The following is a 57671-nucleotide window of genomic DNA, read 5'->3' as shown; positions in this document are numbered from 1 at the left end:
CCTTCCTGCATTCTTCATTACAACAGCTATAACAATGGGAGTAGTCTTTTTCTATGGAGCATTTTCTGTTTTCACACCAGTCCTTATCCGGGCATTGCCCGGAATCACACCCCTGACAGCTTACATTTTCGGAACACAGACAACATGCAAGGCCACATCTTGCGATTCCCAGTTCCCTTTTCATAAAATTTCCCCTTTAATATGGCTATTTTTTCTTTTTTGCTTTTGGAGACGGAAGTTCATCATACATGGTCCGAAATAAACCTGCCAGAAATTCCTTATTATCCACTTCGTCAACTAACAGCATCTCTTTCGCCCCATCATAAGGTCTTTCATAAGAAGCTGCAGGCATATAGGAAATTGCTGATTTCACCGGCTTTATCAATAATCTGTCATCATAAATACCTCCGATTATCTTCCCCCGATAGTAAATGATAAATTCTCCCATCATCGCCCGATATGTAATGTCTTCCAGTTCAGATAACTGTTCCAAAATAAACTGCAGATATTCCTTACTTGATGCCATATTTTCCCTCCATGTAAAGTTAAATTGCCATCTGATGAAAATTTCATATCCGATTTTTGTTCCTCTGTATCAGGATTGTATTGTGAAGTATGATAAAAACCACATTTTACAGCCAATGGACAACTCTTCATAGAATTCCAAAAACCATATTAAAATCCGTCAGTCTGCTTTATTTGCTGTAATTTTATCATATCTTTTTGCAATATAAAACAGTAGCTTCTAATTTTTCACTAGCTTTATGAAATGGAGGTTTTCTTAATCTTTGTTATATCCTTTTCGTTAGACTAATTTACTGTATATATTGTCTGCAACCGGTTCACACCATTCATTTAACGTTTCTTCTCCCGGTACCTCAATTGCAAGATGAGAAAACCATTCATCTGGCGCTGCTCCATGCCAGTGCTTTACACCTGCCAAAATGTTGATGCAGTCGCCTGGTTTCATCTCAATCGCTTCTTTTCCTTCTTCCTGATAATACCCACGCCCGGCTGTACAGATCAGTATCTGCCCTCCGCCGCTCTTTGCATGATGGATATGCCAGTTGTTTCGGCATCCCGGTTCGAAGGTCACATTAAATACACCTACCTGAGAAGCAGAAACAGGAGCGAGAAAACTCTTTCCCGAAAAATACTGTGCGTATCCATCGTTCGGTGCCCCTATCGGAAATATCATTTCTCTGGCATGTGCCCTCATTCCTTCATCTTCATAAGGGAAATCATCTTCATTCACATCCCATACTTCTTTTGCTAAATGAAATACAGCCCAGCCTTTTGGCCAACCTGCATAAAATGCAGCATGCGTAATAATCGCTGCTATTTCTTTTTGAGTTACTCCATGTTCCTTTGCGTTTTCTAAATGAAATTTCAAAGAGGAATCTGTAATACCTGAGGACATAAGCGCCACTACTGTAATAATACTTCTTGTTTTTACATCAATATCCTGATTATTCCAGTTTTCTCCAAAAAGAACATCATCATTAAAATGAGCAAACTGGGGAGCAAATTCTTCTAAAGCATTTCTTCCTGCTGTCTGTACAATTTTTTTCATAGTGTCTCTCTCCAATCCTGCAAAGTTTCTGCCCATTGAGCGATTTCCTGTTTCGTCGCATTATTAAATATCTTTCCTTCTTCCATTATGCTCTTTGGTGCAGAGGGTTTTAATTCTCTTATGGTATTTCCAAATCCGCTTCCACCTGAAGTAGCAAACAAAATGATCTTTTTATCTGAAAAATCATGCTTTTCCAGAAAAGTATTTACGATTGTGGGCGCTACATACCACCAGATTGGAAATCCTAAAATAATCTCATCATAGGCATTGAAATCTGTATCTGTATCCAATACTTCTGGTCTGAATTTCTTATCATTCATCTCCATACTGCTTCTGGATTTTTGATCCATCCAGTCAAGGTCCGCTTTTGTGTAAGGAATCTTTGGTTCGATCTCAAATAAATCTGCTTTTGCACTATTAGCAATCATTTCTGCTACTTTTTTCGTTGTTCCTCCTGCACTAAAATATGCCACTAATCTTTTTCCCATAATTGTCAATCTCCTTTGCAAAAATAAATGTGCAGAATATTTTCCTATCCCGCACATCTATTTTACAGTTTATGATCTCATTATGTCCAATACTTATATTGTATTCTGTTTTATGCCTGAAAGGCATTGATTTCTTCTATCATCTTATTTACTGCCTGTGAATAAGGAATATTTCTTCTCCAGGCAATTACACAATTTGCAGTAATTTCCGGATACAGCTTTCTTTGTACAAGAATATCTTCACGCCAATATTTAACAGCACCTTCGATAGATATTGGATATCCAAGTCCATTAGCCGCCATCACACCTGCATTTGTCCCAAGATTACTGATAAACGAAATATCAAGTTTAGAAAAATCCTTTCCAAACCAGTTTGCAAGTTCACTCTGAACCCCCATCCTTTCCGGCAGAATCAAAGGCTTATCCAGAAGATCTTTCTTCTCTATATATTTTTTCTCGGCAAGAGGATCATCCGGGCGTATTCCTACTACCCAATGATCACTGTCTTTTATTCTGATATAATCAAGCCCTTCTGTATCTACTGGTTCCATAAACAATGCAACATCCACAAGACCTTTATTCATCATCTCATATACTATATCGGCAGTTGCAGTATGAAGCGCAATCCGGACAAGGGGATATTTTTGTTTATACCTCTTACAAATCTTTGCCAGCATTTCCACAGCCGTAAACTCTCCGCACCCAAAAGTAACTGTTCCCTCTATCGCTTTCTCCGTTCCCTTTAGTTCTTCCAGCGTTCGTTCTTCCAGATTAAGGATTTCCAATGCCCTTCTCTTTAACAATATCCCTTCATCTGTAAGCGTAATGCTTTTCCCTTTGCGGACAAACAGAGAGATGCCCAGTTCCTCCTCAAATGCAGCAAGCTGTCTGGACAGGGTTGGCTGTGTAATGTGTAACTGTTCTGCCGCTTTTGTAAAATTTTGTTCTTTTGCTGCTGTCAAAAAATATCGTAATACTCTTATCTCCATATATAGGTTCCGTCATTACCTCCTGCGCTACAGGATTCATTTTTAAAAAAGTCCCAGAATTTCCTCATATTCAGATCTCTCCTTATCAATCATATAAATAACTATGAATGAGCAAATTTGAAAAAGTACACAAAATCATCACGAATTTGTCTTTATAAGATGCACATATAAAGCTTAATATTCCCTTTATGTCTGTGTGTTACGGATTCTATTGTGCAAAATTCGATATTTGCTCATTTATAGTAAATAATTCATCTGTGGATATACATTCTCGTCATATCAGGCTCATTATCCCCCTGAACCATACACAAAAACTCCCATCCATATCTTTCGTAAAAACTTGTATGATCTGTAAACAAATAGATAGGAGTAATTCCTTTTAGCTTCATATCCTTTACAACCTTATCAAGTAGTTGTCCTGCAATTCCCTGACAACGATACTCTTGTTCCGTGTATAATGCACATACATTTGGAGCAAGGTCTTTCCTGTTATGAAAATCATTTTCGATCACTCCAAGTCCTCCCGCAATGCGCCCGTCGTCTAAGCAAAGATACCATCCATATTCTGTTTCATGATTAAGATAAGCTTCCATACATGCAAGATAAGCCTCCTGCGGCACTTTCCATTTATCATGAAACCACGCAGCTGCAGCTTCCTTTAGTTCGGGTTTTTGTCTTAAAGTAACATAAGTATATTTTTTCATATTCACCTCTCAGATTCTATTTTTTTCAGTTCTGCGAACTGTGGTTTTCTGTTACAGATTTACAGTCATAATATATTCTTCACTATTTTCATCAACAACAGTAAATCCCACTTTCTCGTACATCTTCACTGCATAATTACTTTTCTGAACAGATAAAGATATTTTTGAATATCCAGCCAATTTTTCTGCCTGTAATAGTTTCTTCAATAATAAAGTTCCAATACCCAATCCTCTATATTTCTGACAGACAGACATGGCAAGTGATGGAGTATCATCATCAATGTGTCCATAATCATTCATAATCCTTACCCAAATAACTCCTGCTACTTTTCCCTGAATTTCAGCAACTAAGGCTTTGTCGTGTTTTCGATTTCCAAACTCGATGATATATTCTTGTAACTCCGGACATTCTATTACTGATTTAGGCGGCGGTTCAATTCCGTCTGGAATATAAATCGCTTCATACAAAAAATCACTTAATAAGCAGTATTCTTCGCTTCTCATTTCTCGTATTATACAGTCCATAATTTCACTCCAAGTTCCAATTTCACTTAACACCCTAACTTCTGCAAAATCAAGGGGCTAATGCCCCTTATGCTTTTCTCTTTTCTTTTGTTGTTTCAGTTTGAACATTCGCAGTTCTTCCGCTTCTTTTTTTTCTCTTCTTCTGACCTTATGCTCTTGTTTGTTCTGTTCCTGCTGTAATTTCAATGCCTGCTGTGATTTTGTGCCAATGCCTGTTTCCTGCATTTGCCTTTTCGCTTCACGCTGCATCCTTTTGGGATTTCTTTTTATATCCTTTACACCAGTATCAACAGCCGGACTGAATTTCAAACCGGAATAGCATTTTTGAATATATTCCTGTACTTCATAATCTTTTGGTTCTGTACCAAAAGTCACTTTGGCTACAGATAGTTTTCCATCCCTGACACGTTCAAACACACCTACCCAGAATGGAGCTTCAAAATATACCGTCAGTTTTCCACTTACTTTGTCCATGAAAATCCCTCCTAAAATAATTGTTGAACAAAGAACGGACAACCCGGAGGGGCAGGTTACTTACCCTACTTACATAGGACGGCTGGGCTACCTACCAGCTCTAGCACATTTTTAAGTGTGCATTGCGTTTTTATCTTTGCATTTATAATCAAACCATATGGCATGATTAACTTAATCCGGCAAATAATAATTTGCAACTTTACATCGGTGTTCCTACCTCAATTAAATTACCATCGAAATCATAAAAACGAACTGCTTTTTGTCCCCAACTATGCGTCATAAGTTTATTGACATATTGAATTGAAGGATAAAAATATTCCAGTTTTTTCACAAAAGACTCTATATCCGGCTCCTCAAAATACAGTTCGCAGGAATTATTTTGTGGAATAACATCTTTCTCCAAAAACTTTTTCCAGATTTTCTCATCCTGAAGCACAAGTCCTTCTGTTAAAATCATATTGCCGCCATTATCAAGTACCAGATCAAGACCAAACAAATCCTTATAAAACTGTCTTGATTTTTCAATATCCTTAACAACAATTAAAACATTCTTCAATTTCATTAGATGGTTCCTCTTTTTCTACAATTTTTTGTAATTTATAGGAAATACGGAGTAATCCATATCTGTTTATTTTTTCATAATATCATACTTTACAATTATTTACACTACTGGTAACAAAATAACTTAATTATATATTTTTTTCTTATCTGCATTTCTTTGGCAAAATAAAGAAAATATTATTTTATAGCTGTACAAAAATCCTCCAACGTCTTTGCTGCAGCAGCTTTCTTTAAGTACAGGTTCAAAACCTCCATACTCTTCTCCTCCTGGATCTGAACACGAATTGCTTCCGGTATTGTTCCCAGTTCCGACAGCAATGAAAAGATTGCACCAGTCAGTCCTTCCTGACGCCCCTCTTCTTTGAGATCATCAAGAGCTTTACACATATTGATTGCTCCCTCCTCTTCCCTGATTTCAAAATCACTTCCAGTTAACAGCTTTATTACCTGACCGGCCTTCTGATCTACAGACAGGAAGTGCGGATCTGCAGTCACCATATCACGAAGCCGGTTTTTATCTTTTGAATGTTTAATAAATAAAAGCACTTCTCGGAGGCTGGTATGAAGCTGGTCTAATTTAGCATCGGGGATACTGTACGGAGATATCAGGTTGATTCTGTAATCCGGAATAAATAATAAAAGCTTTGGATCGGTAATTTCTATCATATCATGCAGCCCTATGGGCGCATCCCATTTTTCCGGGCCAAAATAAATCACCAGTGTGATCACCGGGAGCAATTTATCCTCCCTCCTGAAACCCGAAAGGAACTCTCCTGGACTTATTTTGTAACCGTGTCCTTCTCCTGCCTTTAAATGTCGTCGAAATCTTCTTCCTACAGCATCTACCTGAGATGCATATTGAAGAGAATCATATACCATGGTCTTCACGGGTATGGCATAATGGATTTCCGACTGATTCTCTGTTCCCAGAAGAAGGTAGGCGGTATGCTCGTCCTGCATAGCTGCCAGGTATTTGAGATTATCCCTGAATTTCTGTATCGGATATCCTTTCCCATCTGCCATATAGGGAATAGCAATCTCTGCGGCATCCAGAGAATGCAGTTGTTCCGGAAGGATCACCTGTCTGCCATCATACATAAAAAAATTAAATGCATCAGCAAAGATACAGGGATCATTCATGTAATCCTTAGTAATCGCGTCTTTTTTACCTAATTTGTCACCACCTTTTAAGATTTTTCTTCATTCATAATGTGTGTGGAATTTTATGAATGTTTATCTTAAGTAAGCGGCTCCATACAAGTGCTGATTTTATGATAGCATACTGTTTCGGGTAAAACAATGAAATAAGTATAAAAAAATATTAAGAGACAGACCTCCGATATGCAAGCATACAGAGTCCTGTCTCTTATTTTATTTACATGATTTATTTCTGCACAATATTGATGATCTTCTTGGGAACGTAAATCTCTTTAATGATCGTTCCGGTCAGTTTATCTGCCACTACTTCTTTTGCCTTTGCAAGAGCAGTTTCCTTGTCTGCATCAACAGGGAGGGCAACTACGCCTCTTGTCTTGCCATTGATCTGTACTGCGATCTCAATGGTATTCTCAACAGTTTTTGCCTCGTCATACTCCGGCCATGTCTGCTGGTATACATAGCCTTCATAACCGCAGGTATTCCAGATTTCCTCTGTAATGTGAGGAGCAACCGGATTGAGCAGAAGCAGGAAGGTTCTGTACTCGCCCTTTGTGATGCTGCCTTTTTTGGCAAAATCATTCAGGAGAGCCATAAGAGCTGCAATAGCTGTATTGTATTTCAGATTTTCAAAGTCATTGCTTACTTTTTTGATGGTCTGGTGCATTTTTGTTTCCATATCACTGCTGAAATCATCACCATCTACCAGAATATCCTGAAGCTTCCATACACGTTCCAGGAAACGGCGGCAGCCTTTTACACCGTTCTCAGACCAGGATGCGCTTAAGTCAAAGGCTCCGATAAACATCTCATAAGTACGGAGGGTATCTGCGCCGTAATCGTTTACGATCTCATCCGGATTTACCACGTTTCCGCGGGATTTGGACATCTTCTCACCGTTTTCGCCAAGGATCATGCCATGGGAGGTACGTTTCTGATACGGCTCCGGACACGGAACAACCTTGTTGTCATACAGGAACTTATGCCAGAATCTGGAATACAGAAGATGAAGGGTTGTATGCTCCATTCCGCCGTTGTACCAGTCAACCGGAAGCCAGTAATTCAGGGCCTCAGGGCTTGCAAGAGCTTCTGTATTCTTAGGATCTGTATAGCGGAGGAAATACCAGGAGGAGCCTGCCCACTGAGGCATGGTATCTGTCTCACGTTTTGCAGGACCGCCGCAGCACGGACAGGTAGTGTTTACCCAGTCTGTCATAGCTGCCAGAGGTGATTCTCCATTATCAGTAGGCATATAGCTTTCTACGTCCGGAAGCTCCAGAGGAAGCTCGCTTTCAGGAAGAGCCACATAGCCGCATTTGTCACAGTGAACGATCGGGATCGGCTCGCCCCAGTAACGCTGACGGGAGAATACCCAGTCTCTCAGCTTATAATTTGTCTTTCCGGTTCCAAGCTTTTTCTCTTCCAGCCAGTCAATGATCTTTTTCTTTGCTTCGGCTACTTCCAGTCCGTCCAGGAATCCGGAGTTTACCATTTTGCCTGTGGCAACGTCTGTAAAAGCTTCCTCCTGTACGTTTTCGCCGCCGGCTACTACTTCAATGATCGGAAGATTGAATTTTTTTGCAAATTCCCAGTCACGGGTATCATGAGCCGGTACTGCCATAATAGCGCCTGTTCCATAGCTCATCAGTACATAGTCGGAAACCCAGATGGGAATTTCTTTTCCGTTTACCGGATTGACTGCACAGATGCCGTCGATCTGAACACCTGTCTTGTCTTTTGCAAGCTCAGAACGCTCAAAATCAGATTTTCTGGCTGCCTGCTCCTGATATTCACGGATGGCATCCATGTTTTTGATCTCGTCTTTGTATTTTTCCAGCGCAGGATGCTCCGGAGAAACTACCATATAGGTTGCACCGAAAAGAGTGTCCGGTCTGGTGGTGTATACCGTAAGCTTGTCTTCTTTGCCTGCAATGGCAAAATCAACCTCTGCGCCCTGGCTCTTGCCGATCCAGTTTTTCTGAGAAACCTTTACACGTTCAATGTAATCTACATCGTTAAGGCCTTCCAGAAGCTTTTCTGCATAATCTGTGATCTTCAGCATCCACTGGCTTTTTACCTTGCGGACAACCGGAGAACCGCAGCGTTCGCAGACACCGTTGACAACCTCCTCGTTTGCAAGACCTACCTTACAAGAAGTACACCAGTTAATAGGCATTTCACTTTTATAAGCAAGTCCTGCCTTAAACAGTTTCAGGAAGATCCACTGTGTCCATTTGTAGTATTCCGGATCTGTGGTGTTTACTTCTCTGTCCCAGTCAAAGGAATATCCCAGAGAATGAAGCTGTTCTTTGAATCTCTTTACGTTATTTGCAGTTACGATCTTCGGATGGATCTTATTCTTGATGGCATAGTTCTCTGTAGGAAGACCAAAAGCATCCCAGCCCATTGGATAGAGAACATTGTAGCCCTGCATTCTTCTTTTTCGCGCCACAATATCAAGAGCTGTATAAGGTCTCGGATGACCTACGTGAAGTCCCTGTCCTGACGGATAAGGAAACTCTACCAGAGCATAATATTTCGGTTTGCTGTAATCATCTGTTGCGGCAAAAGCTTTATTGTCATCCCAGACTTTCTGCCATTTTTTTTCGATCACCTTATGATTGTAAGGTACTGACATTGTTTTTTCCTCCTTGTATAAATGGAATCGCATCCTGGCGGAGCATTTTTGTTTATCAGAAAAGTCCGTACAGCCTGTACTACTTTTGTGATAAATAAAAAAGCCTTTCATCTCCATAGTTAGAGACGAAAGGCTGAATTCCGTGGTACCACTCTAATTCACCGGATATCATCCGATGCACTCATTAAATCTGTAACGGGATTTCCCGTCCAAAGCTACTTTCAGTTCACTTCGGCAACTCCAGGGCGAGTTCAGAAATATCCTCTCCTGCCTTGCACCATCCGGCAGGTCTCTGAAAAAGGAAACATTTTCCTACTACTCCTCTTCTTCGTCTTTATCTTTAATAATTCTAACGATTCCCTGCAGGTTTGTCAAGAATTAAATTCTGCCTTTCCTTTTGAAAAGCTCTCAGTATTACATTCCTCGCCTCTTTCGCTTTTTCCCCGTCCATATTTTCCACCTGCTCCAGAGGATAGGATAAGCCCAGCTTATCGTACTTTACTTTGCCCATGGTGTGATAGGGAAGAACCTCCAGGCCTTTCAGATTGCGAAAACCGGCAAGCAGCTTTCCCAGATTCTGTAAGTGCGTTTTATCGTCTGTGATCCCCGGAACCACTACATGGCGGGCGATCATGGGAATCTTTTTTTCTTCCAGAGCGCGGGCAAATTCCAGCACATGCTTCTGTCCAAGACCTGTAAGGTTTTTATGACCTGTTTCATTGCTGTGCTTAAAATCCAAAAGCACCAGGTCAAGAACCTTAAAGAGCTGTACAAACTTTTCCTGCCGCTCTTTGCGGTACATGATCCCTGAGGTGTCCAGACAGGTATGGATGCCCTGTTTTTTTGCCTTCTGAAAAAGTTCTGTCAGAAAATCAAGCTGCATAAGCGGTTCCCCGCCGGTGGCTGTGATTCCTCCGTTTTTATAAAAAACTTCATTCTTCTTATAGGCTTCCAGGATTTCCTCTGCAGTCATTTCCTTTCCTTCGCCCGTTTTCCAGGTATCCGGATTATGGCAGTACAGGCATCGCATGGGACAGCCCTGGAAAAACACTACAAAACGAACTCCGGGACCGTCAACGGTCCCGAAGCTCTCTGTAGAATGAATATATCCCTTATGGTTATATTCCTTTGCCATATGCTTACATTCCTTCATGGAAGGTTCTGGAAATAACCTCGTCCTGCTGCTCTTTTGTCAGCTTATTGAAGTTTACCGCATAGCCGGATACACGGACAGTCAGCTGCGGATATTTTTCCGGATGTGCCTGTGCATCCAGAAGGGTTTCTCTTGTAAAAACATTTACGTTCAGATGATGGCCGCCTTTTTCTGCATAACCGTCAAGTAAGTTTACCAGGTTGTCAATCTGTGCGTCGCTGATGTTCATAATTATTTCCTCCTGTTATATGAATAAATTCTGTAAAATCAGTTGCTGTTCACAGATCACTGTCCCACGGGCCGTTTTGGCAAATATATTCCAAAATCCCGGGATATACAGGACAAAATATCATCACCGAAGTAATTTGGATGTATTTTGACCAGGCTACTGTGAACAAAGTAAACCTAAAATTATTCTGCTTCGTCTACGGAAAGATTTGGCTCGCAGCATGCGCAGTCTGGTTCCAGTGAAAAGCTTAAATCGTCAAGGCTGATGGAATCCAGCATTACCCTATCCTCTTTTCCCAGAGCTCCCGGAATAATGGAGAAGGTATTGGAAATTCCGTCCTGCGCCTCTTTAAACGGAAGCTTTGCAACAGAGCTTAAGGACGCTACTGCGCCGCGGCTGTCTCTTCCGTGCATGGGGTTTGCCCCCGGGGCAAAAGGCTCTCCGGCCTTACGTCCGTCCGGTGTTGCTCCTGTATTCTTACCATATACTACGTTGGAAGTAATAGTAAGGATAGAGGTTGTCGGAATACCTCCGCGATAAGTCTGGGTTGTTCCCACATAATGCATAAAATCTTTTACGATCTTGTATGCGATCTCATCCACGCGGTCATCATCGTTTCCGTATTTCGGATAATCTCCCTCTACCTCAAAGTCCACAACAATGCCGTTTTCGTCACGGATGGTTTTTACCTTTGCGTACTTAATGGCAGAAAGTGAGTCTGCGATTACGGAAAGACCTGCAATACCGGTTGCAAACCAGCGTGTTACATTTTTGTCATGAAGAGCCATCTGAAGGCGCTCGTAGCAGTATTTGTCATGCATGTAGTGAATGATATTCAGAGTATTCACATATACGTGAGACAGCCAGCGGCTCATATCGTCATAACGCTCCATTACCTCGTCATAATCAAGATATTCAGAGGTGATGGGACGGTATTTCGGTCCCACCTGCTTCTTTGTGATCTCATCCACACCGCCGTTAATAGCATAGAGAAGGCATTTTGCAAGATTTGCGCGGGCTCCGAAGAACTGCATTTCTTTTCCCACACGCATGGAAGATACGCAGCAGGCAATAGCATAGTCGTCTCCGTGAGTCACTCTCATCAGGTCATCATTCTCATACTGAATGGATGAGGATGCAATGGAAGTCTTTGCGCAGAAACGCTTGAAGTTCTGAGGAAGTCTTGTAGACCACAGAACAGTAAGGTTCGGTTCCGGCGCCGGTCCCAGGTTGGAAAGTGTGTGGAGGTAACGGTAGGACATTTTTGTTACCATGCTTCTTCCGTCAATTCCCATACCTGCAATGGATTCTGTGACCCAGGTAGGATCTCCGGAAAACAGCGCGTTGTACTCCGGAGTTCTTGCAAATTTTACAAGACGGAGCTTCATAATAAAGTGATCGATAAATTCCTGGATCTGCTCCTCTGTAAAGGTGCCGTTTGCAAGGTCACGCTCTGCATAAATGTCAAGGAAAGTGGAAGTACGTCCAAGAGACATTGCCGCGCCGTTCTGCTCCTTAATGGCTGCCAGGTATCCGAAGTACAGCCACTGAATGGCTTCCTGCACGTTCTGAGCCGGTCTTGAAATATCAAAGCCGTAGATCTCTCCCAGCTTTTTCAGCTCCTTTAATGCCTTGATCTGTTCAGAAAGCTCCTCTCGGCCCCGGATCACGTCCTCGTACATATTACTTCGTGTTCCTGCCTTCTGATCCTCTTTGTCCTCGATCAGACGATCCACTCCGTAGAGAGCCACTCGTCTGTAATCACCGATGATACGGCCGCGTCCATAGGCATCCGGAAGCCCTGTAATAATATGGCTGGAACGGCAGGCTCGCATTTCCGGTGAATATACGTCGAATACGCCGTCGTTGTGTGTTTTTCTGTATTTTGTATAAAAATCTACAATTTCCGGATCCACATGATAGCCGTTGTCCTCGCAGGCTTTGATCGCCATACGGATACCGCCGTTTGGCTGAAGCGCCCGCTTAAAAGGCTTATCTGTCTGAAATCCTACAATTGTTTCTTTTTCTTTATTGAGATATCCCGGTCCATGGGATGTAATGGTGGAGATAATATGAGTATCCATATCCAGGACACCGCCTTTTTTATGCTCTTCCTCTGTCAGCTCCATAACCTGTGCCCATAAATCGTTTGTGGCCTTTGTAGGTCCTGCCAGAAAGGATTCATCTCCCTCATAAGGTGTATAGTTTTTCTGAATGAAATCACGCACGTTGATTTCTTTTTGCCAAACGCCTCCGTTAAATGAAGCCCATTCCTGTCTCATGAATCATCCTCCTGTTTTTAAATCCACACAGTTATTTCTGTGCAACTCATATTTCATGTTTAGAATATATAGTATAACCAGCTTTCCGTCAAGGCATATCTTGTATATTTTGGAGGACAATCTTCAGTTTCCATATTTTACACAAAAATATCATACTTTTTTTGTCCATTTTTATGTAAATACTGACAGACAACTGTAACAGACAACAAAATTCACAGAAGCATATAAGCCGCTTCAACAGACAGACTATGGCAGAGCTACGCAATATTTTTGCAGGCCTCTGCCACATACCCGGAATGATCCACCCATATCCCGGGATTGGATTCTGATACTTCTTTTTATGCCTGTACCGCATTCTGTCTGTTTCATTCCATGTTTGTCATTTATTCCTTTTTTCAAATTTTCTGTTTCATTATTTCAGCAGCATTTCATAGCTGAACCGTCCCATTGATCTTTTCAGAAGAAGTCCTGCCGCCAAAGCGCATAGTGCTCCCAATCCCAACAAAATCCATGTGTTTACAAGAAGCACTCCCATAAACTGTCCCACAGCCAGCAGAAGCAGCGGGATCACCAGAAAAACAGCGCCCTGCTGGGACTCTTCCACACTCTGAGCCTTTGCAGAACCCCGCACGATCAAAGTAATTGCGATCAGGGAAACAGAAGGCGAGATCAAAAACAAAATCACAAACCAGCTGATTCCGGGAAGCAGAAAACTTCCCATCAGAAACAGTGTCTCTGCTTCAAGTACCAGAAGCATTGCCAGAAAAGAAATAAAAGATATCAGCATACTCAGAAAAAAGGATGCCATTACCTTTGCACAGAAGATCTGTTTCACAGATAAAGGACAGTAAAGCAGAGTCTCCAGAGTATGTTTTTCCTTTTCTCCTACAAATGCGCTGGCTGACATAATGGACGCCGCCATTACAGGTATGATCAGAAAAAACACAGGAAGAATATAATTCAGAATCATTCCCATCAGGTCCAGCTCCATATTTCCGGAGCGAAGGGACATCGGCAGAAGCTCCAGCATCTTCTGAATGTCCGGGTCATCCGGCATAAAATGGATGGCGCATACGAGAATGGACGGAAAAATAATGGTAAAAACCAGGGGAACGATCAAAAGGGAAAGAAACAGATTTTTATTGGTCGTGATATTTCTTAAGTCTTTTCTGATAATAGCAGCCATTTTTTGTTTCATAGCAGTGCCTCCTCTCTGGCAGTAAGGGAAAAATAAATATCCTCTAGGGACGGTTTTTTTACATTGACCGAGTAAATATCTCCGCCGCCTGTTACGATTTTACGGACAAGGTCAGGAATCTCTTTGTCGGACCGGATTCTGCTCTCATACTGCCACTCTCCTGTTCTTAAAAATCCCAGTTCCTCCGGCATGTGATCCCCACAGATCTCAAGACTTATACCGGAAGCCACCTTATTTCGCAATTCATCCAGAGTGCCGGTGGCAAGCAGCCTTCCCTGAGCCATCAGTCCATATCTTGTACAGATCTCCTGAGCATATCGAAGCTGGTGTGTGCAGAGAAAAATCGTTATATAATCATCCTCTGCCAGCTTCCTGATCAGCTGATTCACATTCTGAGCGCTTTCCGGATCAAGTCCGGAAGTAGGTTCGTCAAGAAAAAGGATCTGTGGTCTGTGGATCAAAGCTCTGGCAAGGGAAAGTCTCTGACGCATACCTGTCGAATAGGTAGACAGCTTCTGATCTCCCGCTTCATCCAGTTCCAGTTGTTTCAGCAGGAAAGCCGCTCTTTTATCTGCCTCTGCTTTTGCCATTCCGAACACAGAACCATAAAAAATAAGATTCTGCTTTCCGGTCATATTGTTGTACATCTGCGCATGCTCCGTTACTACCCCGGAAACAGCGTGTACCTTTTTCGGGGCTTCTGCCGGATTCAGTCCCAGTATCCTGATTTCTCCCTCAGAAGGAGCCAGCATCCCTGTAAGAAGCTTTACAGTCGTTGTTTTTCCTGCCCCGTTTGGCCCGAGAAATCCAAATACCTCTCCCTGCTTCAGAGAAAAACTGATCCTGTTTACTGCTCTTTTTCCATTCCTTCCGCACTGCCCATCCCTGCGCAATCATAAGATAACCGGGAAGCATGATTCCCGGATGAAGTTTCTCCAGCTGAAAGGCTTGTGCAACTGCAAGAAACCGGCTGCAGATCTCCTCAAACTCCTCAGCTCCTCCTGTGCAGAGATTCATATATGAGGATAATACATTACACAGGGCAACAACCTCTTTGTATATGCCGATCTGCAAAATCCGTTCCGCTTCCGAAGCATTTCCCAGAAGCTGATAGGCAGAAGCCAGCACCGGTTCTGCCGGATTTGTTATTATCGCATCCTCGCCTAACAGCTCCAGTATCTCTTCCGGCCGTTTCAGGATCAGCAGGCAGTACGCTTCCATCTGAAGCGCCTCTTTTCCAAGATTCGGATCCTCTGCTTCTGTTTTTACACGGCTGAAAAGCTCTCTTGCCTCTTCCAGTATCTGCTCCGATTTTTCCGGACTTCCTGCCAGCATAAAATGATTTACCAGCAAAATACCCATATGAAACAAAAGCGGATAGCAGGAATAATATTTTTTTATCTTTTCATGGCAATGTTCCAGTGCCTCCTCAAAGGAAAGAGAGGAAAATTCTTCTGCAAGCAGATAATAGCATTTCCGGATTTCCATTTTATCCATCTGAGGTTCATATCCCATAAGTTCATCAATACTGATATTAAAATATGCCGCAAGCTGCGGCAGCAGCGTAATGTCCGGGTATGTCATACCCGTTTCCCTTAATTAAAGATATTGTTGGGTAAAAAAGAAAGGTCAGTCGATTTTGCCGATGAAGCGGTAGTAGATTTCTACTTCCTGCTCACGGCTTCCGTCCTCGCCCTTGACAGCTTCGTGGACGGTTATTTTTTCAATTAGAGTGTTCAGAAGTTCGGCGGTCAGCTCCACAGGGTTGACATACTGTTTCATCAGGGCAATCCACTTTTCAGCATCCGCTGCGGTCTGTACGGCGGCTTCCATCGTTTCGTGAAGCTGTCTTATTTTTGTTTCAAGCTCCTTTTGCTCGTTCTGGTACTTCTCGGACAGCATATTGAAGTTATACTCGGTTATGCGTCCGGCAGACCAGTCCTCATACATTTTAGCAAACAGCCCGTCAACCTCGGCTTTACGCTTCTCTGCCTTTTTCAGCTCCGCAGCCTGCTTTTTCTTCGCAGAGTTTCTTTCTCTGTCGCTGGCATTGAGCAGCCGTTTCAGCAGTTTGTCCTCGTCTTTCTGTGCCAGCATAGACCAGTATTGCAGTCTTGCAAGTACATAGGCATACAGTACATCATAGCGGATATAGTGCATGGAACACTGGCGTAATCCCTGTCCGTTCTTGCTGCAATGGTAGTACCCGTATGGGTTCTTGTTCTGCTTGTTTTCCCCATAGGCTAAAGACCATCCGCAGTCTGCACATTTTATCAATCCTGCGAAAATCTGTGTCGTACCGTTTCTGCGTTTCCTGCGTCTGCTTGCAATCAGCTCCTGAACTTTTTGGAACACTTCTTCGGAAATGATGGCTTCGTGGGTATTTTCCACACGATACCATTCTTCCTGCGGCTTCCGCACCTTTTTCTTGTTCTTGAATGAAATGTTGCTCTGCTTGTTGTGAACGCTGTGACCGATGTAGGTTTCCTCTTTCAAAATGCTCTTGACCTGTGCTATCGTCCACGCATAGGCTTTTTCTGCGGGCGCACCGGCGTAGATATTGGCGAAAGTCCCGTATCTTTCATAGTTCAGCCAGCCGGGGGTAGGTACTTTTTCCTCCACCAGAATCCGTGTAATGCTGGCGGCACCCCTCCCGTGTACTGCAAGGTCAAAAATCTTCTCTACAATCCAGCGTGTTTCCGGGTCGATCAGAAGATGACCTTTTTTGTCCGGGTCTTTTACATAGCCCAGCGGTGCATAGGCTCCATAGTGTGCGCCATTGGCAAATCTTGTGCGCATGGCAGCCTTGACCTTTTTGCTGGTCTGTCGGGCGTGCATTTCATTCAGGATGTTTAAGAATGGGGCAAGCTCGCTTTCTCCGTTGATGGTGTCCACATTGTCATTGATGGCAATGTAGCGTACTCCCTTGCTGGGGAAATAGATTTCCGTGTACTGACCGGTTAGGATATAGTTTCTTCCCAGACGGGATAAGTCCTTTGTGACAACGCAGTTGATTTTCCCGTCCTCGATGTCATCAATCATCCTTTGGAAACTTGGACGCTCGAAATTTGTCCCGCTCCATCCGTCGTCAATGTACTCGTCTACAACAGTCAGCCCATGTTCTGCGGCATACTGTCTAAGCATCATGCGCTGGGTCTGGATACTGCCGCTTTCCCCCTGTAATTCATCGTCACGGCTCAATCTCAAATATAGTGCAGTGTTATAAATCGTTGTATTGTATGGTTGTTTCACGGTTAAAAATCCTCCTTCTAAAAGAAACAACCCACGCTTATACAATACTCGCTGGTACAAGTATATCATAAGCGTGGGCTGATTGACAGTCGTTATTCCGTATTTTTTCAGGAAGCGGCGGCAGCGTGCTGGATCACATCTTCCAGTAGGCTGTCAAGCGGCTTCCCATCCTGTGCGAAATGCTCCGATACCTTGATACGGACTTTCCCCATGACAAAATACTGGGTGCCGTCTTTTTCGGTAAGCAGGGTGCCGCTGTTTTTGTTATTGCTCTCGTTTTTGCTTTTTGCCATAGGCAGTTACCTCCATAAATGAAATATGCCCGACAAGGGAATGTCAGGCAGGTGTACAGCCGCAGACTGTCTCCGTGTCAACCAAACCGTGTCAACTGGCAGAAAAGACTTTGAAAACAATCCATAGGCGCTCTATGATTACTTTTTACTTTTTCTTTGATTTCTTGGTTGACATGGTTGACAAAGGAGAGAAATGCCCCAAATATCAGGCTTTTCCCCGTCAACCGGCTGTCAACCAAACTGTCAACCGGTGGCTTTTCAGAATGGCAGTTCCATTTGCCGGGCTTCTTCTTCCGTGATTTCTCGAAAACCGTCCCCCTCCGGCGGAGCTTGGTTGACACGCTCCCAGCCTTTTTGAGAACCGTATTTCTTATACCGCTTCGGGCTTTTGTAGGCTGCCCAGCCCTGTATGATGCCGCCCGCAATGCCGGTATTCATAATCTCGCAGATTGCCCGTGTCTCCCAGTCTGCCGGGGAATTTAAGTTCCCCAGCGCTTCCTCATAAAGCTGCTTGGAACATACCCTGTCGCCGGTGTAGTCCTCCAAATAGGCGTAGATCATGCCAGCCTGTGTGTCTTCCTGCATAAAGTCCTGCTGGTGGGCGTTCAGGTATCGGTTCATTTCTATGCTGAATGACAGCTTATACTTCCCACTGCGATAAATCGTCATGGCTTCCGCCCACATCTGTTCGATATACGCCCTCGCCGCCGCTTCATCGTCCAGTATGTGAACCTCCGCCCGTTCCGGGTACACCGTCACGGGGAGAAAGCGCCGGTTGCCGGTGCGATCACGGGGCAAAAAGTCCTGCCGGTTGGTCGTCCCTCCAAATACACATTGCCGCAGCCGGTCTGCCGGATGTGTCTCATACGGCACTTTGTAGGTTTCTTTCTGGCGGCTTAAGAATGACTTGATTTCCTCAATGCTCTTGGCGTTGGCTGTGGCAATCATCTCCGACATCTCGATAATCCAATGCCCTTGCAGCTTGCGGTACACATTTTCATCGTCCAGCTTCTTCAAATCGTCTGAAAACCATTCGTCCCTGCCTGCCAGCAGCCGGAAAAAGGTAGATTTCCCGGCTCCCTGACCACCAACCAGACAGAGCATGACCTCAAACTTGCTCCCCGGTCTGAACACTCGCCGGATGGCTCCCATCAGGAACAGTTTCAAGGCTTCATAGGTGTATTCGTCCGTATCGGCTCCCAGAAAGTGATGCAGGGCGTAACGGATGCGCTCTGTGCCGTCCCATTGCAGGCTGTTCAGGTAATCCCTGACCGGATGGTAGCGGTTTTCATTGGCAACAATCTTGATAGCGCTCTGCACCTTTTTCTCGCTGGTAAGCCCGTAATTTTCTTCCAGATACAAAAGCAGGTAGTTCATGTCCATGTCGGTCAGCGTGGTACTGGTGCGCTCCCAGCCCAACGGCTTCACAATGTCAATCTGCTCCGTCAAAAGGTTCAGGCGCAGCGCCCCACGAAACAGCGGGTCACGCTGGAACACCGTCAGGCAGTTTCGGATGCTGTTCTTCACGCCGCCTTTCTGCGTCCCCTCTAACGTCTCCCGGATTTCTGCCGGTGTCTGCGCCGGTTCCATTGTGTCCATCGTCCTTTTGACCGCTTCCTGCGTTTCCGGCGGCAAGCTCTGAAATTCGCTGTTCAAGCCGCAGCACCTCCTTTCCCTGTGCGGCGATCAATGCCGCTTTTTCTTCTATTTCTCCGTATAACAAAATATCCAAAAGGTATTCTGTGTAGCTTATCCTCTGCAACGCTTCCACAAAAAGAGGATGCCAGATGGCATCCTGCGGCTGTGGGGCGTATGCTGTTTTCCAATGCTCCAGCAGGCGCAGATAATCGCATAGCACCCGGAAACAATACCGTTCCGTTTCCTGAAATCTCTGCTCCGCTGATTTTTGTCGGGGCTGTGACCTGTTGTGACGCTTCCTATCTGGCGGCGCATTGCCGGATTTCTCATAGGAAACGCCGAAGTCCTCCGCAAGCCTGACCGCAGCTTCCCGTTTCCCCAATCCATGCAGCAAAGCGGCAAAGTCGATCACATCCCCGGAAGCCCCGCAGCCGAAGCAGTAAAAGCGGCTGTCCACTTTCATGCTGGGCGTGCGGTCATTGTGGAATGGACAGCAGACCATGCCGTTTCTCCCCACCCGGATTCCATAGAATGAAGCAGCCTGCCGGGTGGTAACAGACTGTTTCACCGCTTCAAATACATTCAAATGCTCCCTCCATAAAAATGCCGGCAGCGGTAAAGCTGCCGGTTATATCATAGCTCCATCTCATGTTTCTTTCTCTGTACTTCCTGTGGCTGCTCCCTCCGGCGCAGTGCGGTATCTACGGCGTTCTGCACCTGCCGCAGCCGTATCACTTCCTCCCGGAGCGGCTTATGCTGCGGAGACAGTTCGGCATACTCTGTTTTTAACTGTGCATATTCCTGTTTCCATGCTTTCAGGGCAATGGGTTTTCCGTCCAGCTTTTCTTTCAGAATACGGCGGGCGGCATAAAACAGCCGTAACTCCGCATCGTGGGATGTTTCAAATTTCTCCCTCTGTTTCTTAAACTTGATATTGTTCAATTCCGTATGGACAGGTTTTAGACGCTGATAATTCTCGCCCTCCCGTATCAATTCCTGCAATTCCTTTATCCGGGCAGATTTCTTTTTCATGGAGCCGCTTAATGCTTCAAATTCTTCACTGACAGAGGAAAGACGCTCCTGCAAATCCTCTAATGTGAGCAGCTTGTTTTCTGTCAGATAATTGACGGCTTCGGCAAACTGCTTTAAGTTTCCGGTTCTGGCTTTATTGCTCCATGCCCCTGCGTTGCGCTGGTTGTAATAAGCGATCAGCAGGTCGGCAAGGCTCGGTGTCTGCGGTTTGGAAAGTTCTTCTTTTACCTCTGCCATCCAGAAAAACAGGGCTTTGATCTTCTTCCTCACATCCTGCATGAGCCGATTGGTGGCTTTAATCCAGCGGTTCAGTTCCCCTTTCTCGGTGCGGATGCCCTTTGCTTCCATCTGCCGGACATTAGCTCCCTCGTGGACAGTAGGTATCAGGTCAAGTCCCTGCCGCACATAGGAACGGTGGTCGATACGCACATCCAGCCCTTTTTCCTCAAATTTTGTATTAACGGCAGCCGCCCACTGCTCCCGCCAGTGTTCCAGCGTTTCCGGCTCATGCCAGTCTGTTGTATGGACAGCGTTAAACATATAATCGCCGTTTTTATCCCGGATTCGGTTTCCATCTTCATCAAGAAAATATTCCCGCCGCTGTTTTTGTCCCCATGTGCCATCCAGGTTCAAAGGGCGCATTGTTGTCATCACATGGAAATGCGGGTTTGGGATACCGCCGTCCTCTTTCTCCGGGCTGTGAAAAGCGAGGTCAGCAATCATGCCTTTTGCCACAAACTGCTCCTGCACGAACTTCCTCGCCAGCTCCATGTTTTCTTCCAGCGTCAATTCATTCTGCATGGCAATATCAAAGGAATAGGCAAGCTGTGCTTTTGGATGTTTCTCGCAGCTCTCCACAGCATTCCAGAGGGTCGCCCGGTCAAGATATATTTCCGGCGCATGGGGCGGCAGCATGATTTCCGAAGCGATCACGCCGCCCTTTTTGGTGTAGTCGCTGACTTCTCCATAGTAGCTGCTGTAAAGGCGCTCCCCGGCTCGGTAGGCTGCGCTGGCAATGGCGCTCTGACCGGCGCTGCGCTTTATCTGTGCGATTGAAAAATGATAAAGTGCTATCCTTAGTCACCGCCTTTCTCCTGCCCGGAAATACGGGCGTGGTTTTCTGCGGCAGACCGGATGAAATGCTCCGCCTGCGGCAGATTCAAAATGCTTTCCATGAGGGAATAAAATTCCGTTTCGGTTAGCTCCTTTGTCTGTGGTGCAATGCTCTCAATAGCTGCCCCACGGGTAATCAGCCGGTGCGTCCTCTGTTTCCGGGAACCGCTTTCCAGATACGCCTGCCGGTTTTTCAAACGCTGCATTTTCCGTTTTTCCCGTTCCAGCAGGACAGTGGTTTTTTCATATTCCTGCTTTAACTGTTCCAAAGATTTTTCCATGTTCTCACATCCTTTGCTTAGTAAGATAAAGAAAGACCATCCGCAGACAGTCTGTGTGTCAGTGCTTCTATAAAACCCGATGAAAAGGGAAAACCGCAGAGCGGATTTCTCTTTGCGGCGGGTACACAGGGGATAGCCGCTTTAGCGGCGCAAGGGGGTGTAGCCACCTTGTCGGAGCGAAGCGAACGCAGACCTCGGATTGCTGATTTTATCAGCGGCAGGGGTAAGCTCCGCAGGACGCACGATACATGGTCTTTAGACTATGTATAGAAGTGCGCCCTTAGTTCCTAAGGGGTTTTGCCGTTTCCGGCAGTCTTTCCCTTTTTCTTGGAACGCTTGGAAAGATACTTCGGGCAGTCAACCACAACCGCCCGGAAGCTCTGTTTACATTCGTGCTGGCATTTCCGGCACAGTTCGTTGTAAGCAATACGGCTGCGGTCATTTAAGAAGAAAGACCATTCCAACCGCCGCTTGTTGCTCATTCTTGCCATAACCGGCTCCTTTCTCCGTTTCTATCTGATGTACGCAGATAGGCTGTTTTGGTGTAGCGTTTCGGTATCCTTTTTAAGGTTTTTTCCCTCTGTATGCCCCTTTGGAAAGTGCGGCAGTATTGCAGTCAGGGGATAATACCTCACGCTTATTTGTCGCTTCCCGGTACGGTTTCGGAGCCTTTTGCCATCCATTCAAAGAAAGCAATTTTGCTGACCTTGATAAGCCTGCCCCTGCGGAACGCCGGAAAGCCGGGTGCGTGTACCAGCTCATAGGCGCTCGCTCTTGAAATTCCCATAATCCGCTGGATGTCCGCCACATCCAGAACCAGCGGTAAATCCTCGTAGCTGTTCAATCTCTTTTTATCGTTCATTCTGTTCCTCCCATAAATCAAATAGGTTAAAATGCTTCCTGTTGCTGTTCTCCCCAAAAGCCGTTTTCCTGCCCCATTCCTGCGGTGTTTCCCTGCATTGGTGCGCCGGATGCGTCACTTCTCCTGCCGGTCATATCCCTTTTGGACGGTCATTCACTTGTCAAGGTACTGTGTGGCACGAAATTACCAACTGCAATCATCATAGCGAACTACCCTTGACAAAACAATACTTCTGCGATACCATGAGTGTAACGAATATAACTGAATTATATAATTACCATAAACAAAGGCAGGGGATAAGGATGGAGAATCAGTTTATACGGCATGAGCCATGTTTTGAGAGGATTTTGTTTGTCCTGACGCTGGACAGGAAGAAAATGAAAGAGCGGATTTTGATTGGGGAAGAACAGCAGATCCGCTTCCGGCTGAACGGGAGCCAGAACACAGAGGTGCTTTGTGATATGACACGCCCGTTGGGAACTTTTTTGATAAACTTTGAGCGTGACACGAACAGAGATTGGAACTTATACGGGCTTTCTCCACTGCGGCAAGCCCTCCATTCCAACCGATGGAAACAGCCGGAACTGGAACAGGCGGCAAGCGAATTTCTCTGGGGAAAATATCTTAGCAATGACCCTTTGAAAATGTATGTGGCGTTCCGCATCTGGAACAGCTATCTGCTTGCCAGAGAACCCCGTGACCGTAATGCTGCCTGTGACCGCTTCATGGATAAAATGAGCCGCCTGACCGGTGTATTCCATAACGAAACCATGAGCTTTGACAGGGAGACAGGAAAACCGAAACATTTTCAAGCGGGCAGCCTTTATTTCAAAGGCGCACCGTCAGAAGATACCCGGCTTGACCTCTGGTTCCCGGACAACCGGCGCACAGAAGAATGTGTGTCTGCCTATGCATCCCTCTACCCGTTGGTTACCTATTATCTGAACAGGCTGAATGACTGGGGGCTTTGCTTCCGGCAGTGCAAGGTCTGCGGGAAATATTTTCTGGCAAAGAGCCAGCGGTATGAGTTGTGCAGCGATAAGTGCCGAAAAGCACAGGCGCTTCAAAACAAGCGGGGATTTGACGAGAGGGCAAGAGAAAATACCTATGACCTGCTTTATAAAAATGAATGCCAGAACTGGCGCAACAAAATAAACCGGGTAAAAAATACCGCAGGCTTTCCTGCTGACCGTCTGGAAAAAATACAGGCTGCCTTTTCCCACTTTAAGAAAGAAGCATTGCAGAGAAAAAAGGCTGTAAAAACAGGAACAGCCAGCCCGAAAGAATTTACGGACTGGCTGTATCAGCAGAGTAATGTAATTGTTGAATTGTGTGAAATATAGCTATAGAATAATCCATTTTCCTTTTTGGCTGGAACCTTCTCTTTTTATAATTCCAGATTTTTTCATAGATTCCATATAATACTTAACTGTACTATACTTTTCGCCAATGACATCTGCAATCTTTTTCTGAGACAACGATGGTTCCTCTTGAATCACTTTCAAGATGCGTGTAACTATGGAGTTATCGTTACCTTGGTTAGCTCGGTCAGTAGCTTGGTTAGTATCTTGGTCAGTGCTACTAACCAAGCTCTTGAACATAACCATAATGTCCTCACGTTTAATCGTATATTCCGGCATAGGATTTCCGGCTTCTTTGCAGCTATCCTTGATTTTTTCAATTCCACGTCCCCACGCTTCGATAAAACCAGCTCTAAAAAATGTATTGGCAATCAGAGGATTATACGGTCTTGACCGATGTTTCCCCATTAAATCATTAATTGTCCAATCTTCCGGGAAAATACAATCATTCGCAATATAAATCCGATCTGCATACACACTGATTTGAATTGGAATTAATGCTCCATAAAATTTGTGTGCAATCGCATTAAAAACAGCTTCCCTAATTGCTTCTTTCGGAAAAGGGTAGGTTTCCACTCTTGTTACTCCTTGATACGAAATATCTGCCTTTAAATATTTCGTAAAAATGAGATCAACCACTTTATCTGCCTGTGAAATTAGTGAACCGTGAATTTCATCCTGATAACGCAGTTCTGAATCCGATTCAAAATAACCAATCTTGATGTATGCTCCCGGTATCCATTTTTCCGGATTATGATGGAATAACAAAATAGCTGCTCTTTTCAAATGACTATTTTCAAGCAAGTTCAAACTGTCCAGTAGCTGTTCATTCGTGGCATCAATATCTTTCTTGTCCATTCGTTTGCTGCGTACTGCCTGTTCCCGGAAAATATCGAAACTGTCATTTCTTAAATCTTGTATAGTTACTCCTTGAACCGGCACACTGTCCCACGTAATTCCTGTTTTCTGTAACAGAAACTGATTTAATGCCTGTCCCTTTAACTGCTGCTTGGTGCTACCGCTCCGATAATGATATTCACCCTTGTAATTGACGGGATAACTATTCGAATTCACGCAAATTTCAATGTAGTCTTTTCCATCTTCAGTCAGCAAATTAACATCTACAATAATACCAAGAACATCCCGAACTTTATTCGGAATATCTTCCAGTAATTTTTTACTGTCCTGAACGCCGATCACCGTGCCGTCATCATTTGTGCCAATATAAATCTTGCCACCCTGTGCATTGGCAAAACCGCATATCCACTTAAGATACTCATCTCGCCAAGACTCTTTCCATTCTATATTTTGACTTTCTGCCACGCAATCACTCCTCTTTGTTTTTTCGGTATTTTAATCGCATTGAAGATTTTGATAAAGCCATTATACACTAAATATCTTTTCCGTAATGCGCCGGTTCCTCTGCCACCATAGATAGTGTTGGTTCTGTATCATAAAGATATGTAACCTTATCCGATTCTTTTGAAACCTCTGGGCTAACCAGTCCAAAGTATTTCTCAAAGAACCCTTTTAGTTTTTCAATAACTGTCTGTTTCTTCTTATCACGAGAACCTCCACCTCCGAAACGGGAAACGGGCGGCATCAGTCGATCAACATCTGTGCCGGTGGTTTTGAGTACGCCATCACGGAAAGCGTTCTCCACAAACTTTCTCGTTTCTTCCGGTTTCAATTTTTCTTCAGTGATCAAAGTCTGAATATCGGTCTCTCTCTGCTCTCTGACAAAACACTGCCAGTCAGTATTGACATCGGTATTTGTGTTGATAGTAGCAATAAAGTTTTCAATCAGTTCCTTTTTAGATCTAAGCTGCAAGCTGGATTTGATTGCTTTATCAATCGCAACAAGGATTTCCTTATCCTCACAGTTTCCATCGTGATACTTCCCAACCAGCATCAGGATATAATCAATGTTGACTTCCACCTGTTTGACAAGCTCCATTTCAAAGACAACATCATCCATAATGCTTTCCTTGCTTCCCGGTTTCGGTTTGATTTCCTCGTACACATCATGGTATGTGCCTGTGTAGTCTTGGAAATCAATCGGAGATAGGATTTCATTTCCGGCAAAGCGGTCAAAGGCAGCAAGGATATTTCTCAAACGGAGAATGTTGCCAAACAGGACAATAAAATCTTTCTTGTTTTGCTCTCCGACAATCGGCTGTCCCAAAGGATATTTCTGCAACAGTTCGGCAATTCGTTCCTCATAACCTTTCTGCTCGCGACCTTTATCATCGACACAACCGTAGTAATAATCCTCATAAGATTTCAAGAGGACAATACCGTTTGCTTCCTTGTCTCCGAACAATGCAATCGCATCGTTGGTAGCTTCTTCAAGATCACGGAAGCAGACAATATTACCAAAGGACTTGACTGAATTGAGGATACGGTTCGTTCTGGAAAATGCCTGTATCAGACCATGCATTTTCAAGTTCTTATCTACCCAAAGGGTGTTAAGTGTTGTTGCATCGAAGCCCGTCAAGAACATGTTGACTACAATCAGCAAATCGACTTCACGCTTCTTAACCTTATCGGAAAGGTCTTTGTAGTAATCTTGGAAACCCTTGCTTGATGTATCAAAATTGGTTTTGAAAATCTTGTTGTAGTCTTTAATTGCCATATCCAGAAAGTCACGGGAACTCTGGTCAAGGTCATCGGTGTCAAAACTTTCATCGTCCAGAATACCATCGGCACTATCCGCTTCATTTGGAGCGAATGAGAAGATAGTGGCAATGGTCAAATCTCTGTGCCGTTCTGCAATCTGTTTTTTAAGCTCCAGGTAATACTTTTTGCAGACAGGAATAGAGCTGACGGCGAACATAGAGTTAAAGCCGTTTACTCGCTGACCTTTCAGACTATAGTAGGAATTTCGCATGGTTTTTTGGTCGAAGTGTTCCAGAATGTACTTCACAACCTCTGTGATACGCTCCGGCGAACTCAATGCTTCCTCGGTATCAATAGCGGCAACCTGCTTGTCCTGCTTTTCATCCTTCTGCTTGACCGTGTTAATATAGTCGATGCGGAACGGCAGCACATTTCCATCATTGATTGCATCCACAATAGTGTAGGTATGGAGCTTCGCACCAAAAGCCTGCTCTGTGGTTCGGAGATTCGGATTTCCACCTGTTCCGGCATTGACTGCGAAAATCGGTGTGCCAGTAAATCCAAAGATATGATAGTTCTTGAAATACTTTTCCACCTTGATTGTCTTTTCGCCCTTTTTGATTTGCCCTCCGACAATTCGGGTGTGCATGTCTCCAAACTGGCTGCGGTGGCACTCGTCAAACACAAGAACAATATGCTTGTTACGGATAGGGTGGTTCGGATTTTTCGTAATGAACACATCCAATTTTTGAATGGTCGTTACGATAATTCGGGAGGTGCTGTCCTCAAGCTGTCTTTGCAAAACAGCGGTACTCTTGTTTCCGTTGGCAGCACCTTTTTCAAAGCGGTCATATTCCTTAATGGTCTGATAGTCCAAGTCCTTACGATCAACCACAAACAGAACCTTTTCGATATACGTCAGTCCTGTCGCAAGCTGGGCTGTCTTAAAGGAAGTCAATGTCTTACCGCTTCCTGTGGTGTGCCAGATATATCCTCCGGCTTCGATTGTTCCTGTTTTCTTGTAGTTGGTGGACACTTCAATCCTGTTCAAAATACGCTCGGTTGCCACAATCTGATAAGGTCGCATAACGAGCAACAATTCCTCAGAAGTGAACACGCAATATTTTGTCAAGATGTTCAAAATGGTGTGCTTCGCAAAGAATGTCTTTGTGAAGTCCACAAGGTCGGGAATGACCTTGTTATTGCCGTCTGCCCAATAGGAAGTGAACTCAAAACTGTTAGAAGTTTTCTTGCTGTGCTTCTTGGAAGAATTTTCATTTTCCTTGATGTGACTTGCTCTGGTAGTGTTAGAATAGTACTTTGTAAATGTGCCGTTGGAGATTACAAAAATCTGCACATACTCATAAAGTCCACAACCAGCCCAAAAGCTATCACGCTGATAGCGGTTGATCTGATTGAATGCTTCCTTGATTGCCACTCCACGGCGTTTTAATTCCACATGAACTAGCGGCAGACCGTTCACCAGAATGGTAACATCATATCGGGTATCATGTTTTCCGGCTGTTTCCTCATACTGGTTGATAACTTGCAGTCGGTTATTGTGGATGTTCTTTTTGTCAATCAGGGAGATGTTCATGGTAGTCCCGTCCTCACGGGTCAGGTTCTGCACATAATCTTCCTGAATTTTTCGGGTCTTTTCCACGATGTCCTCATTGGCATTGGCAATCTTGCTTTTGAAAAAGCTGTCCCATTCCTTATCCGTAAACTGATAGTTGTTCAACAATTCTAACTGTCTGCGGAGATTGGCAATGAGTGCATCGGGGCTGTGGATCGTCACATACTCATATCCCTGTTCTCCGAGCATTTTGATAAATGCCGCTTCCAAAGCTGCTTCACTCTGGTAGGCATCAGAGCGTTTGGTTTGTGGCTCATATTCGGTCACAACAGTGCTTTCATTGGTCGAAAGCACAATGTTATATGTACTCACGATTTCACGCTCCTTTCATTAAGAATCTAGAATTTCTTCTATCATCGGCTCAACCCCGACATTTTTAATATCGTCAATCATATGTTGTGCGGAGAAGCGATTAACATCTCTGGCTACAAAACGCAAAATATTTGCTGCGGTTTCATTCACCACATAGGAAAATCCACCACACAGAATTTGGTACGCAAAAGATGCAAATGGGTCATAGGCAACAAAAGACCTCCCACAAACTTCCCGATACGACTTATCCACACTCTGAATGACGTATTGAGCGTGATCTTCACTCTTTCTCATAAATGCCAGTAACACGTCAACAAATCCCTTTTTCTCATGGAGAATTGATGTGGATATTTTCTCTGCACTCAAATCATATATATAGCTTTCAATTTCGTCATCAAAAACTTTCCTTGTGATTTTTTCGTCTATACGTGTTTGGTTTTCAGCTTGTTGCTTATAGGATACCGCTTTCTCAAAAAAGATGGATAGCTGCCCTGCATCAGCATAACGATATGCTGCATCTGAATTTGTGGCTTTTTCTGCAATGTTTCTGTAAATATGGTGTGAATTTCTTGGGTCGCCCGTCATAATGAAATTTATAACACGACCAAGGGAATACACATCACTACGTTTATCCCCATCTTTAAGCATCATAAACTGTTCCGGTGCACAGTAATAGAATTGTCCTACTGCGTTGGTGTGCATTGTTTGGTGAGAGGTAAAGACATTCAAGTCTTTTCCCAATCCGAAATCTGCGATTTTGATCATTCCAGAAATAATAAAGATATTATTCGCACTTATATCTCTATGAATAATGTCACGTTTGTGTACTTCCGTCATAATATAAAGGATTTGGCGAATACAATTCAACTTTATATCATCGGATAAATCGAATGATTTAACATATTTATCAAGCGTCGTCTCCGCATATTCCATTGTATAGGAACTATTACCTTCATCGAACGTATAAACTTGAATAATTCCAGACGCATCTTGCAGTGATTTTGTGATGTTGTATTCTCTTTTGAAACGACTTCTGATACCTGTATCCGTCAAATAGTCGTCCTTTAACTTCTTCACTACGAATCCTGTGGACTTTTGCCGATATACATTCGCAAAACCGCCATTTCCGATTGGCTCTAAATCGTCGTTTTCCCTGACAAGATGATAGCGTCCATTGCTTCGAGTTATCTTACACAAATCTCTATGGATAATACGATTGAATTCGGCATATATAGTCTCAATTTTTTCGGCAGCCTCGACTTCTGATAACGATTGTTCTTGCATTAAGTAACTTTTGCCAAGAACAATATTGAAGAACTTGTCAATTTGATGGCTGTTGATTAAATCTACAAGTTTATCGTGGACGTACGCCCACCTTGACGGAAAGCCAGAACGATAGACATCTTTCGTTCCAAAGTTAGAGTTAAAGAACTCTACCAGTTTATATCCTTGCTTATATGTGTAAAAGTCCGCCGTATCACCACAGAAAATGTTTGAAATTTCTTTTAATGAATCTGAACTGAGCATGGTACTCCTTTCTATTTAGCTGGCTCAAAAGTCAGTAGCTTATCACGATAGTATTCGTATTGCTTCGTCCTCGCTTCAATCTCTGCTGGTAAGCCGGAAGAAATGTCATTGCAGAGGGTATCAAAGCGGTCAAGTATGCCTACGATACGCTCCTGTTCCTTGATAGCAGGAAGCGGAATCGGTATTGTGTTAAGGTTCTTCTGGTTCAGCTTCGGTTGTGCTCCACCAGAAATAAATTGTGAAAGGTCGATAGCGTTCAAGTAAAACTCGACATATCTTCTCGTTGCATAACAATCAAACTCCAAAACATGAGCATGGTTATTTACCCAATTCTTGCCCGATATAGAGAACGCAATCGGTGTGCTTCGTGCCACCAAATTGTTTCCATCCTCGGAAACAAGCAGATAATCTCCATCAAAGATATAACCACTCACATAATCAACAATGCCGGATGCACCGTAGTACGGGTACTCGCCAGCTTCACGGTTGCCACTTGTGATAGGCTTTCTCTTACTGTCATGGTTTTCAGAAATCATGTTCAGCGTAATAGAAATAAAACCAAAAACATATTGACAAAGCAGAATCAAGCCATTAAGCTCGTCTGTCTGTCTGTCTGTCTGTCTGTCTGTCTGTCTGTCTGTCTGTCTGTCTGTCTGTCTGTCAAGATTGTCTTGCCAGTTGCGGCATAAGTCAAGAGAGCATCACGATAGAACTCGTATTGCTTCTGCCTTGCTTCAATCTCCGCAGGGAGACCGATTTTGAGATCTGAGCAGATAGCATCGAAATTGTCCAGAACATATACAAGGCGTCTCTGAACATCAAGTGCAGGAATGGGAATTTCAAGGGACAATACCAAAGATGAGTTCAAATCGCCTCTTGCTCCTTGCTTTCTGCTAAGGAGTTCATCATACTTGTTGTAAATGCAGTAGTAGATGTATCTATACAAGGCTTTGCTCTCATCAATCTCCAAATTCAGACAATGCTGATTGGTGGTTGCTTTTATCTTGTTAATAGCACATCTTCCAGCAGTAGCACCAGAAATTGCAACAATCACGCAATTCTCCGGTATCCACTTTACTGCGGTCTCTGCAACTGCTTTTTCAGTTATATAGCTATCCACTTCAGTAATTTCATTAAAGCGAACATCCTGCGTCCTTATCCATGGAATAGTACCGTTCTCATAGTAGCCAGAATTTCCTTTAGTAGGAGTAGAGCCAGAACAGCTCTTTTTGACAACAGTACGGAGCTGGACGATGGGAATATCAGCACCATTGAAGGTCAGTAGCTTATTCCTATAATAATTATATTGTTTTTGTCGCGCTGTAAGCTCTGCTGTAAGCTCTGCTGTAAGCTCTGCTGTAAGCTCGGTGAAATTGTCCAGAATCCGGACAATTTCACGCTGGACAGGCAGAGGGGGGACGGGGATATCAAATTGCTCGATTGATGCCCTTGACAATCTCGGAATACTGGCTTTCCGAACTCTTGATTTGATTTGCGGTTGAAGTCTTAAAAGTGCGTGATATAAGTATCTGCTGGAGATATCTTCGCCACATACCATTGGATAGCAATCGTCAGCAGCCCAGAACTTTACGGTGCTGAAGCCAATTTCACCAGCTGCACCTGCTCCAATCATGAAAGCAGTATTTTCTGGATAATTGTAATCAGAATGGTATCCGAGAGGGGTCATGCTATTTTGGAACACAGGATAACCACGGTCTGCTGAAAGCTGTTCTCGAACCAACCTCTTACCACGTTCAATTGAAACCACCGCTCCTATTTTTTTATATTCCACCCCATCAGAGCAATGCTCCTGAATCAATTCGTCAAGTTTAGTCATCTTCTCACCTTCGTTAGACGCAAGCTGTCTTTCATTTTATCAAGTACTTTTTTGCAAGCAATCTCGCTATACAGATGTTCGAGTCTATTCCGTAATTCAAATAGTCCGATACTTTCAGCCATTTTCTTGCACTTCTCTTCATAGTCATCAAGATAAAGTGGTATTCCGTCTCTTTCTTCCTGCTCTTTCAACTTTGAAATATACACTTGTTGCTGATACATTGCTTTAAGCAAATCCGCAAATGACGAGACAAATTCTCCGGCTATCACGGCGGCATCACCGTCATATACCATTGCGATTTCGATTGCGGCGTTTTTTAACCGCTCATATTTTGTAAGCAGGATCTTCTGTTCTTTCTGGTGCAAAGGATTAGAAACCGCAAGCATCATTTCTTCTAAATCAACGCAGTTGGTCAGCCACAAAAATATCAGGTCATTTGTGTGGTAAAAGGTTGTCTCGTCTTTAAGATACAGCTTATTTGTATCATATAAAGAGTAGATCATATTAAACTCAAGATAGCGGGATAGCCGCCGATCAAATAATTGTTGTTTGTTGCTCAATGCAATCTGCCTGTTTGTTTGAAACAGAGCAGCCAATGCAATAATTATTGAGACTACAGAAATGAAAATGCTGATTATTTCTGAATAACTCATCCCTCAATCTCCCCAATAATCCGATCAATCTCTTCTCGCAGCTTCTGCTCCCGGGCGACGATTTGCTCAATTTCGGCGTTGAGTTTCCGAATGTCAATCACTTCCCGGGTGTCCTCGGCTTCCACATAGGTGCTGACAGACAGGTTATAGTCCTGCTCCTTGATTTCTTCAAAAGGCACACAACGGGCAAAGTAATCCGTATTCTCCCGGGATGCAAAGGCATCCACAATTTTGCGGATGTTTTCCTCGGTCAGCTTATTGTTATTGGTGACCTTTACAAACTCCTTGGAGGCATCGATGAACAGGGTCTGGTTGTCCCGCTTGTTCTTTTTCAGCACCATGATGCAGGTGGCGATGGATGTGCCATAGAACAGATTGCTGGGCAGCTGGATCACGCAGTCAATGAAGTTGTTGTCAATCAGATACTGGCGGATCTTCTTCTCAGCTCCGCCACGGTACATGATGCCGGGGAAGCAGACAATCGCCGCAGTTCCGTTGGTGGCAAGCCATGCCAGAGAGTGCATGATAAAGGCAAGGTCAGCTTTTGACTTCGGTGCAAGCACCCCGGCAGGAGAGAAACGAGGGTCATTTATCAAAACAGGATTGTCATCGCCCTCCCACTTAATAGAGTAAGGGGGATTTGAAACAATAACCTCAAACGGTTCATCGTCCCAATGCTGCGGAGACAACAAAGTATCTTCGTGGGCAATGTCAAACTTGTCAAAATCAATGTCATGCAGGAACATATTGATGCGGCAAAGGTTGTATGTAGTCAGGTTGATTTCCTGACCGTAAAATCCCTGACGGACATTCTCTTTGCCAAGAATTTTCGCCGCTTTCAGAAGCAGAGAACCAGAACCACAAGCAGGGTCATAAACCTTGTTGACCTCTGTTTTCCCAGCAACAGCCATACGAGTCAGAAGCTCGGAAACCTCTTGGGGAGTGAAGAACTCACCGCCGCTTTTTCCGGCGTTGGATGCGTACATACTCATAAGGTATTCGTAAGCATCGCCAAAGGCATCAATGGAATTATCCTTGTAGTTTCCCAAGCCCATGTTTGCAACGCCCTCGATCAGCTTCACGAGGTTTGCATTACGCTTTGCAACGGTGGTTCCCAGCTTGTTGCTGTTGACGTCAATATCATCAAACAATCCCGCAAAATTATCTTCGCTTTCGCTGCCCTTTGCTGATTCCTCAATGTGGTTAAAGGCAGCTTCCAAAGTCATATTCAGATTTTCGTCATTTGCGGCTCTCTTTCTGACATTGCAGAAAAGCTCGCTGGGCAGAATGAAGAATCCCTTCGTTTTAACCAAGTCCTCGCGAGCCTGTTCAGCATCTTCATCGGACAACTGTGCATAATCAAAGCCCACTTCTCCGGCTTCAATCTCGCCCTCGTTGATGTAATTTGTTAGGTTTTCAGATATATAGCGATAGAACATCATACCCAGCACATAGGACTTGAAATCCCATCCGTCCACGCTTCCACGCAGTTCATCGGCAATCGCCCATATCGCCCGATGGAGTTCATCACGCTCTTGTTCTTTTCTTATATCAGCCATTTTCTTTCTCCTTTTCATCGGGAATAAAGTCCAGAATATCATCCACCTTGCAATCAAGAGCAAAACATATCTTTTCGATACTATCCAAAGATACATACTGGTCACGCCTTAGTCGGGTTAGAATATTAGCACTAAATCCAGCTTTCTCCGTCAATGCGGCGGTCGGGATGCCCCGGTCTATCAGCAAGTGAAATAGTTTTTTATATGTTACAGCCATATAGTCCTCCTTGCCATGATAATCACTCATGATAGTATATCACGAAAATGTGAAAATTTCAATTCATCGTTATAGATATTTAAATCGGAATAGTGTAAGAAAAAAGCCTGATGCAGTAGTTATTACTTACATCAAGCCTTTATATCTTTTGCAGTTCTGTATAAGCGTGGGTTCGTCATATTTGGTGTGGTATCTTTAACTATGGGAAACTCCGGTTTCCCATTTGGAAACAGCAGCTTTGGATACTCCTAAATATGCAGCCAGTTCATCCTGGGTAATCCCACGTTTATGACGGTTTCCCACCAGAACACGGCCAAGCCTGATTTCCTTCATCAGCTCCACCTCCTGACTGTATTATAAAAAATCACCAACCGGAAAACAATGGAGTATCAATTAATCTTTGTTAAAAAAATCAACCTGCAGGAAACCTGTCATAAAACTGATAACACGCTGTAAACGGACAAATGCCAGATTAAGTATTATAAAACCCGTAATGTGCGGACATAAAAAACATTAAACTCTCTATATACATCTTGCAAAGACAAACCAGAAAGGCTTTTGTACATCTGTTTAAATTTGCTCATTTACAGTTATTTTACTGACAATCCCTTGGCAAACCCCAAAAACAGGATTATACTAACTATAGTACAGATGTTTGAAACGTTAAAAGTCTATTTTATTTTTATCAAATGAGGTAAATGGATGATGGAAAAATTCAGACGTATTTTTGTGATTGTTGCGGATTCTCTGGGAGTTGGAGCCATGCCGGATTCCCCGGCTTTCGGAGATGTGGGTGTAAATACTCTGGGACATATTTCTCAGACTGCAGACTCCTTCCATATTCCCACTTTGCAGAAGCTGGGTCTTGCAAACATTACCCCTTTGAAGCAGGTTCCTCCTGCCTCTGCCCCTCTGGCTTACTACGGAAAGCTCTGTGAAAAAAGCAACGGCAAGGACACCATGACCGGGCACTGGGAAATGATGGGGCTGGAAGTCACCAGACCTTTCAAAACCTTCACAGAAACCGGCTTTCCTCCGGAGCTTATCAGGGAACTTGAAAAACGAACTGGCCGCACAGTCATCGGGAATAAAAGCGCCAGCGGAACTGAGATCCTGGATGAACTTGCAGAAGAAGAAATTGCCACAGGTCATATGATCGTTTACACTTCTGCGGATTCCGTTATGCAGATCTGCGGAAATGAAGAAACCTTTGGTCTTGATGAGCTGTATCGCTGCTGTGAGATCGCCAGAGAACTGACTATGAAGGAAGAATGGCGGGTAGGTCGGGTCATTGCCCGCCCCTATACGGGCAAAAAGAAAGGTGAATTTAAGCGTACCAGCAACCGCCACGACTATGCGCTGAAGCCCTTTGGCAAAACAGCTTTGGATGCGCTGAAGGCCTCCGGACTGGATGTGATCTCGGTAGGAAAAATCAGGGATATTTTTGACGGTCAGGGAATCACTGACTCCCACAAGTCAAAAAGTTCTGTACACGGTATGGAACAGACCCTTGAAATTGCTCAGACAGATTTCCACGGTCTCTGCTTCGTGAACCTGGTGGATTTTGATGCTCTCTGGGGACACAGAAGAGATCCCGAAGGCTATGCCCGGGAAATTGAGAAATTTGACGTAAACCTTGGCAGGCTTCTGGATTTAATGAAAAAGGACGATCTTCTGATCATCACAGCAGATCACGGCAACGATCCCACCTACACAGGAACAGACCATACCCGTGAAAAGGTTCCCTTCCTGGCTTACTCTCCCTCTATGAAAGGCGGGGCTGAAATTCCGGAACAGGAAACCTTTGCGGTGGTAGGCGCAACTATAGCAGTTAATTTCGGAGTAAAAATGCCGGAAGGAACTATTGGAAGCTCTCTTTTAAGCTTATTAAAGTAACCTTTTCAGATAATAATTTTACTGTTCAATTGAATAGGGATCAATTAGATTTATTTACTCAGTGGATTTATTTAACAGACAATCAGAAAAAGTTGATTTATCAACTGATTAAAGAAAAGAAATGAAATAATATATTATCGGCTACCTTCTTTCAGCTATCAGAAGAACTGCTGAACCCGTAATGTATCTAATACTTACAATTTTTAACTCTATAATCAAGGCACAGGACCTAATCCTGTGCCTTAAAATATCTCTCCCCATCATCTGACATGGAATTATTTTTTATTTATCCTCTGCTCCGTCATCTTTGGCTGCTCTTGCCTCGATCTCCTTTTTCTGGATATCTGCCGGAGCCTGCTCATAGCGGGCAAATTCATAGGAGAAGTCTCCGCTTCCGCCTGTCATGGAACGAAGATCTGTGGAATATCCGTAAATCTCAAGCATTGGGATATCTGCCTCAATTACAGTATTTCCATCATGATCCGGATTCATTCCCAGAACACGGCCGCGGCGCTTGTTCAGATCGCCCATAACGTCTCCGGTGTATTTATCCGGAACCGTTACCTTCATGCTGACGATGGGCTCAAGAAGAACCGGAGAAGCATCCATAAATCCTTTCTTAAACGCAAGGATCGTAGCCATCTTAAATGCCATCTCTGAAGAGTCAACCGGATGATAGGAACCGTCATAAAGAGTTGCTTTCACACCAACAACCGGATAGGAAGCAAGAGGTCCTTTCAGAACACATTCCTGAAGTCCTTTTTCCACTGCCGGGAAGTAGTTCTTCGGAACAGCTCCGCCTACAACTACCTGCTCGAACTCATATGGTGTTTCCAGATCACCGGAAGGTGCAAAACGCATTTTAACATGACCATACTGTCCGTGTCCGCCGGACTGTTTTTTGTGCTTTCCTTCCACATCAGAATTCTTGCGGATCGTCTCACGGAACGGAACCTTTGGTTTGGAAAGCTCAATGTCAACCTTATAACGGTCTTTCAGTTTATTTACAATAATATCAAGATGCTGATCGCCCATACCGTAAAGAAGTGTCTGTCTGTTGGCAGAATCATTTTCTGCACGGAGAGTCTTATCCTCACTTGTCATTTTTGCAAGAGCCTGAGAAATTTTATCCTCATCGCCCTTCTTAACTGCTTTATATCTCTTGCAGGTATAAGGAGTAGAGATCACAGCCTTCGGATAAAGAACCGGTGCAGTCTTGGTAGCAAGGCTGTCGCCTGTCTGTACGCTGTTCAGCTTGGCAATGGCACCGATGTCACCTGCATGAAGTTCCGGAACCTCATAAGGCTTGGAGCCTTCCAGAACATACAGCTTATTCAGGCGCTCTTCCTCTCCTTTTTCTACATTGAGAAGTGTATCATCGGATTTGATAACACCGGAAGCAACCTTGATAAAGGAATATTTGCCGATAAACGGGTCAACAATGGTTTTCCATACATATGCGGATTTCGCTTTGGCAAAATCATAATTTGCCTCAAAGATCTCATTTGTCTTCTGGGAAATTCCGTTGCAGGAACGTTTATCCGGGCTTGGGAAATATCCGCAGATATCATCCAGAAGGTTGGATACGCCTCTTAAGCTTACGGGAGCGCCCATGCATACCGGAACAATGCTTCCGTCCTGTACATTTGTTGCAAGAGCTGCAGAAACCTCTGTTACAGAGAACTCATCGCCCTCAAAATAACGATCCATAAATTCTTCGCTTGTCTCTGCCACAGATTCCATAAGAATGTCATGATATTTTTCCAGATATTCATTCAGATATTCCGGAATCTCACATTCCTGCTTGCCGCCTCGGTCGATATATTTTCTTCCGGCCTGTTTTACAACATTTACATAGCCCACAAACTTTCCGTCTTCACGGATCGGGAAATGAAGAGGCGCGATCTTTTTGCCGTAAAGCTCTGTCAGCTCTTCCACGACCTTACGATAGCTGACATCATCCATATCCATATCTGTTACAAAGAGCATACGCGGAAGCTTGTATTTCTCACAGAGATTCCATGCTTTCTGTGTTCCCACCTGAACCCCCGCCTTGCCGGAAACAACAATGATGGCTGCATCTGCTGCGCTGACTGCTTCTTCTACCTCTCCCACAAAATCAAAATATCCAGGAGTGTCAAGAACATTGATTTTCACCTTATCCCACGGAACAGGAATCAATGATGCAGAAATAGAAAAGTGTCTCTTAATCTCCTCTTTATCAAAATCACTGACTGTATTTCCATCCTCAACTCTTCCCAGGCGGCTTGTCATTCCCGCAAGATATGCCATTGCCTCTGCCAGTGTAGTTTTGCCGGAGCCCCCGTGACCTAATAGGACTACATTTCTGATTCGGTCAGTTCTATAAACGTCCATATGTAATACCTCCCTGTTTGTCTGATATGTTCATATTTTACTAAAATTTCTCAGCTTTTTCAAGTATTTTATATAATTTTAACAACTTTTTTTACGGAAATAATGTGAAAATTTCACGAATTTTTACTTTTCTCTACAGTATTTGACTTTTTTCTCCTTATCTTTTAAAATATGAATATATTTTTCATGGGAAAGGATACCTGAACATATGAAAACCATTGGTTTTATCGGCCTTGGACTGATCGGAGGCTCTATTGCAAAAGCAATCCGCAAATTTCATCCGGATTACCATATCCTGGCATACGCCAGACATAAAGAAACTCTTGCCGCCGCTTTAAACAGCGGTGTTATTGACGGTGTACTGGAAAAGGAAGACGAACGTTATAAAATCTGCGACTATGTTTTTCTGTGCGCCCCTGTTGAATATAACATAGAATATCTGAAATACCTGAAAACTGTCATTTCCGACAGCTGCATCATCACAGATGCCGGAAGTGTAAAAGGACCGATCCATGAAGCTGTAGAAAAGCTGGAAATGGATCACTGCTTTATCGGCGGCCATCCCATGGCAGGTTCCGAACGGTCAGGCTTTTCCAACTCTTCCGATCATCTTCTGGAAAACGCCTACTATATCCTGACACCGGGAGGACAGGTTTCTTTAAATAAATTAACTGAATTTTCAGAGCTTGTAGATTCACTGGGGGCAATACCCATGGTCCTCACTGCAGAAGAGCATGATTTTATCACGGCAGGTGTCAGCCACCTTCCCCATATCATTGCCTCCTCTCTGGTAAATCTGATCAGCTCCCTTGACAACGATGCAGAATATATGAAAACCATTGCGGCAGGCGGTTTCCGGGATATTACCCGCATTGCCTCCTCCTCTCCTGTCATGTGGCAGCAGATCTGCCTGGAAAACACAAAAAATATTTCCACTGTTCTGGACGAATATATTCGCATGCTGATCCAGATCCGCTGCTCTGTTGACAACAAAGATGCGGACCAGCTTTATCAGCTTTTTGCCGCTTCCAGAGATTACCGTGATTCTATTGACGTAACCTCCTGCGGACTGATCACCAAAGCATATGTTCTTTATCTTGATATTGTGGATGAAGCAGGCGGAATTGCCACTATTGCTACAATTCTTGCCATGGATAATATCAGCATCAAAAATATCGGCATTATCCACAACCGTGAATTTGAACAGGGCGTGCTGAAAATTGAATTTTATGAGGAGGACGCTATGAAGCGCGGCGCCGCTCTTCTGAAAAAAAGAAATTATATTGTATATGAACGGTAGGTAATGATATGGAAATCAAAAAACAGACAGGTCTTCGGGGAACACTTACTGTTCCCGGAGATAAATCCATTTCCCACAGGGCAGTCATGTTCGGCGCTCTCGCAAAAGGAACCACAAAAATCTCTCACTTTCTGGAAGGCGCCGACTGCCTTTCTACAATTTCCTGCTTCCGCAAAATGGGAATTGAAATTGAACACACCAAAGAGGGAATCCTTGTGCGGGGAAAAGGTCTCCACGGACTGATCTCCCCAACAGAAACTCTTGATGTAGGTAACAGCGGAACCACCACCAGACTGATCTCCGGAATCCTGGCAGGTCAGGATTTTTCTTCCAGACTTGACGGAGACGACTCTATCCGTACCCGTCCCATGAACCGGATCATTACTCCTCTTACCCTCATGGGAGCAGACATCACAAGCCAGAAGGGAAACGGATGCGCTCCGCTTATGATTCATGGAAAAAACCTTCATGCCATTCACTACGATTCTCCGGTAGCTTCCGCTCAGGTAAAATCCTGCGTACTTCTGGCAGGTATGTACGGCGATGGTATTACCAGTGTAACGGAACCTTTCCTTTCCAGAAACCATACCGAGATTATGCTGAATTATTTCGGCGCTGAAATAACTTCGGAAAATACCACAGCCTCCATTAAACCGGAGCCTGTTCTTGAGGCAAGAGAAATCACTGTTCCCGGAGATATTTCATCTGCCGCCTATTTTATTGCCGCAGGTCTTCTGACTCCAGACAGTGAGATTCTTCTTAAAAATGTAGGCATTAATCCTACCAGAGCAGGAATCCTTAAAATCTGCCGCGCCATGGGAGCTGACCTTACTCTTTTAAATGAAAAGCATGACGGGGAGCCTACGGCTGACCTTCTGATCCGTACAAGCAGTCTGAAAGGAACCGTCATTGAAGGAGCAGATATCCCGACCCTGATCGATGAAATTCCCATGCTGGCAGTTATGGCAGCCTTTGCAGAAGGAACAACCGTGATCCGGGACGCTCAGGAGCTGAAGGTAAAGGAATCTGACCGGATTGCGGTTATGGTGGATAACCTGAAACGAATGGGCGCAGACATTGAGGGAACAGATGACGGAATGATCATTCACGGCGGGAAGCCCCTTCACGGAGCTGTCATTGATTCCCATCTGGATCACCGGATCGCCATGTCCTTTGCAGTAGCCGGAACAATCTGTGAGGGAACTATGGATATCCGGGGCGGAGAATGCGTTAATATCTCCTATCCTGATTTTTATAAGGATCTCTATTCTTTTGTGTAAGAGAACGTTTTACAGTAAATGCCGGGGTGTATACTTGAATGAATATGCACTTCGGCATTTTTTATTTTAATAAGCTATAAATGAGCAATTTGAAAAAGTACACAAAATCATCACGAATTTGTCTTTATAAGATGCACATATAAAGCTTAATATTCCCTTTATGTCTGTGTGTTACGGATTCTATTGTGCAAAATTTGATATTTGCTCATTTATAGTTAATAAGAATAATAAAAAACCTCCAGGTGCCTGTCTGCCAACCACCAGGAGGTTCAAAACTCATAATCCCTGAATCAATAGTCGTAGGATCTTTACAAAAATTTTATCCCTCTAAAATCTTCTTTCCATGTTAAAACTCTGCACCTGAAATCCCAGACTTTCATAAAAGGCAACTGCCCCTGCGTTAAAAGCCCATACCTTAAGATCGATTCTCTGAAGGCTTTCTTTTTCTGCCAGAACTTCCAGGTAAGAATACAGGCTTCTTCCCACTCCCTGCTTTCTGAACTTTTCCATTACATAAATTGCGTCAATATACAAAGTATGATTCTTTTTCAGCATGGGATTTTCCGGAGTCACCTTTCTCTTTGCGATCACAAAGCCAGCCAGTTCTTCCTGTTTTTTTGCACCCACAGCCACGTACTCTTTGCTTTTTACAATCTCCTGAAACTCCTCCTTTGTCAGAAGTTCCCGGGTATCTGTATAAATATCCGGTCTTCCCTTTACATGCTCTTCATGAAGCTTATGATAAGCTTTGTTTACGCTTTCATAATCTTTTTCTGTAAGTCCTGTTATCTGTAATTCTTCCATTTTTTCTCTTCCTTTTGCAAATTTTTTATTATTTTGTCTTTTAAAATGTACCTGTAAAATTTATGTTTTCCTTGCATCCGCATATTACGGATTCTACCATGCAAAATTCTACATCTGCTTATTATTAATTTATTATCCATAAATGAGCAAACTTGAAAAAAGTGCACAAAATCATCACGGATTCTATTGTGCAAAATTCAATATTTGCTCTTTTATAGTTCTTTATTTATTTTTAACTCTTATAACAATGTCCTCAAAAATAACAACTGCAAAGCAGTAAAAATTTTTTAAAAATTGAAAAATTAAAACCCATATGGAATTTAATCATGCACTGGAATTTAAAATTTCAAGTCAGTAAAACTTTTTTATTTTTATTATTCACTTTGTTCACAGTAATTTCGCAGTAATTTTATTTGTTTTCTCTTTACTTTCCATAAAAATCCAGGTATAGTTTCATTAACTTGTACACACAGTATTTATATTCAGGAGCTGTTTTTCTGTAAATGTTCCTGTTTCCATGTTCCTCTTTCATCAGCAGTTTCAGAGCATCATATCAGCTATAATTCTGATACTTTCAGTACATACTCTCAGAAAGGAGCTTCTTATGAAAATTTTATTTTATGGCGCAAAGGACTATGATCAGCAGTTTTTTGATAAGCTCGCCCCGAAATATCCGGGAATTACTTTTAAGTTTATTGAAGCCAATCTTTATGAAGAAACAGCCTCTCTGGCAAAAGGCTATGACGGAATCTGCGCTTTTGTCAATGCTGATATCGGCACTCCTGTGATCAATGAGCTTCATGCTCAGGGCATTAAACTGATCCTCATGCGCTGCGCCGGGTATAACAATGTGGATCTGCAGTCTGCAGCAAAATATGGTATCAAGGTTCTCCGGGTACCTGGCTATTCTCCTGAAGCGGTTGCAGAGCATGCCATGGCTCTTGCGCTTACAGCCAATCGCCACACCCACAAGGCTTATATTAAATGCAGGGAAAATAATTTTGCTCTCAACGGACTTATGGGCGTTAATCTTTATCAGAAAACAGCCGGAATCGTAGGAACCGGAAAGATCGGACTTGCCATGGCAAGGATCTGCCGGGGATTTGGTATGCGCGTCATTGCTTATGACCTTTATCCCAGCAACGAACTGGATTTTCTGGAATATGTATCTCTGGACGAGCTTTTAAGTACCAGTGATCTGATCAGCCTTCACTGCCCTCTCACCGAAGAAACCCACCATCTGATCAATGCCTCTTCTATTGCAAAAATGAAGGACGGTGTGATTCTGGTTAATACTTCCAGAGGCGGCCTGATCAAAACAGAAGATCTGATCTCAGGAATCCGGGATCATAAATTTTATGCGGTAGGTCTTGACGTATACGAAGAAGAATCTGAGCTTGTTTACGAAGATATGTCTGAAAGGATTCTGCAAAGCTCCACCATTCAGCGTCTTCTGTCTTTCCCCAATGTGGCAATGACTTCCCATCAGGGATTTTTTACAGAAGAGGCTCTCACAAATATAGCCGAGACTACCCTTCAGAATGCATCAGATTTCCGCGATAATAAAAAACTAAAAAACGAAGTAAAGTTCTAAGTAAAAACTCCCCTGCTGAAATGCTTCTTAACTGGCATCAGACAGGGGAGCTTTGTTTTATAATGCGATACATCACACAGTAAAAGCTGCATATAAATATTTGAACAATGTTTCTTCTGTATTTTTACAGCTGTTTACTTTTCATATTCTTCTCGAAGAAGAGCGATTTCTCTTGTCCAACCCTCATCATCATTGGGAGTTTCCAGAATGAACGGAATCTCTTTTAAAGCCGGATGCCGGATAACCCGCACCAGCGCTTCCAGTCCAATCTGCCCCTCTCCGATCTTTGCATGGCGGTCTTTATGGCTTCCAAGTCCATTCATACTGTCATTCAGGTGAACCGCCTTTAAACGCTCCAGACCGATCACCTGGTCAAACTCTGTCAGAACTCCGTCCAGATCATTGACAATATCATATCCTCCGTCCCACACATGGCAGGTATCCAGGCAGATTCCCATTTTATGGTCTTTTTCCACCAGATCCAGGATACGCCGAAGCTCCTGAAAATCCCTTCCGACTTCAGAGCCTTTACCGGCCATTGTTTCCAGAAGAACCGTTGTGGTCTGCTCTTCAGTAAGAACTTCATTTAAGATCTCCGCAATCTTCTGAATTCCTGTTTCTGCTCCCTGTCCCACATGACTTCCGGGATGAAAATTATAATAATTTCCCGGCGTATATTCCATTCGTTTCAGGTCGTCCGCCATAGTATTTCTGGCAAATTCTCTGAGATTTTCCTTAGCTGCGCAGCAGTTCATAGTATAAGGCGCATGAGCCACGATTTTTCCAAATCCATTGTCCCCGGCAAGTGAAAGAAACTTCTTCACATCTGTCTCGTCAATAGCCTTGGCATTGCCTCCTCTTGGATTTCTTGTAAAAAACGCAAAGGTATTTCCTCCGTTTGCGATCATCTGCTGAGCCATTTTTTCATAACCTTTGGATGAGGTTGTATGATTTCCAATATATAACATATTTTTTCTCCATCTTCTGTATTTATCCGGATGATATCTGAGGCAGAAAACAGTCCATAACTGCTGCCCAAAATAATCCCGACACCATATTTATATATTCCGGCGCATGTTCCGGACATCCCCATTATAGCAGAAAACCTTCTGGACAAAAAGAGAAAATCTGTTGACGAAAATCCAAAAAATACCTATACTTTTATTAATTGCCGATGTCCGGAATTTTTAATCAGAAATCCGGCTGTCTGCTTACTTTTTACCAATGACAAAGGAGCTGCGTATGAATCCATCATCCAAAAACCAGAAGCCGGACTCTTCCAGGCAAAGTTCCCGGACCGGGCAGGAAACCGGAGCCAATTCCCGGGGCGCAAAAAAATCATCCTCTCAGCGCTCCAGAGCGTCTTCCGCTCACAGCGGAAACAGAAGCCGTTCACGCTCTGCAGCCGCACACAAACGACGTATCAGCCGCAAATCCCGTTATTACAGAGAAAGGCAGAAAAAAATCTTTCTTATGACAGCAGGCGCTGTACTTCTGCTTTTTCTTCTTGTTATTTCTTTTGTAATCCGAAGCTGCGGAGACAAAAAAGCAGAATCAGCCTCCTCACAGAACACTCAGACAGAGGGGAAAAATAATTCTGCCAAAAAAGTGAGTGACAAAGACACTGCTTCCGGTGATGAAAACACCGAAGCGACTGACAAAAACCCAGATCTTCCGGAGAATCCGGTTTCACTGGCTGTCAGTGTGGTTGGCGACTGCACCCTTGGCACAGATGAGTCTTTTGACTATGATACCAGTCTTAATGCCTATTACGAAAGCTATGGCGCTGATTACTTTTTCTCTAATGTAAAAAATATTTTTTCTGAAGACGATCTGACGATTGCAAACTTTGAGGGAACTCTTACAGACTCCGAAGAACGGGAAGAAAAACAATTTGCCTTTAAAGCTCCGGCTGAATATGCAGACATACTCACTGCCGGTTCTGTGGAAGCGGTAAATACAGCCAATAATCACAGCCATGATTATGGAGAACAGAGCTTTACCGATACCCTGACCGCCCTTGATCAGAAGGGGATCACTCATTTCGGGTATGACGAAACGGCTGTTATAGATGTCAAGGGCATCAAAGTAGGACTTGTGGGAATCTATGAGCTGAAAGATCATCTGGACCGGGAAGAACAGTTAAAACAGAATATTGCCAAAGTAAAAGAAGAGGGCGCTGTGATCACCATTGTGATCTTCCACTGGGGAAATGAAAAGGAAGAGGTTCCTGACAGCAACCAGATGACACTGGGAAGACTTGCCATTGATGAAGGCGCGGATCTTGTCTGCGGTCATCATCCCCATGTGCTTCAGGGAATTGAAGAATACAAAGGCAAGAACATTGTTTACAGTCTGGGAAATTTCTGCTTTGGCGGAAATTCCTACCCAAGCGATATGGACACCATGATCTTCCAGCAGACCTTTACGGTAGATAAAAACGGAGTAAAAGCTGACAATGTCACCAATGTGATCCCCTGCTCCATTTCCTCTGAATATGATTATAACAACTATCAGCCCACTCCTGCCCAGGGTGACGAGGCGGACCGGATCCTGGCCAAAATTCAGGAAAGAAGCTCCTGGATCACGCCTGCCGAAACCTCTGAACCGATCGGTGAATCCAGTCAGGAATCTGCTGATCTGTCTGACAGTGATTCTGGATCAGAGGATTCCCTGCAGGAATAAGCGGAATATTTTTTCTTCAGAATAATGAAAAACCATCCATGAGAAAAACCATAAGAGAAAATAGAAATTTTTTCCTGCAGTGTTTTCCAATAAGAAAGAGTACAGATTGTCCTGGATAAAATGGAGACTGTCTGTACTCTTTGCTCTTATCTTGCTGAAAGATATTATGAAGTCAGGAAATCAACAGCTGAAAGTGAAATCCAGAAACTTCAAAACTCTTCAAACGTATCTATTGCTTTTGAACTTTTAGTATCAGGTTATATTCCGCATAACTGTACAAGACTGAAGCAATATCAATTTATCTTCCTTTATACCAGCCTGCATTTTCTGATGTTTCATATATAACTTCTTTCAAATTTACCGGTCTGATCCCTTTACTTCCTGTTTAAAAGTATTCCATATTTCGTATGAGGTAAATATTTAACTTTTAGATAATCACCTTTGTTTACGCCATCAGAATAAGAAAACTCTACATATATTTCTTGTTTATCTTTTTCATTTATTATGGTAACATGTCTAATATTTCCTGATCCATTAGCATTATCTCTGGCGTATCCCGAAACAACCTTAAAATCATTTTTGAGATAATATGGTATATCTAAAATAGCAGGAATGAACATTTTAAAAAATATTACCACTAAAAGAATCCCTGTACCAATTTTCAGAAAAAAACCTCTTTATTCCTTAAAGTCTTGGAGAATTTTTTCCTTTTCTTTATAAAATATAAAAAGGTCGATACCATACAAATTGTGATCACAATAGTACTTATCACATGAAAAATCAATATTTTCATTTTCAAATCCCCATTTTTATACAGAACAGACAAATTCAATATAAGCACTCGAAACAAATGCAACGACTATTCCTTCTTACCAGGAATGATTGTCATAAAAAATATTTCTTCCCATTTATAAAAGACCGATTCTTCAGAAAACATTCTTACTTTGTTCTATCAGTTATTCTTTCACCGGAATTTTATCTCCTGTCATTTAATAATCTGTTCACTCGTTCAACAGGGAATCTGTCTTCTATATCAATTATTTCAAACAGATTTAACGGTAATTTCTCTTCTCCGATCAGGGAAAGATACGTATCCACAGCTCTGCGGTCAATCATGATTTTTCCGCGTCCTGCCCAATGGCGGTTGCTCTCTTTCTTTTTTAAACCGGAGATCCAGTACTCATCACCATTTTCAATATCTGTATAATTTGAATAGCCACCATTATATTTTTGAAAAGCATGGTCATTAAAATAAATGGTACTCTTAGTTTTTGAAGTTTTTACATACCCGATCCATCCCGGACCATCATCTGAATATCCTGTTTTCAGCTCTATATACATTAAATCATTTATCATTTTGTCACCTCTTCTGATTCGTCAAAATTGTTAATACCTATTCTCATACAGAGCTCTTGCTTTAGCTGTATATTGCTTTACAAATTCTGTTTTTGCATTTGTATAACCATCCCTGTTATACTCATATTTCTTCCATAATTTCAACTTCAATTTTTCGTATTCCCTTGCAGTGTCTGGATGCTCAATAAGATAGTCTCTAAAATATAATTCATTATTATTGCCCGCATATCTCAAATGCAAATGGAACACTCGCTCAGCAAATCCCTTCTCTGTATATCCTTTATTAAAAGATAGTCCATTTTCACTTTTCGACATACAAATATAACCATTATTTATTATCGGAACCTTATATTCAAGCAAATTTCTTTCTTTTGGAATTTCCACAAGAATATCTACAATGGGCTTTGCCCAAATAGAAGGAATTGCAGTACTTCCAATATGGCTTATTCTTTCATTTGAAGAAAGGGTTCTTTTCAATAGTTTTTCTTCCTCTGAATACCATTCTTGCCAACAGGATTGATGTTCTGTTAAACATATAGGAAATAACTGCCACAATTCCTCCAAAGTCATTTCTGATAATTTCTTTTCCGTCGTCCTCACCTGCCTTAAATCTGTTTGCAGATTTCTTCTTACTAGTCGGCTTATAATCATTTATCTGTAATTTAATTTTTATACCGCCTACATCAAGTTTCAACCCGCACATCATCAAACCTTCCCTAATTTCAAATTTATTTTCATCCTGACAGGACTGCTGCTGTTTTCTCTTCCTTCACTTTTTAATATATCTCTGCTCCAAACGGCATCAGCGCAAGCTTGGCAAGCTTAAACTGCTGAAGTCCGAAGGGGATTCCAATAACTGTCACACAGAGGATCACGCCCATAACCGCGTGTTCAATCGCCAGAGGCAGACCGGAAACGATCAGCCATATAATGTTCACAAGAAGGGATACTGCTCCTCCGCCGTAACGCACTTCTTTCCCAAAGGGAAAACAACTGAGTGAAGCAAACTTAAAGCACTGCATACCTATGGGAATACCTACAACAGTAATGCACCAGAGACATCCTGCCACGCACCAGCTAAGGGCGCTGATCGCTCCTCCGAATATAAACCACAACAAGTTTCCAAGACAACCCATTTACTGACCTCCTGATTCCTTTTTTGTTTTCTTTGAATATGATACCTTACTTAAAAAGTATACCATATCCTTCTGCATATCCGTAATATGCTTTTTGTTAATACCTATAATGCCTAAAATGAAATTTTAAATTCCACCGCATGCCCCTTATGCGGTGGAATTTACCTGCGCACAGTTGATATTTACTCTTTCATACAGAAATGTTATGATTATCTCTCCTTCTGACAGCAGTAGAAGGAGGAACATTATGAGTAAATATATTCCTGATAATCAGAAAATTCCTGTTGCATTCTGTTCCCTAATTCATTAAGATAAGTTCATAATGTAATTTTACAGACAGGAAAGAGATGATTATGAACAAAAAACAACAGACAGACCTTACCAATGGTCCTATTGTACAAACTCTGGCAAAGCTGGCTTTGCCTATTATGGCTTCCTCCTTTCTGGGAACAGCCTACAACATCACCGATATGGCATGGATCGGTGTTCTTGGTTCCAAGGCAGTGGCAGGTGTGGGAATGGGGGGCATGTATGTATGGCTTTCCCAGGGGCTCTGCTCTCTGGCCCGCATGGGCGGTCAGGTCAATGTGGCCCAAAGCTGCGGACGGGGAGATACAAAGGCAGCCAGGGATTACGCCTCTGCGGCCCTTCAGCTTACCTGTATTTTTGCCTTTTTGTTTTCTGCAGTGTGCCTGATCTTTACCAGGCCGCTTCTGGATTTTTTTCATCTGGGAGACCCGCAGACCTATGCGCATGCGGAAATTTATATGAAGATCACCTGTGGACTGGTTATTTTTTCCTACCTTAATTATACCCTTACCGGAATTTATACAGCTCAGGGAAATTCAAAAACACCGTTTATCGCCAATCTGATCGGGCTGGTCATGAATATGATCCTGGATCCGCTTCTGGTTCTGGGTATCGGCCCCTGTCCCCGTCTGGAGGTTGCCGGCGCTGCAATTGCAACTGTTACTGCTCAGTTTATTGTTATGGCTGTGATGATCGCAGGGGTTTTCCAGAAAAAAAATCAGGATAATGTTCTCCGCCATGTGCATCTGTTCTCCATACAGGATCGCACCATCTATCATTCTATCTGCAGAATCGGAGGTCCCACTGCTCTTCAGGGAACTCTTTACTGTATGATCTCCATGGTGCTTACCCGTATGGTTTCTGCATTTGGACCCGGAGCCATTGCCACCCAGAGAGTGGGAGGACAGATTGAGTCTATCTCCTGGAATACTGCAGACGGTTTTGCCACAGCCCTGAACTCTTTTGTAGCACAGAATTATGGCGCAGGAAAAACAGACCGGATACGAAAGGGATATAAGGTGTCCATGAAGATCATGATTACCTGGGGTGTCATTGTAACCGCAGTTTTTGTCCTGTTCCCACGGCAGATCTCTTCTCTGTTTTTCTACGAACCGGAGGTTCTGGAAATTGCGGTCGGATATATGATCATTATCGGTCTGGGCGAAGCCTTCCTCTGCGTGGAAATGCTTACCATCGGAGCACTGTCCGGTCTTGGGAAAACAAAAATCTGCAGTATCATCAGCATCCTGCTTACCGGTTCCCGCATTCCCCTGGCGCTTGTCCTTACCGGTACCTCACTTGGTCTGACCGGTATCTGGTGGGCTCTGACTCTGACCTCTATCGCCAAGGGAATTGTATTTAACCTTACTTTCCGCCGGGTCAGTCACAGACTGGAACAATAAAATGATAAAAAAGGATATCCCCTTCAGATTTGTCATCTGACAGAAAGGATATCCTTTTTCATTTCTGTTATTCTGCTTTCTATTATGCGGCTGATTCCTCAGTCACTGTCTCCGGTACCTCTGCTGCTGCCGCATCAGGAGCTGTAAGCATCATCTGTAACTGATTAATCAGTTCTTCCGGAACGCCTGCTGCGCCTAAATTCGTAAGAACCGTTGTCCAGTCCAGTCCTTCCGCATATGCAGTCATATCTTCTTCACTTTCTACACTGAGAGCTGCATCAAGAACTGCCTGATCCGGCATTTCAACACTTTCTCCTGACGCTTCATAGCCGCCTGTTACTGACAATGTTACAACAGGAGCGCCTGAACTTGTAAGTGAAAGATCTACCTGTGAGGTCTGTGCTGCTGCATCAGAAATAATATTTGCAGTCAGTCCAAAGGCTGCCAGCGGATTGGGTTCCTCCTCTGTTCCTGTATCCAGAAGCGAGAAATTAAAGGAACCGTTCATATATCCCGGAGCTTCTGTATCTGATTTCAGATTATTTACACCGATTCCAACAGTTTTTACTCCGTCAAAAGCAAGAACATATTCTCCTGTCAGTCCCTGATCACCGGACTGTCCGGAACCGGTAAGCGTAATGGAACTGGTGTCAAGCCAGAGCTCAAAATACAGTGCTGAATTTCCGTCTGCTGACGGATTCTTCCAGGAAATCAGCGGATAGCTTTCTGTTCCTGTCTCATCTGTAAAGCCAAATTCACGTCCTACAATCTTTCCTTCTGCATTTGTCCAGATTTTTGAATTAAACATTGCAGCCTCCGGATTGATCTCCTCGGAGCCTTCCTCCGGAAGGTCTGCCAGCGCGCTGTCCGCACCTGCCACAAGCTGAGCATAAAGGTCTTCTCCGCCTCCGGCCTCTGACCACATATCCAGAAGGCCTTTCAGCTCCTGATCTTCTTTTGCAGCAGTCAGGACTTCCCTTAAAATGGAAAGCACTTCCTGTTCTGTAAGAATTTCTTCATAAACGGTGCAGTCCTCGCTGACACCCTCTACAGAAAGAGCTTCTTCCGTAACTGTCTCGTCTCCGAAATTTTCAATCAGGATATTTCCATAACGATCAAGCAGAGTACTGAGCGTTTTGGTGTCCGGAAGAACGGTTGTCATATCAGAAACAATCTTTAAATAAGTTTCCATGGAAGCCTGATATTCTTCCATATAGGCCTGATATGCCGCGATATCCTCTTCGGACATTGCCCCTGTTTCATCTGCAATTGTCTCTTCCATGGAAGGAATCAATGGAATTGCCATATAATTCTGAGAAAGCTCCGGAATCTGGAAATATTCCGTCATATTTGCCAGATCCATACAGATATTCATGGTGCCCACAGGTGCATCGTTTAAAAGAATATCTGCATTTATCGCTTCTTTGCCGTCTTTTATGATTTCCGTCATATCCATAGTCACAGTATTCAGCCAGGAAAAATCCATTCCCACCATAGCGCCGAGAACTGCTTTACCGGTTTCTTCCACTGTCAGTTTCATCTTTGCGTTAAAGCCTGTTTCCTGTCCCTTTTCATACTGTGCCATAACTGCATCCCAATATGCGGAAAAACCTGCAACCAGCTTATCCAGAGCTGCTTTTTCTGTCTCCTTATAGGAAGCAGCAAAAACCTGGCTTGTACCAGATAAAACCAGCGCTGATGCCGCCGCTGCCGCGGTCAGTTTTTTCATTATCTTTCTGCTTCGATTCATAAAAATCCCCCTCTCACCTTTTATAATTCTGTAAGAATCATTGTGGATAGTATATGGTGTTATTTTAACATGAAGCCGTCTATTAAGCAACAAAATTCTACATAATATTCTAAAAATTCTATATTCTTATGCTGTTTTACATAATTTTCCACAATTTAAAAATTCATACCGTATATCATATTCGGAAAAATATTTAAAATTCCTGTTTTATTTTTGCTGCTTTTTATATATGGAACATATTTTTTTAACGTTATTTTTTTGTGAGAATTTCCTTCAAACTCCAGCTCTTCCACCTGTTTCCATCCTGACAGGTCCAGCGTCATAAAAAGCTGTGCAGGATAGGTACGGTTCCAGCAAAACAGAATCAGTTCTTCTGTTTTGTCACTGTACAGTACCGGATCCTCTGTTTCTGTCAGTGCAAACTCCCCTGTATCAGCCTGAATCAGAAAATCCTTGTCACACCGTACTGTTACGCCTTCCAGGTTTCCATATAAAGAAAAAGAATACTCATTCATCCAGAGTATTTTTCCCTGGCAGATCTCCTGGATCTTTTCTGTCACAGCCTGATCTCTGCTCTGTCTTCTGTGATTAAAAAGCATCCCGTTTCTGTCATCCACACATGCAATTACCTTCAATTTTTTACCCCCTGACATTTCATAAGTAATCTGACTAGTCACTGCTCACAGACCACCATCCCGCCAGGTGTTTTGGCATGTATATGACAAAATCCCGAGACATACAGGGCAAAATGCCATCACCGATGGTGATTTGAAATACATTTTGACCAGGTTGCTGTGAAGATCATGAACAGTAACCTGATTATATCATATCTTTCCTGTAATACTGTAACCGCTTGACACCTTTCCCCCCTGCTGATATAGTTAAAACCATAATTTCAGGCATTATGTTCAGGCAGGAGGGCGATTATGAACGAACTTGAGATCAAAAAACTGATCCGACAGCAGAGAGCATTTTTTTATAAGGGCAGGACTCTTCCTGTAAAAACGCGGATCCACATGCTGAAAAGGCTTCGCTGCTGTATCCTGAAATATCAGGAGGAAATTCGCAGCGCTCTGAAGCATGATCTTGGCAAAAGCAGGTTTGAAAGCTACATGTGCGAAACCGGTCTGGTGCTTGACGAGCTCCGGTACATGCTTGGACATATCCGTGAATTTTCAAAGGAAAAAGCTGTTCCCACTCCCCTTTCCCAGTTTGCCTCCAGAAGCTATGTAGCTCCCTCCCCTTACGGAGTCGTGCTTATTATGAGTCCCTGGAATTATCCGTTTCTTCTGAGCCTGACGCCACTGGTGGATGCCATTGCGGCAGGAAATACGGTCATTGTCAAGCCAAGCGCCTATGCTCCCGCTACAGCGGAAATCGTCAGCAGGATTATCTGCGAGGTTTTTCCGCCTTTTTATGCAACCGTTGTCACAGGCGGACGAAAAGAAAACACCTGTCTTTTAAATGAGCATTTTGATTATATCTTTTTTACCGGAAGCCAGCATGTGGGAAAAGAGGTCATGGCAAAGGCTTCTCATTTTCTCACCCCGGTCACTTTAGAGCTTGGAGGAAAAAGCCCCTGTATTGTGGAAAAAACAACGAATCTGAAACTGGCTGCCAAAAGAATTGTGTTTGGTAAGTTTCTGAACTGCGGGCAGACCTGCGTGGCCCCTGATTATATTTATTGTGACCGCACAATAAAGGATTCTCTGATTTCCGAAATAAAAAAACAGATCCGGAAACAGTTTACCGAATTTCCTCTCAGTAATCCCGATTATGGAAAGATCATCAACCAGAAGCATTTTCATCGGATCGTATCTCTTATAGATCCGTCAAAAACAGTATTTGGCGGAGAATATGACTCTGACCGTCTCAGAATTGCTCCAACCCTTATGGATGAAGTTTCCTTTGACGATCCCATTATGCAGGAAGAAATTTTTGGTCCTGTGCTTCCGGTCTTAACTTACGACTGTCTGGATGAGGCAATTTCCCGTATCAACTCCATGCCTCACCCTCTGGCTCTGTATATTTTTACAGAAAACAGGAAAGCCGCAGAAAAAGCAACAAAAAGCTGCAGCTTCGGAGGAGGCTGCATCAATGATGTTGTGATTCATCTTGCTACCAGTCAGATGGGATTCGGCGGATTCGGAGAAAGCGGAATGGGTTCCTATCACGGCAAAGCAGGCTTCGAGACTTTTACCCATTATAAAAGTATAGTGGACAAAAAAACCTGGATGGATCTTCCTGTCCGCTATCAGCCCTACCGGAAATCTTCCGAAAAACTTTTAAAACTTTTTCTCAGATAAAATCAAATATCCCGGTCATAATTCCTGTGCCGCAGGAATCATGCCGGGATTCTTTTTATATTTCCTCTTCTTTTTTGTATCTGGACACTGCAAGCTCTGCCTCTCCCAAAAAGGACAGGGAACCGAAAATTACGATCACATCCTCTTCCTGAGCCTGTTCCATAGTCTTCCTCACTGCGGACCGGATACTTTCCGCCGCCTCCACAGAGGGATTTATTTTTTCTACTTCAGCCTTTAATTTTTTTGCAGAAAGCGCCCTGGGATTATCCGGGGTTTCCACTGTAATAATATGATCTGCAAAGGGCGCTGTGATCTCTGTCACCTTTTCATAATCTTTGTCCTGAAACATTCCGAAAATATAAAAAAGCTTTTTGTCCGGAAAATAAAGCTCCAGGGATTTTCTCAGTTCTTCCGCCGCAGCCGGGTTGTGAGCGCCGTCCATAACAATTACCGGTTCTCTGGAGATCACAGTAAAACGTCCTCTCCACACAGCTCTTTTCATCCCCTGATATACTGCCTGATCCTCAAGCCGGTATCCGAGATTTCTAAGGGAATCCACTGCTTCCAGAGCAAGGGCTGCGTTTGTAAGCTGATAGCTTCCCATCAGAGAAATTTCCATATCCTTCCACTGCTTATAGGAAAACTTCTGTCTGTCATAGCTGTGAGAGACATCTGTCACCTGGCCGGGATCTGCTGTGTGCAAAACACATTCCTGTTTCCTGCAGGTTTCTTCAATTACTTTCATCGCCTCCGGCTTCTGCAAAGCAGACACCACCCGGGTATGAGGCTTAATGATCCCTGCTTTCTGCAGCGCAATTTTATCCAGTGTATCTCCCAGGAAATCCATATGATCCATACTGACAGAAGCGATCACCTCCAGCACAGAAGTAGTGATTACGTTCGTTGCGTCCAAGGCTCCGCCAAGTCCTGTTTCCAATACAACAATGTCACAGTTCTGTTCTGCAAAATAAAGAAAGGCCAGAGCTGTCTCCACTTCAAAAATCGTAGGCTCTCCTGTGTGTGTTTTTTTCATATCTTCTGCCGCTTCTTTTACTGCAGCTGTAAGGCGGGCCAGATCTTCCCGTCCGATCATTTTTTCATCCACCTGGATTTTTTCCCGGTAGGAAAAAAGTACCGGAGAAATATATCTTCCTGTGCGGTATCCCGCTTCTATAAGAATGGTAGAAAGATACGCCAGAACAGAACCTTTTCCATTGGTTCCTGCAATATGAATAAATTTCAGCCTGTCCTGAGGGTTTCTCAGTCTGTTTAAAAGTTCTCTCATATTATCAAGACCAAGTACGCTTCCGCCTTTTGATACCTGATCCAGATAGTTTCTTGCTTCTTCGTAATTCATGTCTGCTCCTGTCCGGGCCTTGTTCGGCTCCAAAAAAAATCATGCTTATTATAATCCTTTTTATTGTCTGCTACAACAGGAACAAATATTTTTTCTTATGATTTTTTGCAATATTTTTACTGACAACTTTTATTCGGAGAGAGAAATTCTGGTATTTCTGTATTCGTTTGCTGAAATGCCTTCCAGCTTTTTAAACACTCTGGAAAAATGAGCCACATCCGTAAATCCTACCAACTCCGCGATATCCGCAATCCGGTAAGCCTTTTCTTTCATCAGTTCTTTTGCATGTTCCACCCGGATCTGGTTCAGAATCTCCGAAAAGTTCTTTTCCTCCTGGCGGTTCAGAAGCTTGCTTAAATGCCACTGACTTACAAAGGTTTCCTCTGCAACTTTGCTCAGGGTCAGCTTTTCACTGTAATGATCTTCCATGTATTTCAGGGCGTTGCGTACAATAAAGCTTCCCGCTGCATTTTCCTCATGTTCCGAATCTTCCGGAAGAATATTACGTTCTTTTAAATTAGATGTCATAACTGAGAGCGCCTCTTCCAATTCCTCCAGTTTTGAAGGCTTCAGAAGAAATCTGGTCACTCCAAGCCGGATGGCTTCCTGACAATAATCAAAATCCCGGAATCCGGTCAGAATACTGATCTGCATATCCGGAAACTCTGATTTCAGTCCGGCGATCATTTTCATTCCGTCGAGTCCCGGCATGCTGATATCTGAAAAAATCATATCCGGTTTTTCCCTGCGCACGACTTCCAGACCTTCCTTTCCGCTGTATGCGCAGGCGCAGACACTGCACTCATATTTCTTCCAGGGTACCAGTCTGGAAATCCCTTCCACAATAATCGGTTCATCATCAACGATCACTACACGGTACATACTTGCTCCCCCCGTTTTTTCATCTTTTCTTATGGTTATTGTACACGATATTTTTTCATAAAGGAAGCAGAAACAGACATCTTCTGATCAAGATGTCTGAACTGCGAATTTCTGTCATCCTTTTACTGCTCCGGCAGTCATTCCCTTAATAATGTATTTCTGCAGGCACACATAAACGATCAAAAGCGGTACCACAACCAGTGTCACCACAGCTGCCATCAGGCCGTAATTCGTTCCCTCCCTGGAGGAGATTTCCAGAAGAAGTCTTGTGATCGCCCATTCTTCTTTGTTGCGCAGGAAAAACTGCTGGGTAAACAGATCATTGTAGCTCCACAGAAAGCTGAAAATTCCCACGGTTGCAAAGGACGGTTTTGTAAGAGGCATGATCACCTTAAAGAAAATCTGATATGCATTGCAGCCTTCCATAAACGCCGCCTCTTCCAGTTCAATAGGCAGCCCTTTCATATATCCGGTAAGCACCACCATGGCAAATGCCAGATTTCCTGCTGTCTGAGGAAGAATTACTGAAATCAGTGAAAGCCATACATTTCCGGATCCTGCCAGCCCCCATCCATACTCCATCCGGAAAACCGGTATGATGGTAGAAAATACAGGAAACATCATTGCCGCGATCACCAGACTGTAAAGAGTTTTATTCAGACGGAAACGATATCTCACCAGGGCAAAGGACGCCATACCCGCCATCAATATTACAAGAACTGCAACTGCTCCGGAAATAATTATGCTGTTCCTGTAAGCGCTTAAAATGTCAACCTTTTCGAATGCTTCCGCATAATTTCCCAGTGTAAACAAGTCTCCGAAAGGAAGCGAAAACGCATCTGACATAATATGCTTCTTGTCCTTAAAGGAATTTATGATCACCCACAGGATCGGATAGATGGTAGTCAATGCCCAGACGATCAGGATTATATAGATCAGCCCTGTCTGAAGGGAGCCTTTTTTCTTTTTATTCATTTTTATGCCCCCTTTAATAATCACGGTAGTGTCAAAAACTATCTGTTTTTATTGTTCTAAAATCCTTTAAAACCTTGAATTACAGGAGGTTTACAAATAAA

Annotated in this window: 55 protein-coding genes and 1 other annotated feature (1 of these 56 running past the window's edge); of the genes, 8 read left to right on the top strand and 47 right to left on the bottom strand. The window is 43.3% G+C overall.

All coding sequences use genetic code 11. The features are described from left to right. From NSA57_RS14060 to NSA57_RS13940, 25 genes are all read right to left on the bottom strand, one after another. Positions 1-184: the beginning of a DUF3795 domain-containing protein gene (locus tag NSA57_RS14060; protein WP_257465160.1), read on the bottom strand. It extends 191 nt beyond the left edge of the window; only the first 184 of its 375 coding nucleotides appear in the window; the start codon lies at positions 182-184; its stop codon lies off the left edge, out of view. Positions 185-205: 21 nt separating this feature from the next. Next, a complete protein-coding gene (locus tag NSA57_RS14055; RefSeq protein ID WP_257465159.1) occupies positions 206-526 on the bottom strand; it encodes a TfoX/Sxy family protein in 321 nt (106 codons plus the stop codon). A gap of 279 nt (positions 527-805) precedes the next feature. Next, positions 806-1573 (bottom strand): carboxymuconolactone decarboxylase family protein, encoded by a 768-nt coding sequence (locus tag NSA57_RS14050; RefSeq protein ID WP_257465158.1) that lies wholly within the window; start codon positions 1571-1573, stop codon positions 806-808. Next, positions 1570-2061 (bottom strand): flavodoxin, encoded by a 492-nt coding sequence (locus NSA57_RS14045; RefSeq protein WP_257465157.1) that lies wholly within the window; start codon positions 2059-2061, stop codon positions 1570-1572. The genes NSA57_RS14050 and NSA57_RS14045 overlap by 4 nt, the downstream gene beginning before the upstream one ends. A gap of 110 nt (positions 2062-2171) precedes the next feature. Beyond that, on the bottom strand, positions 2172-3050 hold the full coding sequence (locus NSA57_RS14040) for a LysR family transcriptional regulator (protein ID WP_257465156.1): 879 nt from the start codon (positions 3048-3050) through the stop codon (positions 2172-2174). Positions 3051-3301: 251 nt separating this feature from the next. Beyond that, on the bottom strand, positions 3302-3754 hold the full coding sequence (locus tag NSA57_RS14035; protein WP_257465155.1) for a GNAT family N-acetyltransferase: 453 nt from the start codon (positions 3752-3754) through the stop codon (positions 3302-3304). Between the two features lie 51 nt (positions 3755-3805). Next, on the bottom strand, positions 3806-4279 hold the full coding sequence (locus NSA57_RS14030; protein WP_257465171.1) for a GNAT family N-acetyltransferase: 474 nt from the start codon (positions 4277-4279) through the stop codon (positions 3806-3808). Between the two features lie 57 nt (positions 4280-4336). Next, entirely contained in the window at positions 4337-4753 is a 417-nt protein-coding gene (locus NSA57_RS14025) for a YjdF family protein (RefSeq protein ID WP_147599277.1), read from the bottom strand. 199 nt (positions 4754-4952) lie between these two features. Beyond that, on the bottom strand, positions 4953-5315 hold the full coding sequence (locus NSA57_RS14020) for a VOC family protein (protein ID WP_147599275.1): 363 nt from the start codon (positions 5313-5315) through the stop codon (positions 4953-4955). 176 nt (positions 5316-5491) lie between these two features. Further along, positions 5492-6454, bottom strand: coding sequence for an Rpn family recombination-promoting nuclease/putative transposase (locus NSA57_RS14015; RefSeq protein ID WP_257465154.1), 963 nt, complete (start codon positions 6452-6454; stop codon positions 5492-5494). A 244-nt stretch (positions 6455-6698) separates the two neighbouring features. Further along, positions 6699-9107 (bottom strand): leucine--tRNA ligase, encoded by a 2409-nt coding sequence (gene leuS / locus NSA57_RS14010; protein ID WP_022066538.1) that lies wholly within the window; start codon positions 9105-9107, stop codon positions 6699-6701. Positions 9108-9225: 118 nt separating this feature from the next. Continuing rightward, positions 9226-9445: a binding site (T-box leader), on the bottom strand. A gap of 11 nt (positions 9446-9456) precedes the next feature. Further along, entirely contained in the window at positions 9457-10242 is a 786-nt protein-coding gene (gene pflA / locus NSA57_RS14005) for a pyruvate formate-lyase-activating protein (protein ID WP_257465153.1), read from the bottom strand. A 4-nt stretch (positions 10243-10246) separates the two neighbouring features. Next, the gene (gene grcA3, locus NSA57_RS14000) at positions 10247-10489 is read right to left on the bottom strand and encodes an autonomous glycyl radical cofactor GrcA3 (protein WP_022066536.1); all 243 of its coding nucleotides are present in this window, start codon (positions 10487-10489) and stop codon (positions 10247-10249) included. Positions 10490-10671: 182 nt separating this feature from the next. Continuing rightward, positions 10672-12771, bottom strand: a complete 2100-nt coding sequence (pflB, locus tag NSA57_RS13995) for a formate C-acetyltransferase (RefSeq protein WP_257465152.1) — start codon at positions 12769-12771, stop codon at positions 10672-10674. 412 nt (positions 12772-13183) lie between these two features. Continuing rightward, positions 13184-13969, bottom strand: a complete 786-nt coding sequence (locus NSA57_RS13990; protein WP_257465151.1) for an ABC transporter permease subunit — start codon at positions 13967-13969, stop codon at positions 13184-13186. Beyond that, positions 13966-14799 (bottom strand): ABC transporter ATP-binding protein, encoded by an 834-nt coding sequence (locus NSA57_RS13985; RefSeq protein ID WP_435521500.1) that lies wholly within the window; start codon positions 14797-14799, stop codon positions 13966-13968. Before NSA57_RS13985 ends, NSA57_RS13990 begins: the two co-directional genes overlap by 4 nt. Further along, on the bottom strand, positions 14705-15553 hold the full coding sequence (locus tag NSA57_RS19660) for a tetratricopeptide repeat protein (protein ID WP_257465150.1): 849 nt from the start codon (positions 15551-15553) through the stop codon (positions 14705-14707). The genes NSA57_RS13985 and NSA57_RS19660 overlap by 95 nt, the downstream gene beginning before the upstream one ends. Positions 15554-15598: 45 nt before the next feature. Next, positions 15599-17221, bottom strand: a complete 1623-nt coding sequence (locus tag NSA57_RS13975; protein WP_118047484.1) for a recombinase family protein — start codon at positions 17219-17221, stop codon at positions 15599-15601. 107 nt (positions 17222-17328) lie between these two features. Then, on the bottom strand, positions 17329-17514 hold the full coding sequence (locus NSA57_RS13970; protein ID WP_004849804.1) for a hypothetical protein: 186 nt from the start codon (positions 17512-17514) through the stop codon (positions 17329-17331). A 258-nt stretch (positions 17515-17772) separates the two neighbouring features. Next, positions 17773-19113, bottom strand: coding sequence for a virulence-associated E family protein (locus NSA57_RS13965; RefSeq protein WP_257465169.1), 1341 nt, complete (start codon positions 19111-19113; stop codon positions 17773-17775). Next, positions 18998-19738 carry a CHC2 zinc finger domain-containing protein gene (locus tag NSA57_RS13960; RefSeq protein WP_257465149.1) on the bottom strand — a complete coding sequence of 247 codons (741 nt, stop codon included), beginning with the start codon at positions 19736-19738 and terminating at the stop codon, positions 18998-19000. The genes NSA57_RS13965 and NSA57_RS13960 overlap by 116 nt, the downstream gene beginning before the upstream one ends. Positions 19739-19785: 47 nt before the next feature. After that, positions 19786-21258 carry a MobQ family relaxase gene (gene mobQ, locus NSA57_RS13955; RefSeq protein ID WP_257465168.1) on the bottom strand — a complete coding sequence of 491 codons (1473 nt, stop codon included), beginning with the start codon at positions 21256-21258 and terminating at the stop codon, positions 19786-19788. Between the two features lie 2 nt (positions 21259-21260). After that, positions 21261-21578, bottom strand: coding sequence for a DUF3847 domain-containing protein (locus tag NSA57_RS13950; protein WP_180954760.1), 318 nt, complete (start codon positions 21576-21578; stop codon positions 21261-21263). A 287-nt stretch (positions 21579-21865) separates the two neighbouring features. Further along, positions 21866-22069 (bottom strand): hypothetical protein, encoded by a 204-nt coding sequence (locus NSA57_RS13945; protein ID WP_257465148.1) that lies wholly within the window; start codon positions 22067-22069, stop codon positions 21866-21868. A gap of 146 nt (positions 22070-22215) precedes the next feature. After that, the gene (locus tag NSA57_RS13940; protein ID WP_257465147.1) at positions 22216-22440 is read right to left on the bottom strand and encodes a helix-turn-helix domain-containing protein; all 225 of its coding nucleotides are present in this window, start codon (positions 22438-22440) and stop codon (positions 22216-22218) included. Positions 22441-22742: 302 nt separating this feature from the next. Between NSA57_RS13940 and NSA57_RS13935 the strand changes: the two genes are divergently transcribed. Further along, on the top strand, positions 22743-23783 hold the full coding sequence (locus NSA57_RS13935) for a DUF6076 domain-containing protein (protein WP_257465146.1): 1041 nt from the start codon (positions 22743-22745) through the stop codon (positions 23781-23783). Here the strand turns inward: NSA57_RS13935 and NSA57_RS13930 are convergent, their stop codons facing one another. The 9 genes from NSA57_RS13930 to NSA57_RS13890 all read right to left on the bottom strand — a co-directional run bounded on the left by NSA57_RS13930 (position 23784) and on the right by NSA57_RS13890 (position 34494). Then, the gene (locus tag NSA57_RS13930; RefSeq protein WP_257465145.1) at positions 23784-25124 is read right to left on the bottom strand and encodes an ATP-binding protein; all 1341 of its coding nucleotides are present in this window, start codon (positions 25122-25124) and stop codon (positions 23784-23786) included. A 67-nt stretch (positions 25125-25191) separates the two neighbouring features. Next, positions 25192-28368, bottom strand: coding sequence for a type I restriction endonuclease subunit R (locus NSA57_RS13925; RefSeq protein ID WP_257465144.1), 3177 nt, complete (start codon positions 28366-28368; stop codon positions 25192-25194). 18 nt (positions 28369-28386) lie between these two features. Continuing rightward, entirely contained in the window at positions 28387-29895 is a 1509-nt protein-coding gene (locus NSA57_RS13920; protein WP_257465143.1) for a serine/threonine-protein kinase, read from the bottom strand. Positions 29896-29906: 11 nt separating this feature from the next. Further along, the gene (locus tag NSA57_RS13915; RefSeq protein ID WP_257465142.1) at positions 29907-30482 is read right to left on the bottom strand and encodes a restriction endonuclease subunit S; all 576 of its coding nucleotides are present in this window, start codon (positions 30480-30482) and stop codon (positions 29907-29909) included. Beyond that, positions 30479-31732 carry a restriction endonuclease subunit S gene (locus tag NSA57_RS13910; protein ID WP_257465141.1) on the bottom strand — a complete coding sequence of 418 codons (1254 nt, stop codon included), beginning with the start codon at positions 31730-31732 and terminating at the stop codon, positions 30479-30481. The genes NSA57_RS13915 and NSA57_RS13910 overlap by 4 nt, the downstream gene beginning before the upstream one ends. Beyond that, entirely contained in the window at positions 31729-32385 is a 657-nt protein-coding gene (locus tag NSA57_RS13905; protein ID WP_257465140.1) for a hypothetical protein, read from the bottom strand. The genes NSA57_RS13910 and NSA57_RS13905 overlap by 4 nt, the downstream gene beginning before the upstream one ends. After that, positions 32382-33944: a type I restriction-modification system subunit M gene (locus NSA57_RS13900; RefSeq protein WP_257465139.1), complete on the bottom strand. Its 1563-nt coding sequence runs from the start codon at positions 33942-33944 to the stop codon at positions 32382-32384. The genes NSA57_RS13905 and NSA57_RS13900 overlap by 4 nt, the downstream gene beginning before the upstream one ends. Next, positions 33937-34161 (bottom strand): helix-turn-helix domain-containing protein, encoded by a 225-nt coding sequence (locus tag NSA57_RS13895; protein ID WP_120485509.1) that lies wholly within the window; start codon positions 34159-34161, stop codon positions 33937-33939. Before NSA57_RS13895 ends, NSA57_RS13900 begins: the two co-directional genes overlap by 8 nt. A gap of 195 nt (positions 34162-34356) precedes the next feature. Next, positions 34357-34494, bottom strand: a complete 138-nt coding sequence (locus NSA57_RS13890) for a helix-turn-helix domain-containing protein (RefSeq protein ID WP_330601496.1) — start codon at positions 34492-34494, stop codon at positions 34357-34359. A gap of 372 nt (positions 34495-34866) precedes the next feature. Between NSA57_RS13890 and NSA57_RS13885 the strand changes: the two genes are divergently transcribed. Then, positions 34867-36057: a phosphopentomutase gene (locus NSA57_RS13885; RefSeq protein WP_257465167.1), complete on the top strand. Its 1191-nt coding sequence runs from the start codon at positions 34867-34869 to the stop codon at positions 36055-36057. 282 nt (positions 36058-36339) lie between these two features. Here NSA57_RS13885 and NSA57_RS13880 read toward each other — a convergent pair whose 3' ends face one another. Next, positions 36340-38433, bottom strand: a complete 2094-nt coding sequence (locus NSA57_RS13880; protein WP_257465138.1) for an elongation factor G — start codon at positions 38431-38433, stop codon at positions 36340-36342. A gap of 208 nt (positions 38434-38641) precedes the next feature. Here NSA57_RS13880 and NSA57_RS13875 point away from each other — a divergent pair, with 208 nt between their 5' ends. After that, positions 38642-39733: a prephenate dehydrogenase gene (locus NSA57_RS13875; protein ID WP_173752204.1), complete on the top strand. Its 1092-nt coding sequence runs from the start codon at positions 38642-38644 to the stop codon at positions 39731-39733. 8 nt (positions 39734-39741) lie between these two features. Then, positions 39742-41013, top strand: coding sequence for a 3-phosphoshikimate 1-carboxyvinyltransferase (aroA, locus tag NSA57_RS13870; protein WP_257465137.1), 1272 nt, complete (start codon positions 39742-39744; stop codon positions 41011-41013). Between the two features lie 327 nt (positions 41014-41340). On the opposite strand, the gene NSA57_RS13865 is transcribed toward aroA, so the two are convergent. Continuing rightward, positions 41341-41817, bottom strand: coding sequence for a GNAT family N-acetyltransferase (locus NSA57_RS13865; RefSeq protein WP_257465136.1), 477 nt, complete (start codon positions 41815-41817; stop codon positions 41341-41343). 604 nt (positions 41818-42421) lie between these two features. On the opposite strand from NSA57_RS13865, the gene NSA57_RS13860 reads away from it, so the two are divergent. Then, positions 42422-43411, top strand: coding sequence for a 2-hydroxyacid dehydrogenase (locus tag NSA57_RS13860; protein WP_257465135.1), 990 nt, complete (start codon positions 42422-42424; stop codon positions 43409-43411). 134 nt (positions 43412-43545) lie between these two features. Here the strand turns inward: NSA57_RS13860 and NSA57_RS13855 are convergent, their stop codons facing one another. Then, positions 43546-44379 carry a deoxyribonuclease IV gene (locus NSA57_RS13855; protein ID WP_257465134.1) on the bottom strand — a complete coding sequence of 278 codons (834 nt, stop codon included), beginning with the start codon at positions 44377-44379 and terminating at the stop codon, positions 43546-43548. Between the two features lie 505 nt (positions 44380-44884). Between NSA57_RS13855 and NSA57_RS13850 the strand changes: the two genes are divergently transcribed. Further along, positions 44885-46096, top strand: a complete 1212-nt coding sequence (locus NSA57_RS13850) for a CapA family protein (protein WP_408611656.1) — start codon at positions 44885-44887, stop codon at positions 46094-46096. 374 nt (positions 46097-46470) lie between these two features. Here NSA57_RS13850 and NSA57_RS13845 read toward each other — a convergent pair whose 3' ends face one another. The 5 genes from NSA57_RS13845 to NSA57_RS13825 form a co-directional block, all read right to left on the bottom strand. Further along, positions 46471-46734: a hypothetical protein gene (locus NSA57_RS13845; protein ID WP_257465132.1), complete on the bottom strand. Its 264-nt coding sequence runs from the start codon at positions 46732-46734 to the stop codon at positions 46471-46473. 337 nt (positions 46735-47071) lie between these two features. Continuing rightward, positions 47072-47452: a mannose-1-phosphate guanylyltransferase gene (locus NSA57_RS13840; RefSeq protein ID WP_257465131.1), complete on the bottom strand. Its 381-nt coding sequence runs from the start codon at positions 47450-47452 to the stop codon at positions 47072-47074. A gap of 30 nt (positions 47453-47482) precedes the next feature. Beyond that, entirely contained in the window at positions 47483-48022 is a 540-nt protein-coding gene (locus tag NSA57_RS13835; RefSeq protein WP_330671350.1) for a GrpB family protein, read from the bottom strand. Beyond that, positions 47904-48158, bottom strand: a complete 255-nt coding sequence (locus NSA57_RS13830; protein ID WP_257465129.1) for a hypothetical protein — start codon at positions 48156-48158, stop codon at positions 47904-47906. The genes NSA57_RS13835 and NSA57_RS13830 overlap by 119 nt, the downstream gene beginning before the upstream one ends. 70 nt (positions 48159-48228) lie before the next feature. Then, positions 48229-48588, bottom strand: coding sequence for a YccF domain-containing protein (locus tag NSA57_RS13825; protein ID WP_138271542.1), 360 nt, complete (start codon positions 48586-48588; stop codon positions 48229-48231). Positions 48589-48941: 353 nt separating this feature from the next. Between NSA57_RS13825 and NSA57_RS13820 the strand changes: the two genes are divergently transcribed. After that, complete coding sequence (locus NSA57_RS13820; RefSeq protein WP_257465128.1) at positions 48942-50300, top strand: MATE family efflux transporter; 1359 nt, start codon at positions 48942-48944, stop codon at positions 50298-50300. An 82-nt stretch (positions 50301-50382) separates the two neighbouring features. On the opposite strand, the gene NSA57_RS13815 is transcribed toward NSA57_RS13820, so the two are convergent. Beyond that, positions 50383-52050, bottom strand: a complete 1668-nt coding sequence (locus NSA57_RS13815) for a hypothetical protein (RefSeq protein WP_257465127.1) — start codon at positions 52048-52050, stop codon at positions 50383-50385. 155 nt (positions 52051-52205) lie between these two features. Next, positions 52206-52685 carry a ribonuclease Z gene (locus tag NSA57_RS13810; protein WP_173752212.1) on the bottom strand — a complete coding sequence of 160 codons (480 nt, stop codon included), beginning with the start codon at positions 52683-52685 and terminating at the stop codon, positions 52206-52208. A 291-nt stretch (positions 52686-52976) separates the two neighbouring features. On the opposite strand from NSA57_RS13810, the gene NSA57_RS13805 reads away from it, so the two are divergent. Further along, positions 52977-54356, top strand: coding sequence for an aldehyde dehydrogenase (locus NSA57_RS13805; protein ID WP_257465126.1), 1380 nt, complete (start codon positions 52977-52979; stop codon positions 54354-54356). Positions 54357-54411: 55 nt separating this feature from the next. Here NSA57_RS13805 and NSA57_RS13800 read toward each other — a convergent pair whose 3' ends face one another. The 3 genes from NSA57_RS13800 to NSA57_RS13790 all read right to left on the bottom strand — a co-directional run bounded on the left by NSA57_RS13800 (position 54412) and on the right by NSA57_RS13790 (position 57570). Next, a complete protein-coding gene (locus NSA57_RS13800) occupies positions 54412-55713 on the bottom strand; it encodes a bifunctional folylpolyglutamate synthase/dihydrofolate synthase (protein WP_147599228.1) in 1302 nt (433 codons plus the stop codon). Positions 55714-55842: 129 nt separating this feature from the next. Continuing rightward, positions 55843-56595: a response regulator transcription factor gene (locus NSA57_RS13795; protein ID WP_257465125.1), complete on the bottom strand. Its 753-nt coding sequence runs from the start codon at positions 56593-56595 to the stop codon at positions 55843-55845. Positions 56596-56709: 114 nt separating this feature from the next. Beyond that, entirely contained in the window at positions 56710-57570 is an 861-nt protein-coding gene (locus tag NSA57_RS13790) for a carbohydrate ABC transporter permease (protein ID WP_257465124.1), read from the bottom strand. Positions 57571-57671: the final 101 nt, after the last annotated feature.

Source organism: Blautia caecimuris (genome assembly GCF_024622975.1).
GTDB classification, from domain to species: Bacteria; Bacillota; Clostridia; order Lachnospirales; family Lachnospiraceae; genus Blautia_A; species Blautia_A caecimuris.
This window is presented reverse-complemented; position numbering and strand designations above follow the sequence as displayed.

Coding starts and splice junctions, on each gene's coding strand:
- NSA57_RS13950 (WP_180954760.1), bottom strand. CDS start 21,578: ATGGAAAAATCTTTGGAACAGTTAAAGCAGGAATATGAAAAAACCACT.
- NSA57_RS19660 (WP_257465150.1), bottom strand. CDS start 15,553: ATGACATACCCGGACATTACGCTGCTGCCGCAGCTTGCGGCATATTTT.
- NSA57_RS14050 (WP_257465158.1), bottom strand. CDS start 1,573: ATGAAAAAAATTGTACAGACAGCAGGAAGAAATGCTTTAGAAGAATTT.
- NSA57_RS13875 (WP_173752204.1), top strand. CDS start 38,642: ATGAAAACCATTGGTTTTATCGGCCTTGGACTGATCGGAGGCTCTATT.
- NSA57_RS13815 (WP_257465127.1), bottom strand. CDS start 52,050: ATGAATCGAAGCAGAAAGATAATGAAAAAACTGACCGCGGCAGCGGCG.
- NSA57_RS13945 (WP_257465148.1), bottom strand. CDS start 22,069: ATGGCAAGAATGAGCAACAAGCGGCGGTTGGAATGGTCTTTCTTCTTA.
- leuS (WP_022066538.1), bottom strand. CDS start 9,107: ATGTCAGTACCTTACAATCATAAGGTGATCGAAAAAAAATGGCAGAAA.
- NSA57_RS13865 (WP_257465136.1), bottom strand. CDS start 41,817: ATGGAAGAATTACAGATAACAGGACTTACAGAAAAAGATTATGAAAGC.
- NSA57_RS13880 (WP_257465138.1), bottom strand. CDS start 38,433: ATGGACGTTTATAGAACTGACCGAATCAGAAATGTAGTCCTATTAGGT.
- NSA57_RS14025 (WP_147599277.1), bottom strand. CDS start 4,753: ATGGACAAAGTAAGTGGAAAACTGACGGTATATTTTGAAGCTCCATTC.
- NSA57_RS13805 (WP_257465126.1), top strand. CDS start 52,977: ATGAACGAACTTGAGATCAAAAAACTGATCCGACAGCAGAGAGCATTT.
- NSA57_RS14015 (WP_257465154.1), bottom strand. CDS start 6,454: ATGAATGATCCCTGTATCTTTGCTGATGCATTTAATTTTTTTATGTAT.
- NSA57_RS13890 (WP_330601496.1), bottom strand. CDS start 34,494: ATGAAGGAAATCAGGCTTGGCCGTGTTCTGGTGGGAAACCGTCATAAA.
- NSA57_RS14040 (WP_257465156.1), bottom strand. CDS start 3,050: ATGGAGATAAGAGTATTACGATATTTTTTGACAGCAGCAAAAGAACAA.
- NSA57_RS13895 (WP_120485509.1), bottom strand. CDS start 34,161: ATGGCTGTAACATATAAAAAACTATTTCACTTGCTGATAGACCGGGGC.
- NSA57_RS13860 (WP_257465135.1), top strand. CDS start 42,422: ATGAAAATTTTATTTTATGGCGCAAAGGACTATGATCAGCAGTTTTTT.
- NSA57_RS13885 (WP_257465167.1), top strand. CDS start 34,867: ATGGAAAAATTCAGACGTATTTTTGTGATTGTTGCGGATTCTCTGGGA.
- NSA57_RS13920 (WP_257465143.1), bottom strand. CDS start 29,895: ATGCTCAGTTCAGATTCATTAAAAGAAATTTCAAACATTTTCTGTGGT.
- NSA57_RS13935 (WP_257465146.1), top strand. CDS start 22,743: ATGGAGAATCAGTTTATACGGCATGAGCCATGTTTTGAGAGGATTTTG.
- NSA57_RS13850 (WP_408611656.1), top strand. CDS start 44,885: ATGACAGCAGGCGCTGTACTTCTGCTTTTTCTTCTTGTTATTTCTTTT.
- NSA57_RS14020 (WP_147599275.1), bottom strand. CDS start 5,315: ATGAAATTGAAGAATGTTTTAATTGTTGTTAAGGATATTGAAAAATCA.
- NSA57_RS13830 (WP_257465129.1), bottom strand. CDS start 48,158: ATGATGTGCGGGTTGAAACTTGATGTAGGCGGTATAAAAATTAAATTA.
- NSA57_RS13940 (WP_257465147.1), bottom strand. CDS start 22,440: ATGAACGATAAAAAGAGATTGAACAGCTACGAGGATTTACCGCTGGTT.
- NSA57_RS13840 (WP_257465131.1), bottom strand. CDS start 47,452: ATGATAAATGATTTAATGTATATAGAGCTGAAAACAGGATATTCAGAT.
- NSA57_RS14035 (WP_257465155.1), bottom strand. CDS start 3,754: ATGAAAAAATATACTTATGTTACTTTAAGACAAAAACCCGAACTAAAG.
- aroA (WP_257465137.1), top strand. CDS start 39,742: ATGGAAATCAAAAAACAGACAGGTCTTCGGGGAACACTTACTGTTCCC.
- NSA57_RS14030 (WP_257465171.1), bottom strand. CDS start 4,279: ATGGACTGTATAATACGAGAAATGAGAAGCGAAGAATACTGCTTATTA.
- NSA57_RS13900 (WP_257465139.1), bottom strand. CDS start 33,944: ATGGCTGATATAAGAAAAGAACAAGAGCGTGATGAACTCCATCGGGCG.
- NSA57_RS13820 (WP_257465128.1), top strand. CDS start 48,942: ATGAACAAAAAACAACAGACAGACCTTACCAATGGTCCTATTGTACAA.
- NSA57_RS14055 (WP_257465159.1), bottom strand. CDS start 526: ATGGCATCAAGTAAGGAATATCTGCAGTTTATTTTGGAACAGTTATCT.
- NSA57_RS13800 (WP_147599228.1), bottom strand. CDS start 55,713: ATGAATTACGAAGAAGCAAGAAACTATCTGGATCAGGTATCAAAAGGC.
- grcA3 (WP_022066536.1), bottom strand. CDS start 10,489: ATGAACATCAGCGACGCACAGATTGACAACCTGGTAAACTTACTTGAC.
- NSA57_RS13970 (WP_004849804.1), bottom strand. CDS start 17,514: ATGGCAAAAAGCAAAAACGAGAGCAATAACAAAAACAGCGGCACCCTG.
- pflA (WP_257465153.1), bottom strand. CDS start 10,242: ATGGCAAAGGAATATAACCATAAGGGATATATTCATTCTACAGAGAGC.
- pflB (WP_257465152.1), bottom strand. CDS start 12,771: ATGAGACAGGAATGGGCTTCATTTAACGGAGGCGTTTGGCAAAAAGAA.
- NSA57_RS13790 (WP_257465124.1), bottom strand. CDS start 57,570: ATGAATAAAAAGAAAAAAGGCTCCCTTCAGACAGGGCTGATCTATATA.
- NSA57_RS13835 (WP_330671350.1), bottom strand. CDS start 48,022: ATGACTTTGGAGGAATTGTGGCAGTTATTTCCTATATGTTTAACAGAA.
- NSA57_RS13965 (WP_257465169.1), bottom strand. CDS start 19,113: ATGGACACAATGGAACCGGCGCAGACACCGGCAGAAATCCGGGAGACG.
- NSA57_RS13905 (WP_257465140.1), bottom strand. CDS start 32,385: ATGAGTTATTCAGAAATAATCAGCATTTTCATTTCTGTAGTCTCAATA.
- NSA57_RS13795 (WP_257465125.1), bottom strand. CDS start 56,595: ATGTACCGTGTAGTGATCGTTGATGATGAACCGATTATTGTGGAAGGG.
- NSA57_RS13855 (WP_257465134.1), bottom strand. CDS start 44,379: ATGTTATATATTGGAAATCATACAACCTCATCCAAAGGTTATGAAAAA.
- NSA57_RS13825 (WP_138271542.1), bottom strand. CDS start 48,588: ATGGGTTGTCTTGGAAACTTGTTGTGGTTTATATTCGGAGGAGCGATC.
- NSA57_RS14045 (WP_257465157.1), bottom strand. CDS start 2,061: ATGGGAAAAAGATTAGTGGCATATTTTAGTGCAGGAGGAACAACGAAA.
- NSA57_RS13910 (WP_257465141.1), bottom strand. CDS start 31,732: ATGACTAAACTTGACGAATTGATTCAGGAGCATTGCTCTGATGGGGTG.
- NSA57_RS13990 (WP_257465151.1), bottom strand. CDS start 13,969: ATGAAACAAAAAATGGCTGCTATTATCAGAAAAGACTTAAGAAATATC.